44 protein-coding genes (1 of these 44 running past the window's edge) are annotated in these 57,671 nt (G+C 71.4%); 34 read left to right on the top strand and 10 right to left on the bottom strand.

Annotated elements, in window-relative coordinates; all coding sequences use genetic code 11:
* The 6 genes from dxr to AB0L75_RS15065 all read left to right on the top strand — a co-directional run.
* Nucleotides 1–322, top strand: the end of a protein-coding gene (gene dxr / locus AB0L75_RS15090) for a 1-deoxy-D-xylulose-5-phosphate reductoisomerase (RefSeq protein WP_365180767.1). Its footprint begins 950 nt before the window's first position; 322 of the gene's 1,272 nt are visible here — the last part of the coding sequence; the start codon falls outside the window, past its left edge; its stop codon occupies nt 320–322.
* 8 nt (nt 323–330) lie between these two features.
* The gene (locus AB0L75_RS15085; protein ID WP_365181212.1) at nt 331–1,620 is read left to right on the top strand and encodes a site-2 protease family protein; all 1,290 of its coding nucleotides are present in this window, start codon (nt 331–333) and stop codon (nt 1,618–1,620) included.
* A gap of 170 nt (nt 1,621–1,790) precedes the next feature.
* Complete coding sequence (gene ispG, locus AB0L75_RS15080) at nt 1,791–2,948, top strand: flavodoxin-dependent (E)-4-hydroxy-3-methylbut-2-enyl-diphosphate synthase (protein ID WP_365180764.1); 1,158 nt, start codon at nt 1,791–1,793, stop codon at nt 2,946–2,948.
* Nucleotides 2,949–3,095: 147 nt separating this feature from the next.
* On the top strand, nt 3,096–3,944 hold the full coding sequence (locus tag AB0L75_RS15075; RefSeq protein ID WP_365180761.1) for a GNAT family N-acetyltransferase: 849 nt from the start codon (nt 3,096–3,098) through the stop codon (nt 3,942–3,944).
* A gap of 38 nt (nt 3,945–3,982) precedes the next feature.
* Nucleotides 3,983–4,513 (top strand): GNAT family N-acetyltransferase, encoded by a 531-nt coding sequence (locus tag AB0L75_RS15070; protein ID WP_365180758.1) that lies wholly within the window; start codon nt 3,983–3,985, stop codon nt 4,511–4,513.
* 99 nt (nt 4,514–4,612) lie between these two features.
* Nucleotides 4,613–6,316, top strand: a complete 1,704-nt coding sequence (locus AB0L75_RS15065) for a proline--tRNA ligase (protein ID WP_365180755.1) — start codon at nt 4,613–4,615, stop codon at nt 6,314–6,316.
* Between the two features lie 63 nt (nt 6,317–6,379).
* Here the strand turns inward: AB0L75_RS15065 and AB0L75_RS15060 are convergent, their stop codons facing one another.
* Genes AB0L75_RS15060 through AB0L75_RS15050 form a run of 3 tightly spaced genes read right to left on the bottom strand, consistent with a single transcriptional unit; the run spans nt 6,380 to nt 8,343 of the window.
* Nucleotides 6,380–7,279: an aminoglycoside phosphotransferase family protein gene (locus AB0L75_RS15060; RefSeq protein ID WP_365180752.1), complete on the bottom strand. Its 900-nt coding sequence runs from the start codon at nt 7,277–7,279 to the stop codon at nt 6,380–6,382.
* A 60-nt stretch (nt 7,280–7,339) separates the two neighbouring features.
* Entirely contained in the window at nt 7,340–7,831 is a 492-nt protein-coding gene (locus tag AB0L75_RS15055; RefSeq protein WP_365180749.1) for a ferritin-like domain-containing protein, read from the bottom strand.
* Nucleotides 7,828–8,343, bottom strand: coding sequence for a hypothetical protein (locus AB0L75_RS15050; RefSeq protein ID WP_365180746.1), 516 nt, complete (start codon nt 8,341–8,343; stop codon nt 7,828–7,830). Before AB0L75_RS15050 ends, AB0L75_RS15055 begins: the two co-directional genes overlap by 4 nt.
* Nucleotides 8,344–8,666: 323 nt before the next feature.
* On the opposite strand from AB0L75_RS15050, the gene rimP reads away from it, so the two are divergent.
* From rimP to AB0L75_RS15005, 9 genes are all read left to right on the top strand, one after another.
* On the top strand, nt 8,667–9,176 hold the full coding sequence (gene rimP / locus AB0L75_RS15045) for a ribosome maturation factor RimP (RefSeq protein WP_365180743.1): 510 nt from the start codon (nt 8,667–8,669) through the stop codon (nt 9,174–9,176).
* Between the two features lie 2 nt (nt 9,177–9,178).
* Nucleotides 9,179–10,165 carry a transcription termination factor NusA gene (nusA, locus tag AB0L75_RS15040; protein ID WP_365180740.1) on the top strand — a complete coding sequence of 329 codons (987 nt, stop codon included), beginning with the start codon at nt 9,179–9,181 and terminating at the stop codon, nt 10,163–10,165.
* A 121-nt stretch (nt 10,166–10,286) separates the two neighbouring features.
* Entirely contained in the window at nt 10,287–10,583 is a 297-nt protein-coding gene (locus tag AB0L75_RS15035; RefSeq protein WP_365180737.1) for a YlxR family protein, read from the top strand.
* A gap of 144 nt (nt 10,584–10,727) precedes the next feature.
* Nucleotides 10,728–13,847: a translation initiation factor IF-2 gene (gene infB / locus AB0L75_RS15030; protein ID WP_365180734.1), complete on the top strand. Its 3,120-nt coding sequence runs from the start codon at nt 10,728–10,730 to the stop codon at nt 13,845–13,847.
* Between the two features lie 187 nt (nt 13,848–14,034).
* Nucleotides 14,035–14,328, top strand: coding sequence for a DUF503 domain-containing protein (locus AB0L75_RS15025; RefSeq protein WP_030216812.1), 294 nt, complete (start codon nt 14,035–14,037; stop codon nt 14,326–14,328).
* 53 nt (nt 14,329–14,381) lie between these two features.
* Nucleotides 14,382–14,852 (top strand): 30S ribosome-binding factor RbfA, encoded by a 471-nt coding sequence (gene rbfA, locus AB0L75_RS15020; RefSeq protein WP_365180731.1) that lies wholly within the window; start codon nt 14,382–14,384, stop codon nt 14,850–14,852.
* Complete coding sequence (truB, locus tag AB0L75_RS15015) at nt 14,849–15,754, top strand: tRNA pseudouridine(55) synthase TruB (protein WP_365180728.1); 906 nt, start codon at nt 14,849–14,851, stop codon at nt 15,752–15,754. Before rbfA ends, truB begins: the two co-directional genes overlap by 4 nt.
* A 276-nt stretch (nt 15,755–16,030) precedes the next feature.
* On the top strand, nt 16,031–19,927 hold the full coding sequence (locus AB0L75_RS15010) for a trypsin-like peptidase domain-containing protein (protein WP_365180726.1): 3,897 nt from the start codon (nt 16,031–16,033) through the stop codon (nt 19,925–19,927).
* 140 nt (nt 19,928–20,067) lie between these two features.
* Nucleotides 20,068–21,015, top strand: a complete 948-nt coding sequence (locus AB0L75_RS15005) for a bifunctional riboflavin kinase/FAD synthetase (protein ID WP_365180723.1) — start codon at nt 20,068–20,070, stop codon at nt 21,013–21,015.
* 84 nt (nt 21,016–21,099) lie between these two features.
* Here AB0L75_RS15005 and AB0L75_RS15000 read toward each other — a convergent pair whose 3' ends face one another.
* The 3 genes from AB0L75_RS15000 to eccE form a co-directional block, all read right to left on the bottom strand.
* Nucleotides 21,100–24,816, bottom strand: coding sequence for an SCO5717 family growth-regulating ATPase (locus tag AB0L75_RS15000; RefSeq protein ID WP_365180720.1), 3,717 nt, complete (start codon nt 24,814–24,816; stop codon nt 21,100–21,102).
* 336 nt (nt 24,817–25,152) lie between these two features.
* Nucleotides 25,153–25,932: a hypothetical protein gene (locus tag AB0L75_RS14995; RefSeq protein WP_365180717.1), complete on the bottom strand. Its 780-nt coding sequence runs from the start codon at nt 25,930–25,932 to the stop codon at nt 25,153–25,155.
* A complete protein-coding gene (gene eccE, locus AB0L75_RS14990) occupies nt 25,929–27,266 on the bottom strand; it encodes a type VII secretion protein EccE (RefSeq protein WP_365180714.1) in 1,338 nt (445 codons plus the stop codon). Before eccE ends, AB0L75_RS14995 begins: the two co-directional genes overlap by 4 nt.
* Nucleotides 27,267–27,463: 197 nt before the next feature.
* Between eccE and eccB the strand changes: the two genes are divergently transcribed.
* From eccB to AB0L75_RS14940, 10 genes are all read left to right on the top strand, one after another.
* The gene (eccB, locus tag AB0L75_RS14985) at nt 27,464–28,987 is read left to right on the top strand and encodes a type VII secretion protein EccB (RefSeq protein ID WP_365180711.1); all 1,524 of its coding nucleotides are present in this window, start codon (nt 27,464–27,466) and stop codon (nt 28,985–28,987) included.
* A gap of 11 nt (nt 28,988–28,998) precedes the next feature.
* Nucleotides 28,999–30,240 carry a type VII secretion-associated serine protease mycosin gene (gene mycP, locus AB0L75_RS14980; protein WP_365180708.1) on the top strand — a complete coding sequence of 414 codons (1,242 nt, stop codon included), beginning with the start codon at nt 28,999–29,001 and terminating at the stop codon, nt 30,238–30,240.
* A gap of 306 nt (nt 30,241–30,546) precedes the next feature.
* Nucleotides 30,547–30,990 carry a hypothetical protein gene (locus AB0L75_RS14975; RefSeq protein WP_365180705.1) on the top strand — a complete coding sequence of 148 codons (444 nt, stop codon included), beginning with the start codon at nt 30,547–30,549 and terminating at the stop codon, nt 30,988–30,990.
* Nucleotides 30,990–32,792 (top strand): hypothetical protein, encoded by a 1,803-nt coding sequence (locus tag AB0L75_RS14970; protein WP_365180702.1) that lies wholly within the window; start codon nt 30,990–30,992, stop codon nt 32,790–32,792. The genes AB0L75_RS14975 and AB0L75_RS14970 overlap by 1 nt, the downstream gene beginning before the upstream one ends.
* Nucleotides 32,793–32,988: 196 nt before the next feature.
* Nucleotides 32,989–34,089: a S8 family serine peptidase gene (locus tag AB0L75_RS14965; protein ID WP_365181210.1), complete on the top strand. Its 1,101-nt coding sequence runs from the start codon at nt 32,989–32,991 to the stop codon at nt 34,087–34,089.
* Nucleotides 34,090–34,202: 113 nt separating this feature from the next.
* A complete protein-coding gene (locus tag AB0L75_RS14960; protein WP_365180699.1) occupies nt 34,203–34,544 on the top strand; it encodes a hypothetical protein in 342 nt (113 codons plus the stop codon).
* Nucleotides 34,545–34,589: 45 nt separating this feature from the next.
* Nucleotides 34,590–34,892, top strand: coding sequence for a WXG100 family type VII secretion target (locus AB0L75_RS14955; RefSeq protein ID WP_365180696.1), 303 nt, complete (start codon nt 34,590–34,592; stop codon nt 34,890–34,892).
* Between the two features lie 113 nt (nt 34,893–35,005).
* Nucleotides 35,006–36,004: a serine/threonine protein kinase gene (locus AB0L75_RS14950; RefSeq protein ID WP_365180693.1), complete on the top strand. Its 999-nt coding sequence runs from the start codon at nt 35,006–35,008 to the stop codon at nt 36,002–36,004.
* Between the two features lie 8 nt (nt 36,005–36,012).
* The gene (locus tag AB0L75_RS14945; RefSeq protein ID WP_365180690.1) at nt 36,013–38,244 is read left to right on the top strand and encodes a serine/threonine-protein kinase; all 2,232 of its coding nucleotides are present in this window, start codon (nt 36,013–36,015) and stop codon (nt 38,242–38,244) included.
* A gap of 34 nt (nt 38,245–38,278) precedes the next feature.
* On the top strand, nt 38,279–40,360 hold the full coding sequence (locus AB0L75_RS14940) for a PQQ-binding-like beta-propeller repeat protein (RefSeq protein ID WP_365180688.1): 2,082 nt from the start codon (nt 38,279–38,281) through the stop codon (nt 40,358–40,360).
* A 67-nt stretch (nt 40,361–40,427) separates the two neighbouring features.
* Here the strand turns inward: AB0L75_RS14940 and eccCa are convergent, their stop codons facing one another.
* On the bottom strand, nt 40,428–44,393 hold the full coding sequence (gene eccCa / locus AB0L75_RS14935) for a type VII secretion protein EccCa (RefSeq protein WP_365180685.1): 3,966 nt from the start codon (nt 44,391–44,393) through the stop codon (nt 40,428–40,430).
* A 300-nt stretch (nt 44,394–44,693) separates the two neighbouring features.
* On the opposite strand from eccCa, the gene eccD reads away from it, so the two are divergent.
* Nucleotides 44,694–46,196: a type VII secretion integral membrane protein EccD gene (gene eccD, locus AB0L75_RS14930; protein ID WP_365181208.1), complete on the top strand. Its 1,503-nt coding sequence runs from the start codon at nt 44,694–44,696 to the stop codon at nt 46,194–46,196.
* 73 nt (nt 46,197–46,269) lie between these two features.
* Here eccD and AB0L75_RS14925 read toward each other — a convergent pair whose 3' ends face one another.
* Nucleotides 46,270–46,563, bottom strand: coding sequence for a DUF397 domain-containing protein (locus AB0L75_RS14925; protein WP_365180682.1), 294 nt, complete (start codon nt 46,561–46,563; stop codon nt 46,270–46,272).
* A gap of 267 nt (nt 46,564–46,830) precedes the next feature.
* On the opposite strand from AB0L75_RS14925, the gene rpsO reads away from it, so the two are divergent.
* From rpsO to AB0L75_RS14900, 5 genes are all read left to right on the top strand, one after another.
* The gene (rpsO, locus tag AB0L75_RS14920; RefSeq protein WP_033529274.1) at nt 46,831–47,118 is read left to right on the top strand and encodes a 30S ribosomal protein S15; all 288 of its coding nucleotides are present in this window, start codon (nt 46,831–46,833) and stop codon (nt 47,116–47,118) included.
* Between the two features lie 377 nt (nt 47,119–47,495).
* Nucleotides 47,496–49,715 (top strand): polyribonucleotide nucleotidyltransferase, encoded by a 2,220-nt coding sequence (locus tag AB0L75_RS14915; protein WP_365180678.1) that lies wholly within the window; start codon nt 47,496–47,498, stop codon nt 49,713–49,715.
* Nucleotides 49,712–51,091, top strand: coding sequence for a pitrilysin family protein (locus AB0L75_RS14910; protein WP_365180676.1), 1,380 nt, complete (start codon nt 49,712–49,714; stop codon nt 51,089–51,091). The genes AB0L75_RS14915 and AB0L75_RS14910 overlap by 4 nt, the downstream gene beginning before the upstream one ends.
* A gap of 26 nt (nt 51,092–51,117) precedes the next feature.
* Nucleotides 51,118–51,870 (top strand): 4-hydroxy-tetrahydrodipicolinate reductase, encoded by a 753-nt coding sequence (dapB, locus tag AB0L75_RS14905; RefSeq protein ID WP_365180673.1) that lies wholly within the window; start codon nt 51,118–51,120, stop codon nt 51,868–51,870.
* Nucleotides 51,871–51,883: 13 nt separating this feature from the next.
* Nucleotides 51,884–52,336 (top strand): hypothetical protein, encoded by a 453-nt coding sequence (locus AB0L75_RS14900; RefSeq protein ID WP_365180671.1) that lies wholly within the window; start codon nt 51,884–51,886, stop codon nt 52,334–52,336.
* Between the two features lie 253 nt (nt 52,337–52,589).
* On the opposite strand, the gene AB0L75_RS14895 is transcribed toward AB0L75_RS14900, so the two are convergent.
* Nucleotides 52,590–53,150 carry a hypothetical protein gene (locus tag AB0L75_RS14895; RefSeq protein ID WP_365180668.1) on the bottom strand — a complete coding sequence of 187 codons (561 nt, stop codon included), beginning with the start codon at nt 53,148–53,150 and terminating at the stop codon, nt 52,590–52,592.
* A 90-nt stretch (nt 53,151–53,240) separates the two neighbouring features.
* Nucleotides 53,241–53,477 carry a hypothetical protein gene (locus tag AB0L75_RS14890; protein WP_365180665.1) on the bottom strand — a complete coding sequence of 79 codons (237 nt, stop codon included), beginning with the start codon at nt 53,475–53,477 and terminating at the stop codon, nt 53,241–53,243.
* A gap of 168 nt (nt 53,478–53,645) precedes the next feature.
* Here AB0L75_RS14890 and thyX point away from each other — a divergent pair, with 168 nt between their 5' ends.
* The 3 genes from thyX (at nt 53,646) to AB0L75_RS14875 (ending at nt 57,372) form a co-directional block, all read left to right on the top strand.
* Nucleotides 53,646–54,407, top strand: coding sequence for an FAD-dependent thymidylate synthase (gene thyX, locus AB0L75_RS14885; protein WP_365180663.1), 762 nt, complete (start codon nt 53,646–53,648; stop codon nt 54,405–54,407).
* A 221-nt stretch (nt 54,408–54,628) separates the two neighbouring features.
* Nucleotides 54,629–55,528 (top strand): 4-hydroxy-tetrahydrodipicolinate synthase, encoded by a 900-nt coding sequence (gene dapA / locus AB0L75_RS14880; RefSeq protein WP_365180660.1) that lies wholly within the window; start codon nt 54,629–54,631, stop codon nt 55,526–55,528.
* Nucleotides 55,529–55,686: 158 nt separating this feature from the next.
* Nucleotides 55,687–57,372, top strand: a complete 1,686-nt coding sequence (locus AB0L75_RS14875; protein WP_365180657.1) for a ribonuclease J — start codon at nt 55,687–55,689, stop codon at nt 57,370–57,372.
* Nucleotides 57,373–57,671 lie beyond the last annotated feature (299 nt).

Here is a 57,671-nt window from a genome sequence, read left to right as displayed (position 1 = left end):
CAAGGCCTCCACCTGGGAGTTCTTCCCGCTGGACAACGAGGCCTTCCCCTCGGTCGACCTCGCCCGGCACGTGGGGCAGCTCGCGGGGACCGCCCCGGCGGTGTTCAATGCGGCCAACGAGGAGTGTGTCGAGGCCTTCCTGGGCGGCGCGCTGCCCTTCAACGGGATCATGGAGACCGTCACCCGGGTCGTCGAGGAGCACGGCACCCCGGACACGGGAACTTCACTCACGGTGTCGGACGTCCTCGAAGCGGAGGCCTGGGCCCGCGCCCGGGCCCGTGAACTCACTGCCACGACGGCGACCGCGGAGGCGCGTGCATGACGACCTTGATGTTCATCCTCGGCATAGTGGTCTTCGCGGTCGGCCTGCTCGTCTCGATCGCATGGCACGAGCTGGGGCACCTGTCCACGGCCAAGCTCTTCGGCATCCGCGTCCCGCAGTACATGGTCGGTTTCGGCCCGACCGTCTGGTCGCGCAAGAAGGGCGAGACCGAGTACGGCATCAAGGCCGTCCCGCTCGGCGGCTACATCCGCATGATCGGGATGTTCCCGCCCGACAACCAGGGCCGGGTCTCCGCCCGCTCCACCTCCCCCTGGCGGGGCATGATCGAGGACGCCCGCTCCGCGGCCTTCGAGGAACTGCAGCCCGGTGACGAGACGCGCATGTTCTACACGCGCAAGCCGTGGAAGCGGGTCATCGTCATGTTCGCGGGCCCGTTCATGAACCTGATCCTCGCGATCGGCCTGTTCTTCACCGTGCTCATGGGCTTCGGCATCCCGCAGCAGACCACCACCGTCGCCTCGGTCTCGCCGTGCTCCATCGCCCAGAGCCAGCACCGCGACACCTGCAAGAAGTCCGACCCCGAGTCCCCGGCGCACAAGGCCGGCCTGAAGGCGGGCGACAAGATCGTCTCCTTCGACGGCAAGCCCACCAAGGACTGGAACACGCTCTCGGACCTCATCCGGGACAGCGGGGGCAAGACCGTCGCGATCGTCGTCGACCGCAAGGGCCAGGAGCTGACCCTGCACCCGACGATCACCACCAACCTGGTCGCGAAGAAGGACGCCAGCGGGCAGTACGTCAAGGGCTACGTCAAGGCCGGCTTCCTCGGCTTCAGCTCCGCCACCGGAGTCGTCAAGCAGGACTTCGGCGGGTCCGTGACCTGGATGGGCGACCGGGTCGGTGACGCCGTCGACTCCCTCGCCGCCCTGCCCGCCAAGATCCCGGCCCTGTGGGACGCGGCCTTCGGCAACGCCCCGCGCCAGCCGGACTCCCCGATCGGCATCGTCGGCGCGGCCCGCATCACCGGCGAGATCGCCACGCTGGACATCCCCGCCTCCCAGCAGCTCGCGAACTTCGTGATGCTGCTCGCCGGCTTCAACCTCTCCCTGTTCCTGTTCAACATGCTTCCGCTGCTCCCGCTCGACGGCGGGCACATCGCGGGCGCCCTGTGGGAGGCGCTCAGGCGGAACGTGGCCCGGGTGCTCCGGCGCCCGGACCCCGGTCCGTTCGACGTCGCGAAGCTGATGCCGGTGGCGTACGTGGTGGCCGGGATCTTCGTCTGCTTCACCGTCCTGGTGCTCATCGCGGACGTGGTTAACCCGGTGAAAATCTCCTAGCCACACGATGTTCGAGGCGGCCCGGGACCCTGTGTTCCGGGCCGCCTCCCATCGAGTGGGTTTACCGGGTGGGATGTGCTCGGGCCAAGGCTCGTGCCGTAATCTCGAACCCTGGAGCCCGACCGCCTGCGGGACCGGACCTAGATCCACGACTTGGGGTTGCACAGCAGATGACTGCGATTTCTCTCGGCATGCCGTCCGTTCCGACCAAGCTCGCCGAGCGCCGCAAGAGCCGGCAGATCCAGGTCGGAAGCGTGGCGGTCGGCGGAGACGCACCGGTCTCGGTCCAGTCGATGACCACGACCCGTACGTCGGACATCGGCGCCACCCTGCAGCAGATCGCCGAGCTGACGGCGTCGGGCTGCCAGATCGTCCGTGTGGCCTGCCCCACCCAGGACGACGCGGACGCCCTCGCGACGATCGCCTCGAAGTCCCAGATCCCGGTCATCGCGGACATCCACTTCCAGCCCAAGTACGTCTTCGCCGCCATCGAGGCCGGCTGCGCCGCGGTCCGCGTCAACCCCGGCAACATCAAGCAGTTCGACGACAAGGTCAAGGAGATCGCCAAGGCCGCCAAGGACCACGGCACCCCGATCCGCATCGGCGTCAACGCCGGCTCCCTGGACCGGCGCCTGCTCCAGAAGTACGGCAAGGCGACGCCCGAGGCGCTCGTCGAGAGCGCGCTGTGGGAGGCCTCGCTCTTCGAGGAGCACGACTTCCGCGACATCAAGATCTCGGTGAAGCACAACGACCCGGTGATCATGATCGAGGCGTACAAGCAGCTCGCGGCCCAGTGCGACTACCCCCTCCACCTCGGCGTGACGGAGGCCGGCCCGGCGTTCCAGGGCACGATCAAGTCGGCGGTCGCCTTCGGCGCGCTCCTGTCCCAGGGCATCGGCGACACGATCCGGGTGTCCCTGTCGGCGCCTCCGGTGGAGGAGGTCAAGGTAGGCACCCAGATCCTGGAGTCCCTCAACCTCCGCCAGCGCGGCCTGGAGATCGTCTCCTGCCCGTCCTGCGGCCGCGCCCAGGTCGACGTCTACAAGCTGGCCGAAGAGGTCACCGCCGGCCTGACCGGCATGGAGGTCCCCCTCCGCGTCGCCGTCATGGGCTGCGTGGTGAACGGCCCCGGCGAGGCCCGCGAGGCCGACCTCGGCGTCGCCTCCGGCAACGGCAAGGGCCAGATCTTCGTCAAGGGCGAGGTCATCAAGACCGTCCCCGAGTCCAAGATCGTCGAGACGCTCATCGAAGAGGCCATGAAGCTGGCCGAGCAGATGGAGAAGGACGGCGTGATCTCCGGCGAGCCGTCGGTGTCGGTCGCGGGCTGACCGCCGTACCCCCGTGCACACGAGTCCCGTCACCGTTCGGTGGCGGGACTCGGCCGTACCTCACCGCCCATCTCGCCCCCAAGCGCGTCACAATCGCTCGGGGTAAAGTTCCGAGACCAGCAGAACGCCCAGGGTGAGGCCCCGCACGTGTTGACCCAGACCAGCTCACGGGTGCTCGAACCGAGCGACCTTGACGCCGCGCTCGCCGTCCTCGACCGCGAGCCGGTCACGAACGCCTTCGTGACCTCGCGGGTGCAGATCGCGGGCCTCGACCCGTGGCGGCTCGGCGGCGAGATGTGGGGCTGGTACGAGGAGGGCATGCTCACCTCCCTGTGCTACGCGGGCGCGAACCTGGTCCCGGTCTGCGCCACCCCGCGCGCCGTCCGCGCGTTCGCGGACCGGGCGAGGAGATCCGGTCGCCGCTGCTCCTCCGTCGTCGGCCCCGCCGAACCCACCGCCGCGCTGTGGCGCCTGCTGGAGCCGCACTGGGGCCCCGCCCGCGAGGTCCGCGCCCACCAGCCGCTGATGGTCACCGACCGCATGCCCGCCGACATCGCCCCGGACCCCTACGTCCGCCGCGTCCGCAAGGACGAGATGGAGACGATCATGCCGGCGTGCGTGGCGATGTTCACCGAGGAGGTCGGCGTATCGCCGATGGCCGGCGACGGCGGCCTCCTCTACCAGGCGCGCGTCGCCGAACTCGTCGGCTCCGGCCGCTCCTTCGCCCGCATCGACGAACACGGCAAGGTCGTCTTCAAGGCGGAGATCGGCGCGGCGACCCGCCAGGCCTGCCAGATCCAGGGCGTCTGGGTGGCCCCCGAGTACCGCGGGAGGGGACTCGCGGCCCCCGGCATGGCAGCGGTCCTGCGCTATGCGCTCGCCGACGTCGCCCCGGTGGTCAGCCTCTACGTGAACGACTTCAACACGGCGGCCCGGCGGACCTACCGCCGCGTGGGCTTCCAGGAGATCGGCGCGTTCATGAGCGTGCTGTTCTAGCCCGCCGCCACGAGCGCAGCCCCCTGTACGCTCCCGGCATGGACCTCGTGATCGGCACCCTGGACCTCTCCGCCCACGTCGACGAGGCCCTGGCCGTCCAGGCAGTCGCCTTCGGACTCGGCGCGGACGAGGTCGCCGTACGCCGCCAGATCGTCCAGCGGCACATGCAGTACCGGGGCGCGAGGGCCCTCGGCGCGAGCGTCGGCGGACGGCTCGTCGGGTTCGTGTACGGCATGCCCAACTCCCGTACGCACTGGTGGTCCACGGTCGTCGAGCCGTACCTGCGCGCGAGCGGGAACGACCTCTGGCTGGACGACTCCTTCGTGATCACGGAACTCCACGTCCATCCCGGCCACCAGAACCGCGGCATCGGCCGCCGGCTCATCACCATGATCACCGACTCCGCCGAGGAACCCCGCTCGATCCTCTCCGCGATCGACACCGACAGCCCCGCCCGCGGCCTCTACCACTCCCTCGGCTATGTCGACCTCGCCCGCCAGGTCCACTTCCCGAGCGCGCCACGGCCGTACGCCGTGATGGGCGCCCCCCTGCCGCTGCGCCGCAAATGAAGCCGTACACGAAGACGGCGCCATATCGATTTCCGCCCGCACAGGCGGCCCGGCTAACCTCCTATGCCATCACCCTTATCCGGCAGGAGTACGAGAACCATGGCCAACGCACCGGTCCAGCGCATGTCCCAGTTGATGGCGAAGACGCTGCGCGACGACCCGGCGGACGCCGAGGTCCTCAGCCACAAGCTCCTCGTCCGCGCCGGCTACGTCCGCCGCACCGCCGCCGGCATCTGGAGCTGGCTCCCCCTCGGCAAGAGGGTCTTCTCCAACGTGGAGCGGATCGTCCGCGAGGAGATGGACGCCATCGGCGCCCAGGAGGTGCTGCTCCCCGCCCTCCTGCCCCGGGAGCCGTACGAGGCGACCGGCCGCTGGGACGAGTACGGCCAGGAGCTGTTCCGGCTCAAGGACCGCAAGGGCGGCGACTACCTCCTCGGCCCCACCCACGAGGAGATCTTCACCCTCCTGGTCAAGGACCAGTGCACGTCCTACAAGGACCTGCCGGTGATCCTCTACCAGATCCAGACCAAGTTCCGTGACGAGGCCCGGCCCCGCGCGGGCATCCTGCGCGGCCGTGAGTTCCAGATGAAGGACTCCTACTCCTTCGATCTGGAGGACGAGGGCCTCGCCCGGTCCTATGCCCTGCACCGCGAGGCCTACCAGCGCATCTTCGAGCGCCTCGGCCTCGACTACCGCATCTGCGCGGCCACCGCCGGCGCCATGGGCGGCTCCAAGTCCGAGGAGTTCCTGGCCCCGGCCGAGGCCGGCGAGGACACCTTCGCCGACTGCCCGAACTGCGACTTCGCCGCCAACACCGAGGCGATCACCTACGCGCTCAAGCCGGCCGACGGCTCGGCCGTCCCCGCGCTGGAGGAGATCCCGACCCCGGACACCCCGACCATCGAGACCCTGGCCGCCTCCCTCGGCGTCCCGGCCTCCGCCACGCTGAAGAACCTGCTGGTGAAGGTGGACGGCGAGATCGTCGCCGTCGGCGTGCCCGGCGACCGCGAGGTCGACCTGGACAAGGTCGAGGCGCACTTCGCCCCGGCGACCGTCGAGATGGTCACCGAGGCCGACTTCGCCGTCCGCCCCGACCTGGTCCGCGGCTACGTCGGCCCGCAGGGCCTGGGCGAGAAGGTCAGGTACATCGCCGACCCGCGCGTGGCCCCCGGCACCTCCTGGATCACCGGCGCCAACAAGGAGCACACGCACGCCAAGAACGTGGTCGCCGGCCGCGACTTCGAGGTCGACGAGTACGTGGACGTCGTCGTCGTGCAGGAGGGCGACCCCTGCCCGAAGTGCGGCACCGGCCTGAAGCTGGACCGCGCCATCGAGATCGGCCACATCTTCCAGCTGGGCCGCAAGTACGCCGACGCCCTCAAGCTCGACGTCCTCGGCCAGAACGGCAAGCCGGTCCGCGTCACCATGGGCTCCTACGGCATCGGCGTCTCCCGCGCCGTCGCCGCGCTCGCCGAGCAGACCGCCGACGACAAGGGCCTGGTGTGGCCCAAGGAGGTCGCCCCGGCCGACGTGCACGTCGTCGCCGCCGGCAAGGCCCTGCAGACCGAGCTGGCCCTCGACGTCGCCGAGAAGCTGGCCGCCGCGGGCGTCCGCGTCCTGGTCGACGACCGGGCCGGCGTCTCCCCGGGCGTGAAGTTCACCGACGCCGAGCTGATCGGCGTCCCGCAGATCCTGGTGGCCGGCCGCCGCTCCGGCGAGGGTGTCCTGGAACTGAAGGACCGCAAGACCGGCGAGCGCGAGGAACTGTCCGTCGAGGACGCGATCGCCCGCCTGACGGCGTAGCGACCCCTCGTGGCGAAGCCCCCTGAGACCTGCTGAGGCCTCGGGGGGCTTCTTCCGTGGCCCTCACAGCCACCCGGCGAACTCCAGCAACAGCTCCCCGTCCTTGGGCCGGCCCACCCGGAACGCCCGCACACCGGACTCCACCGCCCGGAACAGCGTCCATCCGCGCAGCCGCTCCTGATCGACCTCCAGCGACTCCGCGAGCCGCTTGATCCGCCGCCGGACGGCGCCCGCGCCGGACGGCGCCGCGATCAGGTCCTCCACCCGGTCCCGCACCAGCCGCGCCAGATCGAAGGCGCACTCACCGACCACCGGATCGGGCCCCACCGCCAGCCACGGCATCCGCTCCCCGGCCAGTACCTTGCTCTGCCGGAACGTACCGTGCAGCAACTGGTGTTCGGGCGGCGCGGCCACCAGCTCCTCGCGCGCCGCGAGCGCCGCGTCGACCAGCGGCGCCACCTCGGTGTCGGCCTCCGCGCCCGCCCGCATCGCCGCCGCCTGGCGCCCCGTGCGCTCCGCGACGGTCTCGAAGACCTGGCCCGCCGGCGGCTCGACCCACAGCCGGCGCAGCGTCCCCGCCGCCTCCAGCAGCGCCTTCGGCTCCGGCAGCGACCGCACCGACACATCCGGGTGCAACCGCTCCAGCAGCAGCACCCCGTCCTCCGCACCGTCCTCCAGCAGCTGTACGGCGCCCAGCCCGGCCCAGTGCGCCAGCGCCGCCCGCTCGCTCTCCGGACGGGCCCGGGGCGGGGCCAGCTTCAGCACGGCCGGGGTGCCGTCCGCCCGCCGCACCAGGACCACCAGGCTGCTGCGCCCGCCCGGCTCCTGGACCCGCTCCACCGTCAACTCGCGCCTGGCAACGGCCTGTTCGGCGATCGCCGGCAGCTGTGCCAGCCAGTCGTCCCCGGCCGGTGCCGTCTCACCGAGCGCCCGTACCAGGCGCGGCGGCGGTTCGAAAGCCATGCGCGAGTCGTTCCCTTCCAGTCCGGGTTCTGTCCTACGGGCGCCTGCCGGGCCACCGGGTCACGGCGCCGCCGAGGCGGAGGCCGACGGCGCGGCACCGGCCGCGCCCGTCCCCTCGCCGACCCGCTCGGCGAGCCCAGGGAAGGCTACGCTCTGCCCGCTCCAGCGCACCGCGCGCACCGCGGCCTCCCTCAGCGCCGCCGCCGCGGCGGCGCGCCGCGCGCCCGTCGCCGCCCGCACCAGGTCCGCGTAGACGCCCGCCAGACGCTCCTCCAGCTGTGCGGCCAGCCGGACCGCCCCGGCCGGGTCCGGCACCGGGAACGGCAACGCGTACGCGGCGTCCGCGGCCACCGGCTGGCCGCCCAGATCCCGGACCGCGCGGGTCAGCGCGTCCCGGCTCGCCCGATGGGCGTCGTACGCCGCCCGCGCCTCGCCCTGGCGCGCCGCCCCGATCCGGCCGCCGACGACGCCGTACCCGTACACCGCCGCGTGCTCCGCCGCCAGTGCCGCCTGCAGCGCGGTCAGCTCGGCCGCCTTCGCCTCGCCGCTCACTTCGCCCCCTCCGCCAACAGGTACGCGTGCGCGGCCCCGGCCGCCGCCACCGACGCCAGCAGCCGCGCCAGCTCGCCCGGCACGTCGAGCAGGTCCTTGGCGCGCCAGTCGGCGAGCGTGCGCTCGGACGTGGCGAGCCCCGCGAGCGCCTCCTTCTCGGAGGACGGAATGGCCACAGTGGCCGGAGCCGCGGACGGGGCGGCCGAGGACCGCGCGGGCGTGGGCCCCGTACCGTCCGCGAACGCCCGGACGTGCGCCGCGACCTGGGCGCGCAGCGGACGCAGCCGCTGCGCCAGGCGCGGATGCGCGGCGAGGACGGCGTCGTAGTGCTGCAGCAGCCCCCGGCTGTCCCGCGCCGCACGCGCGCGTGCCTGGTCCGTCACCGACGTGCTGTGGCCGCCGGAGTCCGGATCGGCCGAGCAGCCCACGAGAAGGGCGGCGCCGGCGGCCGAGGCGAGCAGGGATCTTCTGCGCGGACCCGAGGGGGTGCGCAAGAGCGGGGCATACGGCACGGCTGACGTCCTCGGGGGGCTCGTACGAACACACGGGCGGGAGGGCGGCCCGCCGTGATCACGGTACCCGCGCGCCCCCTCGCTTCGTGTCACCGGCTCAGACAGCAGGCCGAAGGGGGGCTGGGCCGTACGGCATGCGGCTGCGCCGGGTGGGCGCGCCCAGCCGCTGACGGCCCGCAGACGCCCGAGAACCACGGCCGCCGGAGCCGGGACGCGCCCGGTCCCCGCCGGAGGCAGGACGCAACAGCCCCCGCGACCGGATACCCTTTGACCAGACACGCGACCCATCCCACAACAGCACACGCGGCCGAGGAGTCACCCGGATGAGCACCACCCAGAGCGAGAGGCTGCGAGAGCTTCTGGAACCGCTCGTCACCTCCCAGGGGCTGGATCTCGAAGAGATCGCCGTGGACTCCGTCGGACGCAAGCGGGTGCTGCGCGTGGTCGTCGACTCCGACACCGGAGCGGATCTGGACGCCGTCGCCGATGTGAGCCGTGCGCTCTCGGCGAAGCTCGACGAGACCAACGCCATGGGTGACGCCGCGTACGACCTGGAGGTCGGAACCCCCGGCGCGGAGCGCCTCCTCACCGAGCACCGGCACTTCGTGCGCGCCACCGAGCGGCTCGTGAAGTTCCAGCTGGCCGAGGGCGACGAATTGGTCGCGAGGATCCTGACGGTCGACGACGAGGGCCTGGACGTCGAGGTTCCGGGCGTCAAGGGCCGCAAGGCCACCACCCGCAGGCTCGGCTTCCCGGAGATCGAGAAGGCGCGTGTGCAGGTCGAGTTCAACCGCAAGGACAAGAAGGACATGAAGGAAGAGGAGGAGGCGTAGCCGTGGACATCGACATGAGCGCCCTGCGGGGCTTGGTTCGGGAGAAGGAGATCTCCTTCAACCTGCTGGTCGAGGCGATCGAGTCGGCCCTCCTCATCGCCTACCACCGCACCGAGGGAAGCCGCCGACACGCGCGCGTGGAGCTCAACCGGGAGACCGGGCATGTGACCGTGTGGGCGAAGGAGGACCCCGAGGACCTCGAGGAGGGCCAGGAGGCCCGCGAGTTCGACGACACCCCCACCGGGTTCGGCCGGATCGCCGCCACGACCGCCAAGCAGGTGATCCTGCAGCGGCTGCGCGACGCCGAGGACGACGCGACGCTCGGCGAGTACGCGGGCCGTGAGGGCGACATCGTCACCGGCGTGGTCCAGCAGGGCCGCGACCCGAAGAACGTGCTCGTCGACATCGGCAAGCTGGAGGCCATCCTGCCGGTGCAGGAACAGGTGCCGGGCGAGACCTACCCGCACGGCCTGCGCCTGCGTACGTACGTCGTCCGGGTGGCCAAGGGCGTCCGCGGACCGTCGGTCACCCTCTCCCGTACGCACCCCAACCTGGTGAAGAAGCTCTTCGCCCTGGAGGTGCCGGAGATCGCCGACGGGTCGGTCGAGATCGCGGCGATCGCCCGTGAGGCCGGTCACCGCACCAAGATCGCCGTACGGTCCACCCGTTCGGGTCTGAACGCCAAGGGCGCCTGCATCGGCCCGATGGGCGGCCGGGTGCGCAATGTGATGGGTGAGCTGAACGGCGAGAAGATCGACATCGTCGACTGGTCGGACGACCCGGCGGAGATGGTGGCGAACGCGCTGTCACCCGCTCGGGTGAGCAAGGTGGAGGTCGTGGACCTCGCCTCCCGCTCCGCCCGGGTGACCGTGCCGGACTACCAGCTGTCGCTGGCGATCGGCAAGGAGGGGCAGAACGCCCGCCTGGCCGCCCGGCTCACCGGCTGGCGCATCGACATCCGTCCGGACACCGAGCAGCCGGCCGAATAATCGGCCGACCGGGGGGATCCGCCGGGAATAGATCCAAGCCGTAGGTCGCTTGGTTTACGACAACAGCCGTTCGATCTTTCCCCCGAAGGGGTGAGGTCGGTACGGGGAGGTAGACTTAACCGTGTCTGGCCGGACGCACACCCGGGCATGCCCTGAACGCACCTGTGTGGGGTGCCGGGAGCGGGCGGCCAAGAACGATCTGCTGCGGATCGTGGAGATCGAGGACGCATGCGCCCCCGATCCTCGCGGTACGCTGCCCGGCCGGGGTGCCTATGTGCACCCCGCCCTGGTCTGTCTCGACCAGGCGGTACGCCGCCGGGCGTTCCCGCGGGCACTGCGCGTCCCGGGACCGCTCGACACAAAGGCGTTGCGCCGATACGTCGAGCAGACAACAGTTGCCGAACAGGCAACACCGTAAGACGTGCCGTACGGAACCCCGTGCGGCCTGGTACCTCGCGAGTCGAAAGCAGGTCGAGATTGCGATGAGCACTCGATGAGTACGCGATGAGTACGCCCATGAACTAGCGACGGTCCGGCTTCACCCGGACCTCAAAGGAGCGAAGTGGCTAAGGTCCGGGTTTACGAACTCGCCAAGGAGTTCGGCGTTGAGAGCAAGGTCGTCATGGCCAAGCTCCAGGAGCTCGGTGAATTCGTCCGTTCGGCGTCTTCGACCATCGAAGCGCCCGTAGTACGCAAGCTGACCGACGCCTTCCAGGGCGGTGGCAGCGGCAAGTCCGCGAAGCCCGCCCCGCGCAAGGCTGCCCCCAAGCCCGCCGCGCCCTCCCCGGCGCAGGCTGGGGGTCCCTCCCACGCCCTTAAGGCAGTGGGGGAACGTCCGGCTGCCCCGAGGCCGGCGGCTCCCAAGCCTCCGACGGCTCCGGCGGCGCCCGCTGCCCCGCAGCCGGCCGCCCCGTCGGCTCCGGCGGCCTCCGCGCCGTCTCCGGGCCCGCGTCCGGTGCCGGGTCCGAAGCCCGCGCCGCGTCCGGCTCCGGCCGCCCCGGAGTTCACCGCTCCGCCGGCCGCCGCCGCTCAGACCCCGCAGGCCCCGGCCGCGCAGGGTCCGCGTCCCGGCGCCCGTCCGGGTGCTCCGAAGCCCGGCGGTGCCCGTCCGGGTGGTCCCGGTCAGGGCCAGGCCCGTCCGGGCCAGGGTGCCCCGCGTCCCGGTGGCCAGGCCCCGCGTCCGGGTGGTCGTCCGGCCGGTCCGCGTCCGGGTAACAACCCCTTCACCTCCGGTGGCTCCACCGGCATGGCCCGTCCGCAGGCCCCGCGCCCGCAGGGCGGTCCGCGTCCGGGTGGTCCCGGTGCCCCCGGCGCCGGTCCCCGTCCGCAGGCCCCCGGCCAGCAGGGCGGCGGTCCGCGTCCGCAGGCTCCGGGCGGACACGGCGGCCCCTCCGGGCGTCCGTCGCCCGCCGGTATGCCGCGCCCGCAGGGCGGTCCGCGTCCCGGTCCGTCCGGTCCGCGCCCGAACCCCGGCATGATGCCGCAGCGTCCCGCTGCCGGCCCGCGTCCCGGCCCTGGTGGCGGCGGTCGCGGCCCGGCCGGTGCCGGTCGTCCCGGCGGCGGCGGTCGTCCCGGTGGCGGCGGCGGCTTCGCCGGCCGTCCCGGTGGTGGCGGCGGTGCCCGTCCGGGTGGCGGCGGCGGTTTCGCCGGTCGTCCCGGTGGCGGTGGCGGCGGCTTCGGCGGCGGTCCCGGTGCCGGCGGCGGTGGCCGTCCCGGCTTCGGTGGTCGTCCCGGCGGTCCCGGTGGCCGCGGTGGCACGCAGGGCGCCTTCGGCCGTCCCGGTGGTCCCGCGCGTCGCGGCCGCAAGTCGAAGCGGCAGCGTCGCCAGGAGTACGAGGCCATGCAGGCCCCGAGCGTCGGCGGCGTGATGCTGCCGCGCGGCAACGGCGAGACCATCCGTCTCTCCCGCGGCGCGTCGCTCACCGACTTCGCGGAGAAGATCAACGCCAACCCGGCGTCCCTCGTCGCGGTCATGATGAACCTCGGCGAGATGGTCACGGCCACGCAGTCCGTCTCCGACGAGACGCTGCAGCTCCTCGCGGGCGAGATGAACTACGCGGTTCAGATCGTCAGCCCGGAGGAGGAGGACCGCGAGCTGCTCGAGTCCTTCGACATCGAGTTCGGCGAGGACGAGGGCGACGACGAGGACCTGGTGGTCCGTCCGCCGGTCGTCACCGTCATGGGTCACGTCGACCACGGTAAGACGCGACTGCTCGACGCCATCCGCAAGACGAACGTCATCGCGGGCGAGGCCGGCGGCATCACCCAGCACATCGGTGCCTACCAGGTCTCCACCCAGGTCAACGACGAGGACCGCGCGATCACCTTCATCGACACCCCGGGTCACGAGGCGTTCACCGCCATGCGTGCCCGTGGTGCCCGGTCGACGGACATCGCGATCCTGGTCGTCGCGGCCAACGACGGCGTCATGCCGCAGACGGTCGAGGCGCTCAACCACGCCAAGGCGGCCGACGTGCCGATCGTGGTCGCGGTCAACAAGATCGACGTCGAGGGTGCCGACCCGACCAAGGTGCGCGGTCAGCTGACCGAGTACGGCCTGGTGGCCGAGGAGTACGGCGGCGACACGATGTTCGTCGACATCTCCGCCAAGCAGGGTCTGCACATCGACTCGCTGCTGGAGGCCGTGGTCCTCACGGCCGACGCCTCGCTCGACCTGCGGGCCAACCCGGCCCAGGACGCGCAGGGCATCTCGATCGAGTCCCGTCTCGACCGCGGCCGCGGTGCCGTGGCGACGGTCCTCGTCCAGCGAGGCACGCTGCGGGTCGGCGACACGATGGTGGTGGGCGACGCCTACGGCCGCGTCCGCGCCATGCTCGACGACAACGGCAACAACGTCGCCGAGGCCGGCCCGTCGACGCCGGTCCAGGTCCTGGGCCTGACCAACGTCCCGGGTGCGGGTGACAACTTCCTGGTGGTCGACGAGGACCGTACGGCCCGTCAGATCGCCGAGAAGCGTGCCGCCCGTGAGCGCAACGCGGCCTTCGCCAAGCGCACGCGCCGCGTGTCGCTGGAGGACCTGGACAAGGTGCTCAAGGCCGGCGAGGTCCAGCAGCTGAACCTGATCATCAAGGGTGACGCTTCTGGTTCCGTCGAGGCCCTCGAGTCCTCGCTGCTCCAGCTGGACGTCGGCGAAGAGGTCGACATCCGCGTCCTGCACCGCGGCGTCGGTGCGGTCACGGAGTCCGACATCGACCTGGCGATGGGCTCCGACGCCATCGTGATCGGCTTCAACGTCCGTGCGGCCGGCCGCGCGGCGCAGATGGCCGAGCGCGAGGGCGTGGACGTCCGGTACTACTCGGTCATCTACCAGGCGATCGAGGAGATCGAGGCGGCCCTCAAGGGCATGCTCAAGCCGGAGTACGAAGAGGTCGAGCTGGGTACGGCGGAGATCCGCGAGGTCTTCAAGTCGTCCAAGCTGGGCAACATCGCCGGTGTCCTCATCCGCTCGGGCGAGGTCAAGCGCAACACCAAGGCGCGCCTCATCCGCGACGGCAAGGTGGTCGCGGAGAACCTCAACATCGAGGGCCTGCGTCGCTTCAAGGACGACGTCACCGAGATCCGCGAAGGCTACGAGGGTGGTATCAACCTCGGAAACTTCAACGACATCAAGGTCGACGACGTCATCGCGACGTACGAGATGCGGGAGAAGCCGCGGGTGTAATCGGCCTACGGTTCGCGCTGGCCGGCGGGGCTTCGGCTCCGTCGGCCAGCGCGCCGTTCCGGCGGCCGACGGTGCCGCGGAAACCCTGTCGAGCCACCGGCGGGTACGCGGTACCGTTCTTGATGTCCCCGGCCACACGGACCCGGGGCCATCGATCCCGTACCGGCGGGTGAACCGGCTACACAACATGTACGTGGGGACTCTGTCCTTCGACCTCCTCCTCGGCGACGTTCACTCGCTGAAGGAGAAGCGCTCCGTCGTCCGCCCGATCGTCGCCGAACTCCAGCGCAAGTACGCGGTGAGCGCGGCCGAGGTGGACCACATGGACCTCCACCGGCGAGCGGTCATCGGCCTCGCCATGGTCTCCGGCGACGCGGCGCACCTCACCGACGTACTGGACCGGTGCGAACGGCTGGTCGCCGGCCGCCCCGAGGTCGAGCTGCTGTCCGTACGGCGGCGCTTCCACGGCGAAGACGACTGACGACCAGACCCAACACACCAACGCAAGCAGAAGAAAGAACGGGAGACGGACCAGTGGCCGACAACGCGCGGGCGAAAAGGCTGGCGGACCTCATCCGGGAGGTGGTGGCCCAGAAGCTGCAGCGCGGGATCAAGGACCCGCGGCTCGGCTCGCACGTCACCATCACGGACACCCGGGTCACGGGTGACCTGCGGGAGGCGACCGTCTTCTACACGGTCTACGGCGACGACGAGGAGCGGAAGGCCGCCGCAGCGGGCCTGGAGAGCGCCAAGGGCATCCTGCGCTCCGAGGTCGGCCGCGCGGCGGGCGTGAAGTTCACGCCGACCCTCGCCTTCGTCGCGGACGCCCTGCCGGACACCGCCCGGACCATCGAGGACCTCCTCGACAAGGCACGTCAGTCCGACGCGAAGGTCCGCGAGGCCTCCGCGGGCGCCGACTACGCGGGCGGCGCGGACCCGTACCGCAAGCCGGCCGACGACGAGGCCGCCGACACGACCGAGACGGACGGCGACGCCGCGGAATGACCCAGAAGCACACCACGCCCGACGGCCTCGTCATCGTCGACAAGCCGTCGGGCTTCACTTCGCACGACGTGGTCGCCAAGATGCGCGGGATCGCGAGGACCCGCCGCGTCGGCCACGCAGGCACCCTCGACCCGATGGCGACCGGAGTCCTGGTCCTCGGTGTCGAGCGCGCCACCAAGCTCCTCGGGCACCTCGCCCTCACGGAGAAGGAGTACCTGGGCACCATCCGCCTGGGCCAGAACACGCTCACCGACGACGCCGAGGGCGAGATCACCTCGTCCACCGACGCGTCCAGGGTGACCCGGGACGCCATCGACGCCGGCATCGCCAAGCTGACCGGCAACATCATGCAGGTCCCGTCCAAGGTCAGCGCCATCAAGATCGACGGCGTGCGGTCGTACAAGCGGGCCCGCGAGGGCGAGGACTTCGAGATCCCGGCCCGGCCGGTGACGGTCTCCTCCTTCACGGTGTACGACGTACGGGACGCGGTCGCCGACGACGGCACCGCGGTCCTCGACCTGATCGTCTCCGTGGTCTGCTCCTCCGGCACCTACATCCGCGCCCTCGCCCGCGACCTGGGCGGCGGCCTCGGCGTCGGCGGCCACCTCACGGCACTGCGCCGGACACGCGTCGGTCCGTACAAGATCGATACGGCGAGGACGCTGGACCAGCTCCAGCAGGAGCTGACCGTGATGCCGATCGCGCAGGCCGCCTCGGCCGCGTTCCCGCGCTGGCAGGTGGACGCCCGGCGCGCCGGGCTGCTGCTGAACGGTGTCCGGCTGGAGATGCCCGACGAGTACGCGGGCGCCGGTGCCGTCGCCGTGTTCGACCCCGAGGGCCGCTTCCTCGCGCTGGTCGAGGAGCAGAAGGGCAAGGCCAAGAGCCTGGCCGTCTTCGGCTGAGCCATTCGGCACGGGCCCCTGGACCGGTCTGTCCGTGGAGCGGCGGCCGGCCACGGGGTGGGCCCCTGCCGCCGCTCCACGGTCCCCCCTCGGTTCCCCCACCTCTAGGGTTATCCACGGGCCCCCGGCTATTCACCCGTCCGGGCAGGCGCTCGGAGTGAACCGGGGGAGCGGAAGGGGGCGCGTTCGCCGGGTGATCTGTCCCGCCGATCATCACGCACCTACCGTCAAGACAGGGCCCGCGGGTAACGCGGGTACGGGCGGGGAGGTACGGCCATGGCGGGACGGGGCCCGCGCACCGCAAGCGGTCGCCGGGCGGCGGCGGACAGCACGCGGGAGACGGCGCGCGGCATCCGACGGTCACCACGGGACCGTACGGACATCGGGAACAGCGACACCACCGGCACCGGTAACAGCGACACCATCGAGACCGGCTACACCACCGGCACCGGTCACATCACAGGCACCGGTTACGCCACCGGCACCGCTCACTTCACTGGCCCCGCCCACCCCGAGGCCCCAGGCGGCCTCCACGACACCACCGGCACGGCCACCACCGCCGACACCACAGCCACCGCCTACACCACCGGCACCCTCGGCACCACAGCCCTGTCCGGTGCCGCAGCAGGCCCCCGTATCCACGCACCCCGCGACAGCACCGGCACCGGCACCCGCCCCGACCCCGCCCTCGTGCAGATCCGGGACCTCGCCGGCCGCCCCCGGGGCGTCGGCTTTCTCGTCGATCACCTGGGCACCCTGCTCACCAGCCACGAGACCGTCGACGGCCTGCCCCGGCTCGTGCTGCAGGCCGCGGGCGACCTCATCTGCGTGGTCGGCGCCGACGCCGTCACCCCGCTGCCCGCCCTCGACCTGGCCCTGGTCCGTAGCGAGGGCCTGGGTCTGGACCCGCTGCCGCTGACCGCGCGGGAGCGGATCGACGCCGGGACCTATGTACGGATCCCCGCGGGCTGCTGGCGGGAGGCGCGGGTGCTGGCCGCCACCGAGGTGACGTACACCGCCACCGACCGCTTCCACCTCCTCCCGGACGCACTGGAGCTGGCCATCGGCACCGCAGGCCGGGACGCGCTGCGGCTGGGCGGCGGAGCGGCCGGGGGACCGGTGCTCGACGCGGAGACCGGCGCGGTCCTCGGCGTCCTCGGCACCGCCCTGCACTCCGCGCAGCGCGACACGGGCTTCGCGGCGCCGCTCCGGCCCGCCGACGGCCCCCTCGCCGAACTGCTCGCCCGCAACGCCGCCTCCGTGCCCGCCTATGGCGCCGACCTCAACCTGGCCGGCATCCTCCGGCTGACCGACACCACGGTCGTTCAGAACGGCCCGCAGGGCTTCCTCGCCGACGCCGTGGAACCGGTCGAACGTGACGGCGTGGCGGGGGAGTTGGCAGCCTTCACGGCCGGTGACCGGGCCGTGCTCGGGCTCGTCGGCGCCCCGGGCAGCGGTCGTACGACGGAACTCGCGGCCCTCGCCGCCCGCCGGGCCCGCAGCGAGCGACCCGCCCCGACACTGTGGCTGCGCGGCGCCGACCTGGAGCACGCCGACGGCTGCGTGGCCGACGCGGCCCGCCGCACCCTGGAACGGGCCGCGCGGATCGTCGCCGCCGACCGCTCCGTCCGCCCCGAGGACCTCGGTGACCTCGGCCTCGAACGCCTGGCCGGTCTCGCCACGCGGGCCGGCAGCCCGCTGCTGCTGCTCCTCGACGACCCCGAGGAGATGCCCGCCGGCCTCGCCCACCGCCTGCCCGAGTGGGCCGGGGAAACGGCCGCCTGGCTGCGTACGAACGGGGTGCGCCTGGTGGTGGCCTGCCGGGAGGAGTACTGGGAGCGCGCGGGCGCCGAATTCCCCGCCGACCTGCTGCACATCCCGGCGGACTCCCTGGCTTCCGCCGCTCCCGCCGCTTACGCAGCCGATGCGGCTTCGGCAGCTCCAGCCGGTCGGGCGGCCTCCGGGGCGCCCACTGCCGTGGCCGTTTCCCGCACCCCCCGCACCTCCCTCGCCCTCCCCCTCCCGCCCTGCCTCCGCCTGCCCGACCTGACGGCGGACGAGGCCCGCACGGCCCGTGCCCGGTACGGCATCCCCGACGGCCTGCTCACCGACCGCGACGCCCGGCATCCGCTCACCCTCCGGCTGCTGTCCGAGGTCCGGGCCGCCGCCCCGGATGCTCCGGCCGCCGCACCCGTCGACCGGCACGAGGTGTTCGCCGCCCACCTGGACCTGATGTGCCTGCGGATCGCGGTCCGGCTCGCCGCCGGGAGCGGCCTGCGCGGCGCGGCCGTACGCCGGCTCGCCGCGCGCGTGGCCGGGCAGGTGCACGAGGCCGCCCGGCGCAGCCTGTGCCCCGGGCAGGGCGAGCTGGACCGCGCGTCCTTCGAGGCGCTGTTCCCGTGGGGCACGGCCCCGGCCCGGATCGGCGGCGGCGCGCGGTGGGCGTCCGCCGTGCTCACCGAGGGCCTCCTCGTCCCGGCCGGAAGCGGCTACCGGTTCGCACACGAGGAGCTGGCCGACTGGATCCAGGGCATGCACCTCGACCTCGACGAGGCCCTGCGGGCCCTGGTCCACCGCCCGCACGCCTCGACGGAGCCCGATCCCGCGCCCGTGCCGCACCATCGCGTCGGCCCCGTCGTCCAGGCCCTGCTGCTCCTCGCCCGGCAGCACGGCACCCACCAACTGGCCGCCCGTCTCAGGGACTTGACGGACGCCCTGGACCGCGACCCCGGCTCCTGGTGGGCCGCCCGGCTGCTCGCCCGCACCCTGCTCCAGGTCCCCGACGCGACGCCGTACACCGAGGTGCTGCGGCCGCTCGCCGACCGCATCGTCGGCTGGCGCCGCGCACAGCGGCCCGTACCGGGCGAGTTCGGTCCCGGTTTCTGGACCGAGCTGCCGGTCTCCGGCACGGAGCGGCTCGACCTGCTGCGCCGGCTCGTGCTGGCCGACCAGGCGCCCGACGCGGCCGGCGGGCGCTACCTCGACGCCGTCGCCCGGTTGCTCGCCGCCGCGCCCGCCGTCGTACAGCCACGGCTGACGTGCTGGTTCGAGGACGAACGGCCGCTGCCCGCGACCCCGCACGCCACCGTCGCGACCGCGGCGCAGGCGCTGCTGCACACCCACCGGCACGGCGCGCTGGACGACCTCACCGAGATCCTGGTGGCAGGCGCCCACCGGCGCGCCGACGAACTCCTCGCCACCCTCGCCGAGGAGGAGCCGTCGGCCGTCTGCCGGGCCGTCGACCGCTGGGCGCACGACGAGCGCCCCGCCCGCCGGGTCGCGGCCGTGACGTTCGGCCTGCGCGCGGCCCCCCACGTCCGTTCGGAGGCCGACCGCGAGCTGCTGCGCTACGCCGCCCTCGCCCTGCTCGCCCGCCCCGCCGACTGCACCCTGCACGGCGGCGCCCTCGCCCTCCTGGTCCGCGACCCGCACACCCGCGACCGGCACCTCACCGCGGCCCTGCGCCACTTCGCCGACGGCGACCCGCAGTTCCCGCCGAGCGCCCTGGCACCGGCCCTGACCACCCACCCCGAACCGGTCCTGGAGGCCTTCCGCGCCCGGCTGCGCGGCCCGGACGCGAGGGACGCGCTGCGCACCCTCACCGACGTCACCACCCCGGCCCTCGCCCGCCGCGTCGCCCCCCTGATCCAGTACGCGGTACGGCTGCGCCCGCGCACCGCCGGGCACATCGCCGCCCACGTCGACCGCCGCCTCGCCCAGGGCCCCACCGCCCGCCCCGTGCTGCTGCCCCTGGTCACCGGCCTGCTCGACGACGCCCCCGAGCAGCTCCGCGCGGCCCTCGCCACGGTCCTCGCCGCCGCCGGCACCCCCGCCTGCCGCCCGCTCCGCCGGGAGCTGCTGGAACTGCTGCTCACCCGGGAAGGGGACCCCGCCGTGCTGGACGCCGTCCTGCACGCGGCCGCCGAGCGCGGCGACGGCGGCGAGGAGGAGGTCCGCGGGCTCGTCCACCGCACCGGCCTGCTCCTCGTGCGCACCCCCGAGGGCGCCTCCCGCTTCGACCGCGGCCTGGTCGACCTCGGCCGGCACGTGCCCGGCTTCGCCGCCCGGATGGCCCGCTGGCTGGCCGCCACCCCGGACGACTGGGCCGCCGTGGTGGGCCCCAGCACCCGCCGCATGCTGGAGAACCTCGCAGGCGTCCGCGTACCGGCGTGAACGGCTGCCGTGCGTCGCGGCGAACGTGCGCCCGGTCACAGCCCCGATACCGATGCGGGCCCGGGGCACCCGGCATGGCACCCTTAGACCTGCGCAAGTCTTAGGCGTCGATATGGACACGGGTTCGAGGAGCGGTCACAGTGCAACGCTGGCGTGGCTTGGAGGACATCCCCCAGGACTGGGGGCGCAGCGTCGTCACCATCGGTTCCTACGACGGCGTCCACCGCGGCCACCAGCTGATCATCAGGCACGCCGTGGACCGCGCCCGCGAGCTGGGCGTCCCGGCCGTCGTCGTCACCTTCGACCCGCACCCCAGCGAGGTCGTCCGCCCCGGCAGCCACCCGCCGCTGCTCGCCCCGCACCACCGCCGCGCCGAGCTGATGGCGGACCTGGGCGTGGACGCGGTCCTGATCCTCCCCTTCACCACCGAGTTCTCGAAGCTCTCGCCCGCCGATTTCGTGGTGAAGGTCCTGGTGGACAAGTTGCACGCGAAGGCCGTCGTGGAGGGCCCGAACTTCCGCTTCGGCCACAAGGCCGCCGGCAACGTCGAGTTCCTCACCGAGCAGGGCAAGGTCTACGACTTCGAGGTCGAGGTCGTCGACCTGTACGTCACCGGAGAGGCGGGCGGCGGCCTGCCGTTCTCCTCGACCCTGACCCGCCGCCTGGTCGCCGAGGGCGACGTCGAGGGCGCCCGCGAGATCCTGGGCCGCCCGCACCGCGTGGAGGGCGTGGTCGTCCGCGGCGCGCAGCGCGGCCGCGAGCTGGGCTTCCCGACGGCCAACGTCGAGACGCTCCCGCACACCGCCATCCCCGCCGACGGCGTGTACGCCGGCTTTCTGCACGTCGACGGCGAGGCCATGCCGGCCGCGATCTCCGTCGGCACGAACCCGCAGTTCGACGGCACCGAGCGCACGGTCGAGGCGTACGCCATCGACCGTGTCGGCCTCGACCTGTACGGCCTGCACGTCGCCGTCGACTTCCTCGCGTACGTGCGTGGCCAGGCGAAGTTCGACTCGCTGGACGCCCTGCTGGAGCAGATGGCCGCGGATGTGAAGCGGTGCCGGGAGATCATCGCCGCCGAGGCGTAGGGCTTCGCGGGGATTTCGCGGGGACACGGAGAACGAAGGGCGGCCGGTGCGGAAGACGCACCGGCCGCCCTTCTTCATGCCGTCCTACTGCTGAGGCGGAGGCTGCTGCCCCTGCGGGGGCTGCGGGTAGCCCTGCTGGGGCGGGTACGGCTGACCGGGAGCTGGAGCCGGAGCTGGAGCCGGAGCCGGAGCCGGAGCCGGAGCGGGAGCGGGAGCCTGCGGCGGGTAGGGCTGTCCCGGGGCCTGCGGGTACGGCGGCTGACCGGGCTGTCCCGGCTGTGCCGGATAGGGCTGCTGCGGCCCGGTGTACAGCTCCTGACCGGGGGCCTGGGGGTACGGCTGGCCGGGCATGGGCTGGCCGGGCGCCGGCTGACCCGGTGTCGGCTGGCCGGGCATGGCCTGGCCCGGCATCGGCGGGGCGGCCACCGGGGGAGGGTTGCCGTCGCTGGTCCACAGGCCTTGTGCCTGCTGGTGACGGATGAAGTCCTCGGCGACCAGCGTGGCGAGGTTGAAGTACGCCTCGCGGGTCCGCGGCCGCATCATGTCGAGGTCGACCTCGGCACCGGCGGCGAGATGCTCGTCGAAGGGCACGACCACGACCCCGCGGGTTCGCGTCTCGAAGTGGGACACGATGTCCTCGACCTTGATCATCTTGCCGGTCTCCCGGACCCCGGAGATCACGGTGAGGGACCGGGAGACCAGGTCGGCGTACCCGTGCGCGGACAGCCAGTCCAGCGTCGTACTGGCGCTGCTCGCGCCGTCCACGGACGGCGTGGAGATGATGATCAGCTGGTCGGCGAGGTCGAGCACGCCACGCATGGCGCTGTACAGCAGGCCGGTGCCGGAGTCGGTCAGGATGATCGGGTACTGCCGCCCGAGCACGTCGATCGCGCGCCGGTAGTCCTCGTCGTTGAACGTGGTCGAGACGGCCGGGTCCACGTCGTTGGCGATGATCTCCAGACCGGAGGCCGCCTGCGAGGTGAACCGCCGGATGTCCATGTAGGAGTTCAGGTACGGGATCGCCTGGACGAGGTCACGGATGGTGGCACCCGTCTCCCGCCGCACGCGCCGCCCGAGCGTACCGGCGTCGGGGTTGGCGTCGATCGCGAGGATCTTGTCCTGCCGCTCGGTGGCGAGGGTGGAGCCGAGCGCGGTGGTCGTGGTGGTCTTGCCCACGCCGCCCTTGAGGCTGATGACCGCGATCCGGTAGCAGGACAGCACCGGCGTGCGGATCAGCTCCAGCCTGCGCTGCCGCTCGGCCTCCTCCTTCTTGCCACCGATCTTGAACCGGCCGCCGGCCGCCGTGGGCCGCGTGCTCTTCGCCTTCTGCTTCTTGTTGTTGAGCAGCCGGTCCGAGGACAGCTCCACCGCGGCGGTGTAACCGAGCGGCGCGGCACCGGGGTTGGTCATCTGCCGCTGGTCGTGCTGGATGGGCTGCGGCCACGCGGCCCCGGACCGCGGATCGACCGGCGCCTGCGGGGCCTGGGGTGCCTGTGGCATCTGCGGGGCCTGCTGGGCCTGAGGCGTCTGCGGGGCCTGCTGACCCTCGGCCGCCGGCGCACCGTCGGGTCCCTGCGGGTTGTGCTGCGGCTGCGGGAAGCCGTAACCGCCGGGCGGGGTGGGCCCGTTGGGGTTGGGCTGCGGGGGCGCGGGCGGGTGCGGGAAGCCGTAACCACCCGGCTGGGGCTGGGCATTGGGGTTGCCGGGCTGTGGGAAGCCGTAACCGCCGGGCGGGGTCGGTCCGTTGGGGTTGGGCTGCTGCGGCGCGGGAGGCTGCGGGAACCCGTAACCACCCGCGGCGGCGGGACCCGCCGGGTTCGGCTGCGGCCCGGGTCCCGCGGCCGGTGCCGTCGGCTGACCGGGCGGCGGCGGTGCCATGGGCACGCCGGGCTGGTTCGGCTGGTTCGGCTGGTTCGGCTGCTGGTTCCAGGCGGCGGGCGCGGGCTGCGGGGCCTGCGGCTGGAACGGCGGCTGCTGTCCGGGCATGCCACCGGGTCCCTGCGCGGCCGCCGGCTGCGGCTGACCGGGCATCGGGCCGGGCTGCTGCGGCGCGGCGGGCTGGCCGGGCCACTGGGCCGCCGGGGCGGGCGCCGCGGGCTGGTAGGAGGGCGGCAGCGGAGGCAGCCCGCTCTGCGGCGCGGGCGGCGGCGCCCAGGCGGGCTGGGCATCCTGGGGCGCGGGCGGTACGGCGGGTGGGGCGTCTTGGGGCGCGGTCGGTACAGCGGGCTGGGCGTCCTGCGGCGTGGGCGGCACGGCGGGTGGGGCGTCCTGAGGCGCGGGCGCTATGGCGTCCTGGGGCGCGCCGGCCTGCGCCGTGCCGTTCGGCTCGCTGCCGTGCGCCTGGGTGCCGTCCTCCGGCGTGCCCGGCTGGGACACGCTGTCCTGGGCCCCGGCCTCCGCGGCAACGGCGTCGGCAGGCTCCGAGGCGGCGGACCCGATGACATCGGACGGGGCGTCGCCGGACTCGGCACCGTCGGACTTGGCGCCGTAGGACCAGGCGTTGCCGGACTCGGTGCCGTCGGCGGAACCCTCGGGGGCGTCGGCCGTCACCCCGGCCTCGCCACCGGCGCCACCCTCGCCGCCGCCCTCTTCGCCGGCCTGCGTCTCGGCCTGCGTCTCGGCCTGGGCCTCGGTCTGGGGCTCGCCCTCGGCCGTGCCCTCAGCCTCGGCTTCGCCCCGGTGCTCGTCCCCATCGGCACCAGAAGCCTCGGCTGCTTCCGCGGCAGCGCCATCGAGCGCGGGCGCGTCCGCCGCGACGACGAAGTCCCTGGACTCCTCGCCGACCGGCTCCCCGGCACCCTCGTCGGAGACAGTCGGCGCGGCCTCCTCGGACACGTCACCTTCGGCACCGGCGGAGCCGACGGCCGGTTGATCGGCCGTGGCCGTACCCGCAGCCGTAGTCGCACCCGTACTCGTGCCCGTAGCCGTGCCCGAAACCTCCGCGGAGCCCTCGTCGCCCGACGTGGCCTGCTGCGCGGCGGCCTCCCGCGCGCGCTCGGCGATCTCGGCCATCTCGCGCTTCAGGGCCACGGCGGAGAACCGCATGGTGGCCCCGCTCTCCAGGTCCCCGTTGCTCGTCTCCGGCTCCGCCGCGAGGGCCGGAGCCGGGGCGACGGGCGCCTCCGGCTGGACCTGCGGGGCAGGCAGCGACTGCTGCGGCTCGAAGCCCTCCGGCAACTGCGGCATCGGCACGGGGTTCCCGGCGGGCGGCGGGGGAGGCACGGGCGCGGCGTAGGGCGCGCCCTGGGCCGGCGGGGGCGGGGGCGCGTACGGGGTCCCCTGCGGAGGTGCGTAAGGAGCGCCCTGCGGGGGTGCGTAGGGAGCGCCCTGCTGGGGTGCCTGGGGGGCGCCTTGCGGCGGCGCGAACGGAGCGCCTTGCGGCGGTGCGTACGGGGTTCCCTGCGACGGCGCGTACGGGGTTCCCTGCGGCGGCGCGTACGGAGTGCCCTGTGGCGGCGCGTACGGAGTGCCCTGTGGCGGAGTGCCGGAGGGGTGGGCGGCGGGCGGCTGCGGAGTCGGCCCGGGCGCCGGCGTGTTCGACGGGAACGGTGGCGGCGGCGTCGGGGAAGCCGCCTGCGCGGCCGCGTCGCCGGAGTTGTTCGCCCCGGTGAAACCGCTCGCGCCGCCCGGTCCCGCTGCCGTACCGGCGGAGCCGGCCGCGCCGGGCGCGTTCTGCGTGTACCAGGCGGGGGGAGCGTAGTCGATGGTGAACTCGCCGGTGGTCTCGAAGGCCTCCGCGTCGGGCTGGTCATCGCCGGGTGTGGCCCAGCCCCCGCGCATCCCGTCCCGATCGCTGCTCACAGTTCCTCCTGGTGTGGTCGAGCACCCTCATGCCGTGCCGGGGCGACCATGTCGTGTCGTTCTGAGTCGTCCGTAGTCGTTCGGGGCAGGCCGATCCGGCGGTTCTCCCCCTGGGACACCGACGACCGGTCGACGGGTCGTGCCATCGCGCCCTCTCCCAGCCTAATCACCACGAGCCGTACCTCGGCAGGCCCGCCCGCCTCTGAGTACGAGCCCGAGCGCCCCGAACCGCCCCACCGGCCTCAGGGCTTGGCGGAGGAATCGGGGAGCAATCGGAAGAGAAGTGACGAACAGGGAACAGGGACACCATGAACAAAACGGGCAGGTAAGGGCAGTTCAGTCCATCCGGCGCGGTGTGCCCAACAATCCGATCTCGGCATCGGTGGGTTGGGTCAGCACATACTGCCGGTCACGATCCGTGCACCACAGGGTGACGCCGTCGGGCAGCGCCGGCAGCGACTCCACCTCGGTCCGCGACAGTCCCATGGTGCGCCCCAGCTCGGCGGCCTCGTCCGGGGAGACCCGCTGGATGCCCGCGAGCCGCGCCTGCCGCAGCAGCCGGGGCGCGACGGGGCTGAGATACGGCAGCAGGGTAAGCACCGACTGCCAGGGCCCGGACACCACACGTCCGCGCGGCGGCCGCATACCGCAGTCCCGGACCACCAGCACGGGCGTACCGGCCGAGGCGCCCTGCGGCGGCACCCGGCCGACGTCGTACACGGACAGACCGTTCTGCCCGCCGCCCATCGCGTGCACCATCTGCATCCACGCCTGCGGCCGGCCCGTCTCCACGGCGACCCGGGCGCCTGTGGCCGCCGAACGCAGCGCCAGCACCTGGGCGGTCCACAGGCCGCCGATCAGCACGACGTCGTACGGCGTCGGCCGGTTGATGCCCAGCACGGCCGGCTGGCCCTCGGAGTCGACGCCGGCCACCACGCCGTCGTCCCCGATGGGCAGGGCGAGCGCCTCCAGTTGCTGCACGGGCAGTCCGTGCCGGCCGTGCCGGGGCCCGATCAGGCCCAGTCCGCGCCGCAGCAGCTCGGCCGCCCGGCGCGGCCCGGACGCCGCCGGGGCATCCGCGCCCGGCGGCGCGGACGTCGTCGGAACCGTCGTCATCGCGCACCTCCGAGGGGCAGCGTGGCCAGCATGCCGGGCAGCTGCTCGCGGTCGAGCCGGGCCAGGCCGGCCCCGGCCTGCCGGGCCGCGCCCTCCAGCGCGCGTCGCGCCGCCACCAGCTCGTCGTCGCTGCGCCCGGTCACCCGCAGATGCGCGGACAGGGACACCTCCTGCCGCTCGCCCTGTGCGAGGGTGAGGCTGAACGTGGTCGCCAGGGCGGGTATCGCCGTGACCCGGGCGACGAAGTGCGGCAGTGACTCGCCCCGGTCGCCGCCCAGTTGGGGCCAGCGCCGGACCCAGTACGTCGTATGCCGCCGGTTGTCGCAGCGCCAGCTGCGGCCGGACTCCTCCGTGCGCCGCTCCCGGGTCTCGCTGCGCCCCGCCTCGGCGGTGACCAGCGGGTTGGCGCAGGCCGAGGTGGCGAGCGCGGCGACCAGCTCCTCCTCGTCGAGCACCCGCGCGCGGAACCCGGCGCCGGTCAGCCGGCTCGCCAGATGGTCCGCGGTCCGCGCGACGCACTTCTGTGCGCCGAGCAGCCCGCCACCGCGCGCGGCCACGGCCTCCGCGCACAGCTCGGGGTCGAGCTTCAGCGCGATCCAGGTGATGCGCACCGCGGGGGCGCCCGTCTGCTCCTGCAGCGGAAGGTAGTTGGCGACGGCGACGGACTGCTGGGGCAGATGCAGCGCGGGCGCGGGCTGGGTGTGCAGCACGATCTGCGCGGACTCCAGCCGGATCCCGTCCACCTCCAGCGCGTCGCGCACCAGCGCGACCGGCAGCGGCTGCCGGCTGCGCTCGGCCCGCAGCGCCGTCGCGTCCGCCTCCACCTGGAGCACGGCCGTGACGAACGTGCCGTCCCCGACGACGCCGACCGGACGCCGGTCACGCGGGCCGTACGAGTACGTCCGCAGGGCGGGCTCACACTCCACGGCGGGGACCAGCCCCGGTTCCGTACCCGGTGGTATGGGGGTGCTCGCGGCCCGCTTCTGGCGCGCCCGCAACTCCCGTGCGGTGGCGAGCCACTCGGGCAGGGACCGGCCCCGCCGTCGTACGAAGGCCAGCAGGACCAGCGCCACGGCCACGACCGCGGCGGGCACCAGCGCCGCCATCCCGATGGCGAGGCCGACGACCAGCGCGGCCGCCGCCAGCTCCACCAGCATGAGTCGTTGCAAACGGAACGAACCGGCACGGCCCGGCCGGGGCCTGAGGCCGAGCGTGACCGGCTGCTGTACGGCACCGCGCTGGGCGGAGGATCCGCGTGGCGGCGCCGCGGACCCGGCCGCGCGACCTCGCGCCGCCGACCGGCCGCGCGCCCGCGTCCGCGTTCCGGAAGCCATCACGTCATCCCCCCGATTTGCTCACGACTCGCTGGAATCAGGCCACTGAACAAGGCCCTTGAGGGCCCAGGTACCCTACCCGCTCCACGAGACCCGCTCCGTACCAGGCATAGTAGGGGCCGGGTCCGACAACGGAGGGCGGGGGAGCGTAGTCCCCAGGCGCGCTCCGCGTGAGACACGGGGAGAAACAGGCACAGATGGCATCTCGGCGGGACCAACTCAACGCCTACACCTTCGCGAAGCGCCGCATGCTCGCGTCGTTCGTGCAGTCGTCACCGGATGCCTCCGACGAAGGGGCGCCCCGGCCGCTGCGTGCCATCCTGCCGGGCGCCGTCGTCGGCGCGGTCGTCCTCGCCGCCTTCGGTGCCTGGGGCATGTTCAAGCCGACGGCCCCGCAGGGCTGGGACAAACCCGGGCAGGAGGTGATCATCGCCAGCAAGTCCACCACCCGGTACGTGGTGCTGAAGACCAAGGGCAAGGTCCAGCTCCACCCCGTCCTGAACATGGCCTCCGCCAAGCTCGTCCTCGACACCCAGAGCGATGTCAACGTCGTCACCGTCGACGAGTCGATCCTCGACAACGGCAAGATCCCGCACGGCGTCACCATCGGCATCCCGTACGCCCCCGATCGCCTGCCGTCCTCCTCGGAGGCCGGCGCGGACAAGACCTGGGCCGTGTGCGAACGCCCGAGCGGCAGCGGCAGCTCCATCCAGAAGGCCGCGTTCGTCCTGGCCAAGCGCGACCAGAAGAAGACCGAGGGGCCGGAGAAGGTGCGCGGCGGTGAACTCCTCTACGTCACCACGCCGACGGACAAGAAGCAGTACGTGGTCGACGCGCACGGCACGGCGTACCCGGTGGACGCGTCCAACTCCCTCCTGCTGGAGACCCTCGTGGGCGCGGACCGCAAGCCGCAGCAGGTGACCAAGGAGTGGATCGACACCCTGCACCAGGGCGACCCGATCAGCTTCCCGACGATCAGCAACCCGGGCACGGCCGCGAACGCACCCGGCCAGCTGGGCGACGCCAACCGGGTCGGCATGGTCCTCAGGGCGCCGGTCAACGGCCAGGAGCAGTACTTCGTGGTGCTGCCCGGCCGGGCCGCGCCCATCTCCGACTTCGTCGCCCAGCTGCTGCTGGCCAGCAGGGACCTGGTCAAGCTCGGCCAGGCCGGGCACCCCCGCGAGGTCAGCGCCGGCGCCATCAGCCGGGGCAAGCCGTTCGCCGACGGGTACAACTGGCCGACGCAGAGGCCCACCGCGGTCAACGACGCCTCCACCGCCGACGGCAGCCGCAACACGATCTGCAACGTCCTCGGCCATGTCGACCCCGACAGCGGCCAGACCACCCTGACCACCTGGGCGGGCCAGGACTTCCCCGCGGTTCTGGCCACCGGCTCCTCCAGCGCCTACGTCACCGCGGGCTCCGGCCAGCTCTACCGCGAGTTCCAGGGCACCGGGACCAACGTGGGCCCGGTCTTCCTGGTCACCGACACGGGCCTGCGCTACGCCCTGCAGTCCAACGACGACAGTGCCACCGACGACAAGGGCATCGGTATCACGCCCAAGCAGCGCAAGGATCTCCAGCAGGAGGCCAAGCTGGCGCAGACCCGCCTCGGCTACGCCGACCTGAATCCGACCCCCGTCCCCGCCGCCTGGTCGCAGTTCCTGCCGACGGGCCCGCGCCTGTCGACGGCCGCCGCGCGCCAGCCGCAGGGTTCGTGAGGGGTACGCCGATGCGGTCCACACTGCGCACCCGTACGACCATGGCGGCGACGCTGGTCATCACCGCCACGCTGCTGACCGCCCCCGTGGCCGCGGCCGACACCGGGTCCGACCAGTGCACGTTCTCCAGGACGAACCACAAGTACGCCGGCACCCCTTGGGCCCTGCAGCGCGTCAACCTCGACGAACTGTGGAGCCAGTCGAAGGGCAGGGGTGCGCGGGTGGCCGTGATCGACACGGGCGTGGACACGGCCAACCCGCAGCTGGCGAACGCGGTGGACGCGTCCCTGGGCGCGAACTACCTTCCCACGAAGGACAGCAAGGGCCAGAAGATCGACATCGGCAAGAACGACGGCACCACCGACACGGTCGGCCACGGCACGCGCGTGGCCGGCATCATCGCCGCCCGCCCCATGAAGGGCACCGGCTTCGTCGGCCTCGCCCCCGAGGCCACGATCATCCCGATCAAGCAGAACGACGCCGAGGGCCACGGCACCTCCGACACCCTGGCCCAGGCGATCCAGCACGCGATCGACGTCAAGGCCCAGGTCATCAACATCTCCCAGGACACGACGAACGCCGTGGCACCGGGAGACAAGCTGCAGAACGCGATCGGCGAGGCCCTGAACCGGGGGATCGTCGTGGTCGCGTCGGCGGGCAACGACGGCCTGGACGGCAACGACAAGCGGACCTACCCTGCCTCCTACGCCGGCGTCCTCGCGGTCGCCGCCTCCGACCGCAACAACGAACGCGCGGTCTTCTCCCAGTCCGGGAGCTGGGTCGGAGTCGCCGCCCCGGGCGTCGACATGGTCTCGACGGTGCCCAAGGGCGGCCACTGCTCCGACAGCGGCACCAGCTTCTCCGCGCCCTACGTCGCCGGCGTGGCCGCGCTGATCAAGGCCAAGCACCCCCGCTGGACGGCCCAGGAGGTCGTGGCCCAGATCGAGCAGACGGCAGAGCGGTCGATCAACGGCCATGACCGCCTGGTGGGTTGGGGCGTGGTCGACCCGGTCCGCGCCCTCACGGAGGACGACCACCCGGTCGAAACCCCCCACCCCGACGCGGGCCTGACCCATGCGGAGGCCCCGACCCCCGCCAGGCTCACCCTCGGCGAAACCCCCCAGGAACGCACGGCCCGCATCGCCACCTACGTGGCCGTCGGCGCCGCCGTACTGGTGGCAGGCCTCGGCGGAACCGCGGTAGCCCTCCGCGACGCCCGCCGCAGACGCCGAACGCTGCAGGGCCGGGCGTGAGGGGAGGGTTGGTTTTGTGGGTGCAAAGACCCCGCCCCGACGGCGTGCGGAGCCGGGAGTGCTGGACACATGTGAAATTGCTGCGCAGATACGGGGATGGATCTGTCTCTATTGGCCGCCTTGTCGGTCTTGGGCAGCTCCCGAGCCGGTCACTTCGGGACAGCTTTGCAACTGAACCGTCGCAGAGTTCAGTTGGCCGCGAAATGCCCAGTGACTACAGTGGTCAGCGTGGGATCCGGGGGTATGGCTGCCCGCTGCCCGGTCCCTTGAGAGCTGTACGAACGGGGAAACGGGGAAGGGGTCGCGGTGAGTGACGGTGGCGGCTCGGATCTGAGGCGCGGTCTTGAGGCTCTGAAGATCTTTCAGAAGCGCGTGAACAATGCGTTGAGTACTTTTGACGGCTCACCGGGTGCGTCGTCCACCATCGCTCAGCACGCCATCGGCCGGGCGTCGTTCAGTGGCACGGAGATTCAGTTCAATGAGGCGGCTGACCTGCACGGACGGTACCAGCACGTGCATGATCGCCTCATCCACCTGTCGAAGTCGCTTGGCCTGCACATCGAGGCGCTGAATCTCGCGGTACAGGCGGCCGACGTCGGGTACGACAACGTCGAAGAAGAGGTGCGCGAGCGCTTCTGGGCGATTCAGTCAGAACTCGACAAGGAGCACCAGCAGGCGGAGGCGAAGGAGCAGGCTCACAAGTCGAATCCGGCGCCGAAGACCAACAAGTCGACCGAGGGTGATTACTGATGGGCGACGACAACTGGCAGCAACAGCCGCAGTACAAGTCCGGCGTGGAGCAGGCGGGCCAGCAGGACGGTGCGGTCGATGCTGTGGAGTTCATGCTGGGGGGCTTCCCGTTCGGCCCTGCCATGCGTGTCAATGCGTTCGGCTCGACCGACTTCGAGCACCACGATCTCAACGACATGATCGACCTCGTCGAGCAAGCCCAGCCCGAGCACCTGGAGCTGACCAGCAAAGCGCTGTGGGACGCCCACAAGGCCATCTCCGACGCGGCCACGGAACTGAGAGCGCACCTCGCCGCCGTCGACTGGGAGGGAAAGGCCGCCACCGACTTCCATGCCTGGGGCAAGGGCCTGGCCGACTGGAGCGATGAGCTGGCGACGTTCGCCAACCACACGGCCAAGCAGATCTCCGCGGCGGGAATGGGCCTGGCCACCGTGAGCAAGACGATGCCGCGGCAGCGTGACCCCCGGCCCAGGGCCGACCGGAAGTTGCCCACCGAGTTGCCCAAGGCCAAGCAGGTCGACAGCAACCCGGACTACGTGGTCGCCAAGACCGCCGAGAAGAACCGGCAAGAGGCCATCAACCAGATGAACAAGCTGGCCTCTTACTACGCGGTGTCGGCGGGCGCCCTGAAGGGGGAGGAGGGACCGCAGCCGTACAAGGCGATGCCGCCTGTGGGGGTGGTGCCGAGGCCGACAACGTACTGGGGCCGCTCTGGGGACGAAATGAGCCACTACGGTTCGGATCAACGTGTCACTGGGCAGCCCACGGTGCCGGCCCCTCATCAGGTGGCGGTGTCGACTGACCCGCACATGCCTGGGCATGCGGCACCTGTGAAAGAGGTGCACCAGCCGGTCACTGATCCGAACCACCCTGTTGGCACGAAGATCGACACCGTCGGCACCCTGCCTCCGCAGCACACCACCGCACCGCACGGAGGGCCCACGCCCACCCTTCCGACCGCTGGCGGAGGCGGGCAGCCGACACCTCCGGTGGCCACGGGGCCCGTGGTACCTCCAACGCCCCCGCCCGTCGGGCGTTCTCCCGGCTATGGACCGTCAACCAGTCGGCTTCCGATTTCGCCGCAGGGACGCACTGGCCGGACCGGACCTTCGGGCACCGCAAGTGGGCGAGTGCCGGAGGAGCCCGAGGGGCAGGCGGGGCGTACCGCTACCGGCGGCCGTGTGCCGCAGGGGCCGATGGGGCAGGCTGCTCGCGCCATCGGACGTACGCCGACTTCGGCCGGTGAGTCGGCTGTCCGCGGGGCCACTCAACAACCTAGGCGCTCCCCTCTGGGCCGTGCCATCACCGGTGGAACGCCGAGGACGGCCAACACGCCTGGTGGGCGTGTTGGAACCACCGGCCCCATCAGCGCGGCGCGCAACGGCGTCGTGGGCGGCAAGCCCGTCACGGGCCGTACGCCGGGATCGGAGTCCAACCCCCGTGTCCCGCGCGGTAGGGTCATCGGCGCCCAGGAGCCGGTCTCCTCGCCGCAGCCGAAGGGCGCTCTCGGGCAGCGGGGAGTTGTCGGTGCGCCCACGGCGAAGGCGGATCCCGACACGGGCCAGTCGGTGTTGCGTTCGGCAAGTAATCCCGAGGGTGCGATTGGCGCGCCCCGGAACACTGGCGGCTCGACACTCAAGAACTCCGAGAGCGGCGTCGGTAGGACCGGGCTGGGCCGGGGTGCGGTGGGCGAACGACAAGGCCAGGACGGTCGCACGGGGCGCCCCGGGAGGTCCGCCGAGAAGGAACAGCACCGCTCGTCGCGGAAGCAGCGGCGTGACGAGTCACAGAAGAGCGACTGAACAAGCGAGGACTTACGCGGGCATGAAGCCAGGGACCAGCCGACGCGGCACAACAGATTCGCGCCTGATGGGGCGCGGCGGTAGACGCCTGTCCATCGTGTGCTCCGCGCTGGGCGCGTTGACCGTCGTCTCCACGTCCCTGGCTCCCGGTGCCGCGGCCGTGGACATTCGGTCGAAGCAGTGGTACCTGGGCGCCATGCAGGCCGACGACATGTGGAAGACGAGCACCGGTAAGGGGGTGAAGGTCGCTGTCATCGATACAGGGGTCAATCCGAACACACCCTCGCTGAAAGGGCAGGTGCTCGTCGATGAGGTGCAGAACTCCGTCTCGTACCACGTAACCCAGGACTACGACGGTCATGGCACATCCATGGCTGAAATGATCGCCGGAACGGGTGCGGGCAACGGCATAAAGGGCTTGGCCTTTGGAGCAAAGATCATCCCCTATCGCATCGGGCTCAACCAGTTGAAGGACGAACAGGAGAAGAAAAAGACTCCCACGTCAGCCGAAGCGATCAGGGCCGCCGCGGATAGCGACGCCAAGATCATCAACATGTCCTTCGGTGGCGCGTATATTGATCCAGATGCGGAAGTGGCCATCAAATACGCCGCCTCCAAAGGGAAACTCCTCTTCGCCGCCGTCGGTAACTCGGGGCTGAAGAAGAACGAGATCGAGTATCCGGCCTTCTACCCGTACGTCAACGGTGTCTCTGCTGCGGACCAGTCCGGCAAGGTTGCCAAGTTTTCAGAGAACGGCGAGTACGTCGACTTCTCGGCACCCGGGGTCGATGTACCCGGATGGTGCGACAACACGTTCAAGGAGTACTGCAACGGCAGGGGCACCAGCGCCGCCTCCGCCATCGCCTCCGCCTCCGCCGCTCTCGTCTGGTCCGCACACCCCGACTGGACCGCCAACCAGGTGCTCCGAGTGCTGATCGATACGGCCGGGCGCAAGTGGCCGAAGGGTGAGCGGAGCCTTTATCTCGGCTTCGGCGTCATGCGTCCCCGTAAGGTTCTCGACAATCCGAGCATCAATCCCGGCCCGGCCAACGTGGACCCCCTCGCCGCGGAGAACTCCGTAGGCGACGATGACACTTCGGCCACCCCCACCCCCTCGGCTTCTTCCGGCCAGCCCGCAAAGGACGCCGGTTCCACCAGCGGCCCCACCTCCGCCGCCGCGAAGGACTCCGGCTCCGGGAGTGACACGACAACCTGGGTGATCATCGGCGCCGTAGCGGCCGTACTGGTCATCGGAGGTGCCGGTTTCGGCGTGCTGAGGGCGCGTCGCAAGGCCTGAGAGACCACCCGCAGGGCTGCTCGTTCGCCGAATGGGCAGAGGTCAGCTTGTCGACGGCGTCCGTGACGGAAGTCGGCGCCCGGCAAGGCCAGTTCACGCAGAAAGGTATGGAAATGGCGACAGGCACGCAGAAGATCACCAAGAAGAGTATTGCCGGTCTCGAACAGGAGCTGCTGCACCGCTTCGACGAGACCAAGGACCAGCTCAAGTACCTCCAGCACATGCTCGACACGCTTGAGGGCCACTGGAAGGGCATCGGCGCCGGCGCGTTCAACGCCAAGCAGACCGAGATCAACGAGCGCATGGTGCACATGGGCAACATCCTGGTGAAGTTCATCGACGCCATGAACACCACCATGAAGATCAACGACAGCACCGAGGACCAGGTCCGTGCCAGCGTCCAGCAGATCGACGTGGACTACGGCGGCTCGCACTCGGCGCTGAAGGGTTACTGATCCAGGCCGGCACCACCACTTCTCATTCTCAGCAACGGAGGAATCATGGGCGTCAACCACGACGGCGTGACGGAAGTTCACTACGACCGTCTTGACGAGATGGCAACTCAGATCGGCCATCAGGCCGAAAAGGTCGAGGCCAGCCTCGAAGCCATCAAGCACAAGATCCAGCAGGTCTCCAGCATGTGGGAGGGCGAGGCCCACCACGCGTACATCACGGAGCAGACCAAGTGGGACAAGGAGGCCCGGGGCATCCACGAGGCGCTCCGCGCCATCGGCCACGCCATTCACGCCGCCGGCGGTGACTACATGGGCGGCGACAAGAAGGCCGCCAGCTACTTCCTGTAAGTGGCGGAGACCATCGGCACGTCGCGACAGCGGGGTGGGCGCGCACGGAGGGCGCCCACCCCCAGTCGTGTCCGGGACCGACCCGGCAACAGCGGAAGAACGCAGGACAGGGAATGCACGCCACAGGTGACGCCACGGGAGTGGCCGCCGGGGAAGAACCGGCCATAGCCGCGAAGGTACGGCGGAGAGTCGGCCCGTACACCCTCATCACCGCGCTGGACGATCCGCACACCAAGCTCCCCGTCCCCGAGCGGCGCTACATCGCCCGGAGCATCGACGGTCAGTACACCGTGCTCCTCTCCCTCCCGCAGCCGGGAGGTGACGCCCAGCGGTTCCTCGCGGAAGCTGACGGCTCCCGTTACCTGCTCGGGCCCTGTGCCGCCCCGGCCACGGCCCTTGCCGGTCCGGGCGAGCCCGCCTGGTACTCCCGGCCCTACCAGCCCGTTCTGCCCTTGCCGACCGCCCTCGCCGTACACGGCGGACCACTGCCCGAGCGGACGGTACGGGCGCTGGGCGTGGCCCTCGCCGAGACACTGGCCGTCGTGCACGGACAGGGGCTGACGTTCGCGGGTGTGTCACCGGCGGCCGTGCTCCTCGCCGCCGACGGGCCCCGTCTCTCCTGCTTCGGCGCGGTGCGTGCGGCCGCACCGGACGGTTCGTCCCGCTCCGGGCTCCCGGGGCTGGAGGCGGGCAGTCTGCCCCCGGAACAGGCATCCGGTGGACTCCCACGTCCCCTCGGGGACGTCTACGCCCTCGCGGCGACGCTCGCCTATGCCGCCACCGGCCATACGATGCCCGAACGGGACGAACTTCCCGCCGCCCTCCGTACGGTCGTCGCCCGCTGTCTGTCGCGCGACCCGAGCACCCGCCCGCAACTGGCCGAGCTGATCAACGCGTTGTCCGCCAACGCCAACGCCAACGCCAACGCCAACGCTGGCACGGACAGCGGCATCGGAGACCGCTCCGCCGCCCTCCTCACCCCCGGCTGGCTCCCCGGTCGCGTCATCGCCGCCCTCGCCCATCAGTCGGCCGCCGTCCTCACCGCGGACATCCCCGTCGAGGCGGCGCCCGCACAGCGCACCAGCCCTCTCCCTCTCACTCACCCGAACTGACGACGGCCATGCCCTCCCCTCTCACTCACGACGACCCCCAAGCGCTCGGCCCGTACCGCCCGATCGCCCGCCTCGGCAGCGGTGGCATGGGCACCGTGTATCTCGGGCGCACGCCAGGCGGCCGTACCGTCGCCCTGAAGACGATGCACGCCCGCATCGCCACCGACCCCGCCTTCCGTACCCGGTTCCGGCTGGAGACCGACGCGGCGCGCGTCGTGGGGGAGCGGTTCGGCGCCGGGGTGGTGGACGCGGATCCGCGGGCCGAGACGCCGTGGTTCGCGACCGAGTATGTGCTCGGGCCGCCCCTCGACGAGGCCGTGCAGCTGTGCGGTCCCCTGAGCGAAGCGTCCGTACGGGCGCTGGGGGCGGCGCTGTGCGGGGCGCTCGGGCAGCTGCACGCGTCCGACGTCGTCCACCGCGACCTCAAGCCGTCCAACATCCTGATCACCGCGTACGGGCCGAAGGTCATCGACTTCGGTATCGCGCGGGCGGCCGGGGACGACCATCTCACCCGGGTCGGGGTCGCCGTCGGCACCCCCGCCTTCATGTCCCCGGAGCAGGCGAGCGGGCAGGAGCACACGGCTGCGGGCGATGTGTTCGCGCTCGCCGGACTGCTCGTCTTCGCCGCCACCGGGCGCCCGCCCTTCGGGCACGGTCAGGCGGCGGATCTGCTGTACCGGGTGCAGTACACCGAGGCCGACCTGAGCGGCGTACCGGGCAGCCTGGTGCCGGTGCTCGCGCAGTGCCTGGACAAGAACCCGTTCCGGCGGCCGACCACTGGGTGGCTCGCCTCTCAACTGCATGACGGCGCAGGCGAGTTCGCCGACCATCTGCCGGACGCTCTGCTGGCCGACATCGGGCGGCGGGCCACCGAGGTCTGGCAGGTCACGCCGCAGCGGCTGCCGGCCCCCGTCGACGAGCCGGCTCCCGCCCCGACGACCGCGCCCGTACGGTGGTCCCGTCGCCGTCTGCTGCTCACCGGCGGCTGTGCCGCGCTGGGCGTCGCGGCCGCGGGGGCGGCGGGGGCATGGGCCTGGAGCGAGCGGGCCGCCGGCCCGAGGACACCACCCGCGCCCGGACCCAGCAACAGCCAGTTGCCGAAGAAGCAGCTGGACTCCCTCTGGCAGATTCAGATCGAGGACACATACAACGGGGGCTTCGCAGAGGGACCGCTGGATTCCTTTCCGGTGCCGTTGCACGCCGTTGACGACCTGGTCGTGGCGATGTCCGGAAACTACCTGGAGGGTGTCGTCGCCCGAAGCGGGAAGGCCCTCTGGAAGTCGGTCAACGCGCCTGTGCCGTGGCAGGTCGCCTCCGACGCCCATCGCGTCTTCGTGGTGACGGACGTGAACGACCACTACACCGGATCCGATTCCTCCCACGCGCGTCCGCTGGCCCTGGCCTTGCTCGACCTCCGCACCGGCCAGGCCGCGGCGCCCTTCGCACAGTTCACCGACCTCAACGGGCTCATCCTGAACCAGGCGCTGTGCACCGCGGACGGGGTGGCCTACGCGATGGCCGGGCACGGCAAGTTCGCCTTCAGCTTCCTCGCCTCCCAGTCCTGGTATGTGTTCGCGGTCGACATCAGCACCGGCAAGCGACTGTGGAAGGCACCGCTGCCCCGCCGGAACCAGGCGACCCCGCACCCCTTCTTCCTCGGCGCCCAAGTCGTGGGAAACCGTCTCGTGGCGCTCCAGGAGGCGAACGACGGCAGCGTGCATGCCATCGCACGCGACACGGGCACGGGAACCGTCCGGTGGGACCGCAAGCTGGACGGCGTCGTTCCGGACCGGGTACGGGAGTCCCTCGTCACCGATGCGCAGCAGCTGTACGTGGGCGCCGGCCGGCTGAGGGCGCTGCGGCTCGGCGACGGGAGCGTGGCCTGGGACTCCGCGTCCCAGCGGCCGGGTCGCACCTACGGCCTTCCGGCGATCAAGGACGGCACCTTGTACGCCGTCGAGAAGGGGCTCGGGCTCGTCGCCTTCGACGCGGCGAGCGGGCGCGTCAAGTGGCAGGAGAAGGGCGGGCAGGGGACCGACGCGGACCTGGGTGCGGCGCCTGTCGTCGGCTCGGACTACGCGTACACCAAGCGAGGATCGCGGCTGTGGGCGATCGATCTCTCCTCCCACCAGCCGGCCCACTCCTACCGGACCACCGGTGACCGTTTCGTGATCCATGAGAAGGCGGGCGAGGTCATCGCGCTGGGCGGCCACTTCCTCGCGGCTTTCCCCTTGCGGTGAACCGTCCGGTGCAGAGAACAGAAAGCGACAAGCGATGAGACCCCTGGGGACCGGTGACCCGATCCGGCTCGGCCCGTACCGGCTGCTCGCAGTGCTGGGCGAGGGCGGCATGGGCAAGGTGTACGTGGGGCAGGACCACGCGGGCACCGTCGCCGCCGTGAAGGTGCTCAGGCCCGAGCTGGCCCATGACACGGGCCTGGCCCAGCGGTTCGTGCGCGAGGCGCTGGCGGCCGCGGCCGTGCGCAGCCCGGGGGTGGCCGCGGTGCTGGGCGCACAGACCGAGGGCGGACGGCCCTGGATCGCCACCGAGTTCCTGGCCGGGCCCACCCTGGACCAGATCGTGGACCGGCTCGGCGCGCTGGACGACGCGAGACTGCGCGCTCTGGCCGCCTCTGTCGCCCGTACCCTGCGCGACATCCACGCGGCCGGGTTCGTCCATCGCGACCTCAAGCCGCCGAACATCGTGCTCACCTCGAACGGCCCGCGGGTCATCGACTTCGGTATCGCACGCCCCGAGCACGGCCTGACGCTCACCACCACCGGGCAGATCCCGGTCACCCCGGGGTACGGCGCCCCCGAGCAGGCGCTCGGCCGTCGGGCCACCCCGGCCGCCGACGTCTTCTCCCTCGGCGCCGTCCTCGTGTACGCGGCCACCGGGCACCGGGCGTTCGACGGCACCCATGTCGCCGCGGTCCAGTACGAGGTCGTCCACGGCGAACCGCGCTGGCACGGTCTCCCGCCCGAACTGCACGCCCTGATCGCCCCGTGCCTGGCGAAGGAGGCGGCGGGGCGGCCCACCCCCGAGCAGATCGCCGGGGCCTTCGCCGTGCCCGGGAAGCCCGACACGGTGTGGAAGCGCGGGCCCGTGGCTGATGCGATCAGGGAGCGGGAGCGTGAGATACGGGAACTGACCGCACCGCTGCTGACGACCCGGACCGCGGTGGCGCCGAGCCGGCGAGGACTGCTCACCGGGGTCGCGGCCGGGGGCGCGCTGCTCGCGGCGACCGGCGGCACGGGATGGTGGCTGCTGCGCGACGGCGGCTCGCGCCGAAAGGACCTGTTCACCCTTCCGCCCGCGGTGAAGACACCGACGGCGCGCGTCCTGTCCGCCGACGACGGCGACTTCGTCGTCGGTGACCAGGTGAAACCGCTCTGGAAGCACGATGCGGTGGTGGGATCGCATTCACCGGCTCCGCTGCCGGTCCGGGACGTGATCATCGCCGGTGCCGAGTCCGGCGGTATAGCGGCGTTCAATGTCGTCGACGGCAAACGGCGCTGGCAGGCCCTTGACGCGGAGGGGACGAGTGGCTATCTGTCGCTCTCCGACCGTCTGCTCGTGACCGCCGACAAAGAAGGCACGCTGCGTACCTTCGTCCCGGCCACGGGCGAGCCCAAGTGGACGGCCGAGGCGGACGCCGAGACGCTGCTCGCCTTCGACGAGGAGGCGGTGTACGTCGCGACGAAGGACCACCGGTTGCGCTCGGTGGGCCGTTCCGATGCGAGGGTCCGCTGGACGGCGTCGGTGCCGGAGCGGTTCAGGACCGGCCTCCACCCCCAAGGCGCGGTCGACAGCGGAACACTGGTCGTCTCGACCACCAGCGGACACGCGCTGGCGGTCAGCACGAGGACCGGCCGCACTCTGTGGACGGTGTGCGACCAGGCGAAGAAGACGCAGCTCGTTCCGGTGGCCGGGAGCGGTGTGGTCTACCTCAACGGCAGGACGCTGACCGGCCGGAGAACCTCGGACGGCAAGGAGGTCTGGCGGGGGACGAACGAATCCGGGACCTCGTCGGAATGGGGTCCCGCGAGCCTCTTCGCCGACCATGTGTATGCGACCGTCGGCGGCTTCACCGAGGGGATCGGCCTCCGCAAGGGCCTGAAGAACTGGTACGCGCCGGGCGGTACCGAGGGGAGTCCGGTGCTGTTCCAGGGCAGCGGCGTCTGGGTGCTCGAGGACCTGAACGACGGCCTCTCGGTACACACCCTGAGCGTCAAGGGCGGCTCCGAGAACTGGTACTACGACCCTCGCTGGATCTCCGATCTCAAGCTCGCGGTCGGCGGAAACCGAGCCTTCGTCACGGGCGCCAACGGCCTGATCGCGTTGCCCGTCTTCTGACTGCCGTCACACACACCGAATCCGGCGGTCCGCGCGACCGCCGGATTCGGCAACACCCGTACGGACCTCAGTACTCGACGTCCACCAACCCCGTCTGTACCAACGGCCGCCCCCTCTTCCGCGACACGAAGACACCCCGTCCCGCCGGCATCGGCCGGGGTCGGACGCCGTTCAGGATGTCGCCCTCGGACGGGTCGCCGGCCAGGACGATTCCCTGGGCGCCGAGTTCCTTCATGCGCTGCATGAACGGCTCGTAGGCGGCGCGGCCCGCGCCCGCGGAGGAGCGGGCGATGATGAAGCGGACGCCGACGTCGCGGGCGAAGGGCAGCATCTCCGTCAGGCCGCTGAGCGGGTTGCCGCTGGAGGTGGAGACGAGGTCGTAGTCGTCGATGACCACGAACACCTGCGGCCCGCGCCACCAGCTGCGGTCCCGCAGCTGCTGCGGGGTGACGTCGGCCGTCGGCGTGCGGCGCTGCATGAGGTCGGCCAGGGCCACCATGTGGTGATCCATCTGGCTGGACATCGGGATGTACTCCGCCAGGTGCGTGGCGGGAGTGACGTCCAGCAGGGAGCGGCGGTTGTCGACGACGAAGAACTTCGCCTCGTCGCCGCCGTACCGCAGCGACAGCTGCTTGAGCAGCAGCCGCAGCAGGTTGGACTTGCCGGACTCGCTCTCGCCGAAGACGAGGAAGAACGGGTCCTGGTCGAAGTCCAGGAACACCGGCTCCAGGTTGTCCTCGTCCAGCGCGAAGGCGACGCCCCGCTGCGGGAAGCGGTCGCCCGGCGGCAGTTCGACCGCCTCCAGCTGGCGCGGCAGCAGCCGTACCTTGGGCGCGCCCGGCGCCTGCCAGTGGCGGCCGACCTCGGTGGTCAGCGCGGCCGTGGCCTCGGCGAGGTCGGTGTCGGAGGTGAGGCCGTCGATGCGTGGGACCGCCGCCATGAAGTGGAGCTTCTGGGGCGACAGGCCTCGGCCGGGGACGCCGGCCGGGACGTTCACCGCGATCTTGCGGTCGATCTCCGAGTCCATGACGTCACCCAGGCGCAGCTCCAGGCGGTTCATCAGGTGGTCCTTGAGGTTCGACCGGACCTCCATCGAGCGGGACGCCGTGATGATCACGTGGATGCCGTAGCCGAGGCCGCGCGCGGCGAGGTCCAGGACCACAGGTTCCAGGGCCTCGTAGTCCGTGCGGAAGTTGCCCCAGCCGTCGATGACCAGGAAGACGTCGCCCCAGGGCTGGTCCGTCACGGAGATGTCGCCGCGGGCCCGGCGAGAGCGGTAGTCGGCGATGGACGCGATGCCGGACGAGCGGAAGTACTCCTCGCGCTGGGCCAGGACGCCGTACACCTCGGCGACCGTACGCCGGACGCGTTCCGGGTCGAGGCGGGAGGCGATGCCGCCCACGTGCGGCAGGCCGTCCACCGCGACCATGCCGCCGCCACCGAAGTCCAGGCCGTAGAACTGCACCTCGTACGGCGTGTGCGTCAGGGCGAAGGAACAGATCAACGACCTCAGCAGCGTCGACTTGCCGGACTGCGGGCCGCCGATGATCTGCATATGGCCGGCCGCGCCCGAGAAGTCGGCCATCAGGCGGTCGCGGCGCTGCTCGTAGGGCTTGTCGACGAGGCCGACCGGGACGGTCAGGCGGCCGGCGCCCTCGTAGTTCGGCTGGGTCAGGCCGCGGCCCTCCACCGCCGTGAGGCCGGGCAGCAGCGCGTCCAGCGCGGGCGGGCTCTCCAGCGGCGGCAGCCACACCTGGTGCGCGGCCGGGCCCTGGGCCTCCAGCCGGCGCACGATCACATCGAGGACGGTGTCGGCCAGTGCCTCGTCGACCTGCGGCTCGGCCGCCGTACGCTGCTGCGGAACGGGCGTGTACCGCACCGGCACCTCGGTGGCCGTGAACAGCACCGGGCGCCGGTCCACCGGCAGCGGTCCGCCGCCGAGCGCCGCGCTCTGCGGGCCCGAGCGGTACACGCCGGAGACGTACGCCGCCTTGAAGCGGACCATTTCGTCCGTGCCGAACTTCAGGAAGCCCGAGCCGGGGACGTTCGGGAGTTCGTAGGCGTCGGGCACGCCGAGCGCGGCGCGGGACTCGGCGGCGGAGAACGTACGCAGACCGATGCGGTACGACAGATACGTCTCCAGGCCGCGCAGCCGGCCCTCCTCCAGGCGCTGCGAGGCCAGCAGCAGATGCACACCCAGCGAACGGCCGATACGGCCGATCTGCACGAACATCTCGATGAAGTCGGGCTTCGCGGTCAGCAGCTCGCTGAACTCGTCGATCACCAGGACCAGAGAGGGAATGGGCTGCAGGGGCGCACCCGCCGCGCGGGCCTTCTCGTAGTCGTGGATGTTCGCGTAGTTGCCCGCGTCGCGCAGCAGCTCCTGGCGGCGGTTCAGCTCACCGCGGATCGAGTCGCCCATGCGGTCGACCAGGGTGAGGTCGTCGGCCAGGTTGGTGATGACCGCCGCCACGTGCGGCATCTGCGCCATGCCGGCGAAGGTGGCACCGCCCTTGAAGTCCGCGAGAACGAAGTTCAGGGTCTCGGAGGAGTGGGTGACCGCGAGACCCAGCACCAGGGTGCGCAGCAGCTCCGACTTCCCGGAACCGGTCGCGCCGACGCACAGGCCGTGCGGGCCCATGCCCTCCTGGGCGGCCTCCTTGAGGTCCAGCATGACCGGGCGGCCGTCCTCGCCGAGGCCGATGGGCACACGCAGCCGCTCCGCCAGCGCACGCGGGCGCCAGGTCCGCTTGGTGTCGACGGACGCCGCGTCACCGAGGCCGAGGAGGTCGGTGAACTCCAGGTTGGCGAGCAGCGGTTGGTCGTCGTCGCCGCCGGATGCCATGCGCAGCGGCGCCAGCTGCCGGGCCAGTGCCTCGGCGGACTCGTAGGAGAGCGCGTCCGGGGTGCCCTCGTAGATCTCGCCGTGTCCGGACTCCAGGCGCAGCATGCCCGGCTGTACGACGACGGACAGGTCGCGGGCCGCCGTCGTCACTTCGCCGGGTACGACCTCGACGACCGTGACCCCCTGCAGGCCCTCGGAGCCCGCCAGCACGGAGTCCGGCAGCAGCGAGACGTCGTCCAGGACGAGCACGATGTGCGGCTCGTCCAGCAGCGGGGACGCGGCGGGGTGGAACCGGGGGCGGCCGGTCAGCCGGGTGGACAGCAGGTCCTCCAGCTCGCGCGGGTCGATGCCGATCAGCCTGCGGGAGCCCGCGCCGTCCACCGCACCGGATGCCTGCACATGCGGCAGCCACTTCGCCCAGTCCCAGTGCGGCAGCGCCTCGCGGCCCGCGGCCACCGCGATGACCAGGTCCTCGGGGGAGTGCAGCGAGGCCAGCGAACCGACCAGGGCGCGGGCACTGGACCGCACGGACTGCGGCTCGCCGCTGACCGTGACATGGGAGAAGGCGCGCAGGGACACCGCCATCGGCAGGTCGCCGACGCTGTTGTGGGTGGCGAGGAAGCGCTGCATCGCGCCCGCGGTCAGCGGCTCCAGCTGCTCGACGGGCCCCGTCTCCGGGGGGATGAGCGGGGTCGCCAGCGGCTGCGGGCCCAGGCCGATGCGCACATGTGCGAAGTCCTCGTCGCCCGGCCGCCGCTCCCACACCCGGCTGCCCTCGGCGACCAGTGCCCACAGCTGCTCGGGTGCGGGATGCAGGTAGTACTGCGCGTCGCGCTGCGTCTTCGCCGTCTCGACGGCTGACTTGCGGGTCTGCGACAGATAGCTGAGGTAGTCGCGGCGCATGTCGGCCAGCTGACCCTGGGAGCCACGGCGGAAGCGGACCACCATCGCGATGGACATCCCCACCGTCGAGGCGATCATGATCATGCCCATGATCTTCATGAACGGCTGACCGTTCGTGAAGAAGAACACCACCGAGCCGCCCATGCCCAGCGTGGGCAGGAGCTGCATCAGCACGCTCTCCTGATGTCCCCGCGGCAATTCGGGCGGTGGCTGGACAACGACCTCGTCCGTGGGCACTTCGGACGGCAGCGCCCTAGCGGGGCGCTTGACGACAATCTGGCTCACTGCTCACCAATTCCCTTGCCCGACCCAGGCTTTCCGCCCGCCGCCCCGTGTCCGGCGAGCGCAGGCCGCCGCGCGATCCTACTGAGTTCACCGCATACGGGTGAGCGGTAGGGTGCCGGATGTTCGCGTGAGCACACGCCGAACAGGCGGGACATACCGGGCCAACCTCTTCGATGTCGAGGCGGGAAGGGCCCGGAATCCTGCCGTACGGCACCCGTGCCGCCACGCACATGACCCACCGCCACGAGACTTTCACGAAGCAGACGCACCACCACCACTGAGGGGGAGCAGCAGGTGAGCATGACGGCCGCCGCCACCGGCGGACCCGGGACGGGAGCCCCCGCCGGGTCCGGCACCGGACTCGGCTTCTGCCGGGTCACCATCGTCGCGCCCGACAGCCGTATCGACGTGGCACTGCCCGACGACGTCCCGGTCGCCGACCTCTATCCGGAGATCCTCCGGCTGTCCCAGCAGAGCCCCGAGGCGGGCGCCCCGGTCGGCTACCACCTCGTCCGCACCGACGGCACCGTGCTGGACAGCGCCCGTTCCTTCGCCGCCCAGCGTATTCTCGACGGCGAACTGCTCACCCTGCGCCCGTTCGCGGACTCCCTGCCGCCGGCCGTCTTCGACGACGTGTCCGAGGCCGTCGCCTCCGCCGTCACCAGGCAGCACAAGCTGTGGAGCGGCGATCTCACCCGGGCCGCGGGCCGCGTGGGCGGCGGGGTGCTGCCCGCCTTGCTCGCGTTCGTCGCCTGGACCGCCGACCCGCGCCACGACATGCACGGCCTGGCCGGCATCCTCGCCGCCGTCGCCGGCCTCCTCCTGGTCGTGCTCTCTGCGGTCCGCGCCCGCGTCTACGACGACCGCGGCTCGGCCGTCGCCCTCGGCCTCGGCGCACTGCCCAACATCGGCGTCGCGGGCAGCGGACTGCTGGCGCTCACCCATGGGGAGGGCATCGGCAGACTCCAGTTCCTGCTGGCGTGCGCCGCCGTCCTCGTCGCCGCCCTGATCCTCGCCCTGTGCTCCCCGCACGGCGACGGGCCGTTCGTGGCCTTCGCGTTCGCCTCGGCGATCGCTCTGGTCGTCGTCTTCGTCTCGACCCTCACCCACTGGTCGCCGACCGAGACGGCCGCCGTGTGCGCGCCCGTCGCCGTGTGCGCGCTCGCCTTCCTGCCCGGCATGTCCATGCGCTTCGCCCGGCTGCCGATCGGCTTCGAGAACCCCAGCAGCGGCCCCACCCGCTCCGCCTACGGCACCGAGCCCGCCGCCGCGGAGCCCGTGGACACCGAGCGCATCGAGGCGCAGGCCCGGCGCGGCCACGAACTCCTCGTCGGGCTCGTCGGCGGCTGCGCCCTCCTCGCCGTCGGCGCCTCGGCGGTCCTGGGCTTCTCCGACGACGTCTGGGCCCAGGTGCTCGCGCTCGCCACCGGCGTCGCGATGCTGATGCGCGCCGGCCTCTTCCGCTACACCGCCCAGGTCGCGCCCGTCCTCGCCGCCGGCCTCGGCTCCCTGGTCCTGCTCGGCCTCGGCCTCGCCCTCAACCCGCCGCACCACGTGGTGATGCAGGCGCTGACCGGCAACCGTACCGACCTGGACATCCGCACCATCTGGCTGATCGCGGCCATCGGCGCCGCCACGGCGCTGGTGACGGCGCTGGGGCTGATCCTTCCGCGCGGCGGACTGACCCCGTTCTGGGGCCGCTTCCTGGAGATCTGCGAGGGCTTCGTCCTGCTGACGCTGATCCCGCTGACCCTGGCCGTCTTCGACGTCTACGCCACCGCACGCGCGATGACCAGCAAATGACCCACACGGTGATGACGACGGGCCGGGGCTCTTCCAGAAGCCCCGGCCCGTCGTCATCACCGTCCCGCGCCGTTCACTGGGCCGTGAGCCCCCCATTGCGCTCCGAAGGCTCCAGATCGAACTCCCCGTCCCGCGCCCCCAGCACGAACGCCCGCCACTCCGCCTCGGTGTAGCGCAGCACGGTGCCGTGGTCGAGGGAGGAACGCATGGCCACCGCCCCGTCGGGCAGGTACGCGATCTCGACCCGCTCCTCGTGCTCCTCCGTACCCGGCGCGCAGTGCCACTCCACGCCGGAGATGTCGAGCGCGTACAGCTCGTCCCGCTCCCGCTCCTTGCGTGCCTTGATCTCCGCTTCCGTCTCCGTCATCCTGCCGCGGCCCCTTTCCGGCGTACGAACGATCCCGGCGTTCACCCTAGTGGCCGGTCGTCTCCCACCTGGGCGGTTCGAGCACCCGGGGAAAGAAGCCGGCCACCTCCTGGTACCCTGGCTGACGGCCGTTCGTGTACGCACCCCCGGAGCCCTCTGCTCCGGTGGCAGCGCTCAGCGGATCCCCGCCTCCCGAGTAACGGAAGCTCCCCCGAGACAAAGACCGGGGGCACTCGGTGGCCACTCACAGACCAAAGAGGAGTACGCGTGTCGCTCGACGCCGCTACGAAGAAGCAGATCATCTCCGAGTTCGGTACCAAGGAGGGCGACACCGGCTCCCCCGAGGTCCAGGTCGCCATGCTCTCGCGTCGGATCTCCGACCTGACGGAGCACCTCAAGACCCACAAGCACGACCACCACTCCCGTCGTGGCCTGCTGATCCTCGTCGGTCAGCGCCGTCGCCTGCTGCAGTACCTGGCGAAGAAGGACATCCAGCGCTTCCGTACGCTGGTCGACCGCCTCGGCATCCGCCGTGGTGCGGCGGGCGCGAAGTAAGACGCCGTGAAGGGAGCGGTTCCCGGTAGCACACTCCGGGGCCGCTCCCTTCGTCGTACATGCGGAAACGTGCGGAGTGTCACTCACGCTTTGTAGTGTGGTAGCACAACGCAGTACGCACGACACAGAACGACGTACGGCACAGAACCACGCCGTACGACACAGAAGGCCGTACGGCACCCGACGCCGTACGACACGAACGAGGAGAAGCGCACCTCGCCGCCGCCGGTCCTCGGTAGTGGCCCCCGGGGGGAAGTGAGCCCCGGGTGCTTCGATCGAAGACCGGCCCGCACCAGACGGCGCGCTTCTCCGCCACCGTCCCCCTGCCACACGGGCAGCCAAGGGACGAAAGACGATATGTAACGGAGAAAACGCTAGTGGAGAACGAGACCCACTACGCCGAGGCCGTCATCGACAACGGCCCCTTCGGCACCCGCACGATCCGCTTCGAGACGGGCCGCCTGGCCAAGCAGGCCGCCGGTTCCGCCGTGGCGTACCTGGACGACGACACCATGGTGCTGTCGGCCACCACCGCCTCCAAGAACCCCAAGGACCAGCTCGACTTCTTCCCGCTGACGGTGGACGTCGAGGAGCGGATGTACGCCGCCGGCAAGATCCCCGGCAGCTTCTTCCGCCGTGAGGGCCGGCCGTCCGAGGACGCGATCCTCACCTGCCGCCTCATCGACCGCCCGCTGCGCCCGTCCTTCAAGAAGGGCCTGCGCAACGAGATCCAGGTCGTCGCCACGATCATGGCGCTCAACCCCGACCACCTGTACGACGTCGTGGCGATCAACGCCGCGTCCGCGTCCACGCAGCTGGCCGGCCTGCCCTTCTCCGGCCCGATCGGCGGCGTCCGCGTCGCTCTGATCCACGGCCAGTGGGTCGCCTTCCCGACGCACACCGAGCTGGAGGACGCCGTCTTCGACATGGTCGTCGCGGGCCGTGTCCTGGAGGACGGCGACGTCGCGATCATGATGGTCGAGGCCGAGGCCACCGAGAAGACCATCAAGCTGGTCGAGGGCGGCTCCGAGGCGCCGACCGAGGAGGTCGTCGCCGCCGGTCTGGACGCCGCGAAGCCCTTCATCAAGGTCCTGTGCCGCGCCCAGGCCGACCTCGCCGCCAAGGCCGCGAAGCCGACCGCCGAGTTCCCGATCTTCCTGGACTACCAGGACGACGTGCTCGAGGCCCTGGCCGCCGCGGTCAAGCCCGAGCTGGCCCAGGCGCTCACCATCGCCGGCAAGCAGGAGCGCGAGGCCGAGCTGGACCGCGTCAAGGGTCTGGCCGCCGAGAAGCTGCTGCCGGAGTTCGAGGGCCGCGAGAAGGAGATCTCCGCCGCGTACCGCTCGCTGACCAAGCAGCTGGTCCGCGAGCGCGTGATCAAGGAGAAGAAGCGCATCGACGGCCGTGGCGTCACGGACATCCGTACGCTCGCCGCCGAGGTCGAGGCCATCCCGCGGGTGCACGGTTCCGCGCTGTTCGAGCGTGGCGAGACCCAGATCCTGGGCGTCACCACCCTCAACATGCTCCGCATGGAGCAGCAGCTGGACACCCTCTCCCCGGTGACCCGCAAGCGCTACATGCACAACTACAACTTCCCGCCGTACTCCACCGGTGAGACCGGCCGCGTCGGCTCCCCGAAGCGCCGCGAGATCGGCCACGGCGCCCTCGCCGAGCGCGCGCTCGTGCCGGTGCTGCCGACGCGCGAGGAGTTCCCGTACGCGATCCGCCAGGTGTCCGAGGCTCTCGGCTCCAACGGCTCGACGTCCATGGGCTCGGTCTGCGCCTCCACCATGTCGCTGCTGAACGCCGGTGTGCCGCTGAAGGCCCCGGTCGCCGGTATCGCCATGGGTCTGATCTCCCAGGAGATCGAAGGCGAGACGCACTACGTCACCCTCACCGACATCCTCGGTGCCGAGGACGCCTTCGGCGACATGGACTTCAAGGTCGCCGGCACCAAGGAGTTCGTGACCGCCCTCCAGCTCGACACCAAGCTGGACGGCATCCCGGCCTCCGTCCTGGCCGCGGCCCTCAAGCAGGCCCGCGACGCTCGTCTCCACATCCTCGACGTGATGATGGAGGCCATCGACCGGCCCGACGAGATGAGCCCGCACGCCCCGCGGATCATCACCGTCAAGATCCCGGTCGACAAGATCGGCGAGGTCATCGGCCCCAAGGGCAAGATGATCAACCAGATCCAGGAGGACACGGGCGCCGAGATCACCATCGAGGACGATGGCACGATCTACATCGGTGCCGCCGACGGCCCCTCCGCCGAGGCCGCCCGCGCCACGATCAACGGCATCGCCAACCCGACGATGCCCGAGGTCGGCGAGCGCTACCTCGGTACGGTCGTCAAGACGACCACCTTCGGTGCGTTCGTCTCCCTGCTGCCCGGCAAGGACGGTCTGCTGCACATCTCGCAGATCCGCAAGCTGGCCGGCGGCAAGCGCGTGGAGAACGTCGAGGACGTGCTCGGCGTGGGCCAGAAGGTCCAGGTCGAGATCGCCGAGATCGACTCCCGCGGCAAGCTCTCCCTCGTTCCGGTGATCGAGGGCGAGGAAGGCGACAACGAGAACAAGGACGACGCCGAGCAGTGACGTCCCGTAGCTCCAAGGTGACGGCCCGCCCCTCTTCGGAGGCGCGGGCCGTCGCCCGTACCCAAACCCTCATCAAGGGCACAGGCGGCATCGGCACGGTCCGCAAGACCACCCTCCCGGGCGGCCTGCGCATCGTCACCGAGACCCTGCCCTCGGTCCGCTCCGCGACCTTCGGTATCTGGGCGCACGTCGGCTCCCGCGACGAGACCCCGGCCCTGAACGGCGCCACGCACTACCTGGAACACCTGCTGTTCAAGGGCACGTCGAGGCGCAGCGCGCTGGACATCTCCGCCGCCCTCGACGCCGTCGGCGGCGAGATGAACGCGTTCACGGCGAAGGAGTACACGTGCTACTACGCGCGCGTGCTCGACACCGACCTGCCGCTCGCCATCGACGTCGTCTGCGACATGCTGACCGGCTCGCTCATCCGCGAGGAGGACGTCGACGTCGAGCGCGGCGCGATCCTCGAAGAGATCGCGATGACCGAGGACGACCCGGGCGACTGTGTGCACGACCTGTTCGCGCACACCATGTTCGGCGACAACGCCCTCGGCCGCCCCGTCCTCGGCACGGTCGACACCGTCAACGCCCTCACCGCCGACCGCATCCGCCGCTTCTACAAGAAGCACTACGACCCGACCCACCTCGTGGTCGCCTGCGCCGGCAACATCGACCACAACAAGGTCGTACGGCAGGTCCGCGCGGCCTTCGAGAAGGCGGGCGCCTTCAAGGACCCGGGCGCACAGCCCATCGACCCCCGCGACGGCCGGCGTACGATCCGCACCTCCGGCAAGGTCGAGCTGCTCGGCCGCAAGACCGAGCAGGCGCATGTCGTCCTCGGCATGCCGGGCCTCGCCCGCACCGACGACCGCCGCTGGGCCATGGGCGTGCTCAACACCGCGCTCGGCGGCGGCATGTCCTCCCGCCTCTTCCAGGAGGTCCGGGAGAAGCGCGGCCTCGCCTACAGCGTGTACTCGTACACCTCGGGCTTCGCCGACTGCGGCCTGTTCGGCGTGTACGCCGGCTGCCGGCCCAGCCAGGTGCACGACGTGCTGAAGATCTGCCGCGACGAGCTCGACCACGTGGCCGCGAACGGCCTCACCGACGACGAGATCGCCCGCGCCGTCGGCCAGCTCCGCGGCTCCACCGTCCTCGGCCTGGAGGACACCGGTGCGCTGATGAACCGTATCGGCAAGAGCGAGCTGTGCTGGGGCGAGCAGATGTCCGTCGACGACATGCTGGACCGGATAGCGGCGGTCACCCCGGACGAGGTCCGCGCGGTCGCCCGCGACATCCTGGGACAGCGCCCGTCGCTGTCGGTCATCGGCCCGCTGAAGGACAAACAGGCCGCACGCCTGCACGACGCCGTCGCCTGACACACCTCCCGTAAGGAACGAAGAAGATGAGCAAGCTGCGCGTGGCGGTCCTCGGTGCCAAGGGCCGCATCGGGTCCGCGGCGGTCAAGGCGGTCGAGGCCGCCGAGGACATGGAGCTGGTCGCCGCCCTCGGCCGGGGCGACGAGCTGCAGACCCTGGCGGACACCGGCGCCCAGGTCGCCGTGGAGCTGACCACGCCCGACTCCGTCATGGACAACCTCGACTTCTGCGTGCGCCACGGCATCCACGCGGTCGTCGGTACGACGGGCTGGACCGAGGAACGCCTCGCGCGGCTGCGGGGCTGGCTCGACCAGTCCCCGCGGACCGGCGTGCTCATCGCGCCGAACTTCTCCATCGGCGCCGTCCTGACCATGAGGTTCGCGCAGATCGCCGCGCCGTACTTCGAGTCGGTCGAGGTCGTCGAGCTGCACCACCCGAACAAGGTGGACGCGCCCAGCGGTACGGCCACGCGCACGGCTCAGCTCATCGCCGAGGCCCGCAGGGCTGCCGGTACGGCGCCGGCGCCGGACGCCACGGTCACGGCCCTGGACGGCGCGCGGGGCGCCAGTGTCGACGGTGTCCCGGTCCACGCCGTCCGGCTGCGCGGCCTCCTGGCCCACCAGGAGGTGCTGCTCGGCGGTGAGGGCGAGACCCTGACCATCCGGCACGACTCCCTGCACCACAGCAGCTTCATGCCGGGCATCCTGCTCGGCGCCCGCCGCGTGGTGTCGACTCCGGGCCTGACCTTCGGCCTGGAGCACTTCCTGGACCTGAGCTGAGCCGGAAGACGTCATGCGCGCGAAGATCACCTACCTCGTCACGGCCGCCGTCCTGGTCTTCTACTTCGTCCTGGTCGGCAGCCGCGGCGTCATGCTCATGCAGTCCGGCACGGTCCTCACCGTCACCTTCGGGATCGCGGTGCTGATCCTGCCGGTGATCGGACTGTGGTTCCTGTGGAAGAACACCCAGTTCGTCCGCAAGGCCAACCAGCTCGCCGCCGAACTCGACGCCGAGGGCGGACTGCCCGTGGACGAGCTTCGGCGCACCCCGGGCGGCCGGATCGACCGCGACTCGGCCGACGAGGTCTTCGCCAAGCGCAAGGCCGAGACCGAGGCGTCCCCCGACGACTGGCGCTGCTGGTTCCGGCTCGCGGTCGCCTACCACGACGCCCGCGACACCCCACGCGCCCGGAAGGCGATGCAGAGGGCCATCGCCCTGCACGCGGGCCGCCCCGCCCAGGCCTGACACCCGCCCAGGCCTGACGCGCGGCAGGGGATGACCGCGCCGCAGCTGCGCGCAGTCGTGCCTCCCCCAGTGCCTTAAGGGCCTGGGAGAGGCCCCCAGGCGGCACGGGTGGGCGAGGGGGTCCCCCCGCTCGAGCGAAGCCGAGAGTGGGGGAGGCACCTCCCAGCGAGCAGCGCCCGCCCCCTGCCCCCCTGCCGCCCTCGGAGGCGCCGGCACGCACCGGCACAGGACACCGCAGGCATGTCGATGGCGGTCAGCCGCGCTGACGTCCGTGCTCCGCCGCCCAAGCCTCCACCGTGTCCGCGGCCCGGTCGAACCCGGCCGGGCGACCCACGAAGTCCAGCATGTGCGTCGTCAGCAGCGGCGGCGTGTCCTCGGCCGCCCGGTCCTTGCGTACGAGCGTCAGCGCCTGCCCCTGCACCGTGCGGGGCAGCCCCAGCCAGCGCACCGGTTGCTGCACCGTCCGCACGGAGATCACCCGCGCCCACGGCGCCGTACGCGTCACCAGGAAGCCCACGTGACGCACTCCGCGCGCGCTCACCCACACGCCCATGCGCAGCAGCCTCAGCGCCCCGGCGATGACCACGAGCGCCACGACGAAGACCGGCCCCGCGGAGGACACCGAGTCGGTCAGGGTGATGAGCACCGCGGCGAACAGCACGAAGGAGGCGAGCAGCAGCACCAGCGCCGCCACACCCACACGCCAGGGACCGGGCCGGTAGGGACGCCGCCAGTGCTCGCGATCGTCGTACGGCAGGGCACTCTCGGAAGCGGCCTCGAAGGTGCGGTCGGCCGTCAGGAAAGACAGGGGCACGGCTGGTCCTCACTCGCTCCTCGCGTGGGCTGTGCCCGGTGAGGCTATCCGCCGGTGTTCCCGCTCACCACCCGAGGGCGGCCGGAAGAGTCAGTGGCCCTGGGAGGCCTGGGACTGCTGCGTCGGCGTACTGGACGGCGTGGACATCGACGGCATGCCGACGATCAGGGCCCCCACCAGCCCGGCGACGAGCGTGAGTCCCAGCAGCCAACGCCCGGCTATCTCCCCGACGGACGCCCGCGGCCGGGGCGGGGGAGTGACATTGCTGCGGAAGCTCTCCGCCTCTGCCAGGAAGGCGAAGGGTACGGGCTCGCGCCGACGGAACATCGCGGTACGTCTCCTTTCGGGGTCGAACGAGCAGGTCTCACCGGTACAGACGCTCGAGTGACACAAAAGGTGCCCATGTCCGAAAAAATCCATGGCGGAATTTCTGGGGCGAGGTAGTGCCGTGGCCCTGCCGGGTGCCCCGTAAGGTGGGCGCGAACCACAGCTGTGATGGGAAGGACCCCAACCCCCGTGACCACCCCCGAGTCGCTCCCCGAGTCGCTCACGTTCCGCAGTGACGTCACCGTCGAGCTGGTGAAGTCCAGCGCTTCGGACGCCGACGTCCTCTTCGCCGCGCGGGTCTCCACCGCCGGCGAGCAGTCCCTGGACGAGCTGAAGAAGGACCCCGAGCGCTCCAAGGGCCTGATCAACTACCTGATGCGCGACCGGCACGGCAGCCCGTTCGAGCACAACTCGATGACGTTCTTCATCAGCGCCCCGATCTTCGTCTTCCGCGAGTTCATGCGGCACCGGGTCGGCTGGTCGTACAACGAGGAGTCCGGCCGCTACCGGGAGCTGGAGCCGGTCTTCTACGTCCCCGACGCCTCCCGCAAGCTCGTGCAGGAGGGCCGCCCGGGCAAGTACGTCTTCGTCGAGGGCACCCAGGCCCAGCAGGAGGCGGTCAGCAGCACCCTGCGCGAGTCGTACGAGCAGGCGTACACGGCCTACCAGAAGATGCTCGCCGAGGGCGTCGCCCGCGAGGTCGCCCGCGCGGCCCTTCCCGTGGGCCTCTACTCCTCGATGTACGCCACCTGCAACGCCCGCTCCCTCATGCACTTCCTCGGTCTGCGCACCCAGCACGAGCTGGCCAAGGTGCCGTCCTTCCCGCAGCGGGAGATCGAGATGGTCGGCGAGAAGATGGAGGCGGAGTGGGCGAAGCTCATGCCGCTGACGTACGCCGCCTTCAACGCGAACGGCCGTGTGGCCCCGTAAACAAGGCCTACGAAGCCCTGTTCCCCCACCAGGAACGGATGTACGGATCAGCCTCGCGAAGTGTCCGTATTGCGGCATTTGGAGAAGTTCATCTAGCCTGATCAAACGGACCCGGCACTGCTTGAACCCCCGAGCAGGCAGTGCCGGGCTCCGCATTTGTCCGGACTTTCCCGAGACCCCACGGGCAGACCCCGCACGGAGCACCGAGTAGCGTGTTACCCATGGCTCCGACCTCGACTCCGCAGACCCCCTTCGGGCGGGTCCTCACCGCCATGGTCACGCCCTTCACGGCGGACGGCGCACTCGACCTCGACGGCGCGCAGCGGCTCGCCGCCCACCTGGTGGACGCAGGCAACGACGGCCTGATCATCAACGGCACCACCGGCGAGTCCCCCACCACCAGCGACGCGGAGAAATCGGACCTCGTACGAGCCGTACTGGAGGCGGTCGGCGACCGCGCCCACATCGTCGCCGGCGTCGGCACCAACGACACCCACCACAGCATCGAACTGGCCCGCGAGGCCGAACGCATCGGCGCCCACGGCCTCCTCGTCGTCACGCCGTACTACAACAAGCCCCCGCAGGAGGGCCTGTACCGCCACTTCACGGCCGTCGCCGACGCCACCGGCCTGCCGGTCATGCTCTACGACATCCCTGGCCGCAGCGGCGTCCCGATCAACACCGAGACGCTCGTCCGGCTTGCCGAACACCCCCGGATAGTCGCGAACAAGGACGCCAAGGGCGACCTCGGCCGCGCCAGCTGGGCCATCGCCCAGTCCGGCCTCGCCTGGTACTCCGGCGACGACATGCTGAACCTCCCGCTGCTCTCCGTGGGCGCGGTCGGCTTCGTGTCGGTCGTCGGCCACGTCGTCACCCCCGACCTGCGCGCCCTGGTCGACGCCTATGTCTCCGGTGACGTCGTCAAGGCCACCGAGATCCACCAGAAGCTGCTCCCCGTCTACACCGGAATGTTCCGCACCCAGGGCGTCATGACCACCAAGGCCGCCCTCGCCCTGCAGGGACTGCCCGCCGGACCGCTGCGCTCGCCCATGGTCGAGTGCTCGCCCGAGGAGATCGCCCAGCTCAAGATCGATCTTGCTGCCGGCGGGGTACAGCTCTGACAACAGACTTGGCACCACACGGGCTTCACAACTGAAGAACAACAGAAGAAGGCGGGCCACCGGTGCCCGCACACCCCACAACGACAACTGCTTCTGCACGAACGTCTCACGCGCCACGTGCCCGACCGGTACGTGGCGCGTGTGGTGAGGAGAGTCTTTTGAGTCATCCGCATCCTGAACTCGGCGCGCCTCCGCCGCTCCCCGAAGGCGGCCTGCGGGTCACCCCGCTCGGCGGCCTCGGCGAGATCGGCCGAAACATGACGGTCTTCGAATACGGCGGCCGCCTGCTGATCGTCGACTGCGGAGTGCTCTTCCCCGAGGAGGAGCAGCCCGGAATCGACCTGATCCTTCCGGACTTCACGTCCATCCGGGACCGCCTCGACGACATCGAGGGCATCGTCCTCACCCATGGCCACGAGGACCACATCGGCGGTGTCCCCTTCCTGCTCCGCGAGAAGCCGGACATCCCGCTGATCGGCTCCAAGCTGACCCTCGCCCTGATCGAGGCCAAGCTCCAGGAACACCGGATCCGTCCGTACACCCTTGAGGTGGCCGAGGGGAACCGCGAGCGCATCGGCCCCTTCGACTGCGAGTTCATCGCCGTCAACCACTCCATCCCGGACGCCCTGGCCGTCGCCATCCGTACCCCCGCCGGCATGGCGGTGCACACCGGCGACTTCAAGATGGACCAGCTCCCGCTGGACAACCGCCTCACCGACCTGCACGCCTTCGCGCGGCTGAGCGAGGAGGGCATCGACCTCCTGCTCACCGACTCCACGAACGCCGAGGTCCCGGGCTTCACCCCGCACGAGCGCGACATCTCCAACGTGCTGCGCCAGGTCTTCGCGAGCGCCCGCAAGCGGATCATCGTGGCGAGCTTCGCCAGCCACGTCCACCGCATCCAGCAGATCCTGGACGCGGCCCACGAGTACGGCCGCCGGGTCGCCTTCGTCGGCCGCTCGATGGTCCGCAACATGGGCATCGCCCGCGACCTCGGCTATCTGAAGGTCCCGCCGGGCCTGGTGGTCGACGTCAAGACACTGGACGACCTCCCGGACCACGAGGTGGTCCTGGTCTGCACGGGCTCCCAGGGCGAGCCGATGGCGGCGCTGTCGAGGATGGCCAACAGGGACCACCAGATCCGGATCGTCGAAGGCGACACGGTGATCCTGGCGTCCTCCCTGATCCCCGGCAACGAGAACGCGGTCTACCGCGTGATCAACGGCCTGACCCGCTGGGGTGCCAACGTCGTCCACAAGGGCAACGCCAAGGTGCATGTGTCCGGCCACGCCTCCGCGGGCGAGCTGCTGTACTTCTACAACATCTGCCGCCCGAAGAACCTGATGCCGGTGCACGGGGAGTGGCGCCATCTGCGGGCGAACGCGGAGCTGGGCGCCCTGACGGGCGTCCCGCACGACCGGATCGTCATCGCCGAGGACGGCGTGGCGGTCGACCTGGTCGAGGGCAAGGCCAAGATCTCCGGCAAGGTCCAGGCCGGCTACGTCTACGTCGACGGCCTCTCCGTCGGCGATGTCGGCGAGCCCGCCCTCAAGGACCGCAAGATCCTCGGCGACGAGGGCATCATCTCGGTCTTCGTCGTCGTGGACTCGTCCACCGGCAAGATCACCGGCGGTCCGCACGTCCAGGCGCGCGGCTCCGGCATCGAGGACTCTGCCTTCGCCGCCGTCATCCCGAAGGTCGCCGAAGCGCTGGAGAGGTCCGCCCAGGACGGTGTCGTGGAGCCCCACCAGCTCCAGCAACTCGTTCGGCGCACCCTCGGCAAGTGGGTTTCGGACACCTATCGCCGCAGGCCGATGATCCTGCCTGTGGTCGTGGAGGTCTGACACCTCGTCGGTGCGAGCCCGGAGCGGGGCGCCTCGATTTGCATCGGGGCGCCCCGCTCCAGTACGTTTACGGCTCTGCCCAACCGGGAACCCCAGCACTTCACGCGCTGGACACAGGTGCCTGGAAGCGGGTGGGAAAACCGACTCAGAACTTCTGATAAAGTCGGAACCGCCGGAAAGGAAACCGCGAGAGAAACGCGGGAGCCTGGAAAGCACCGAGGAAATCGGATCGAGAAAAGATCTGATAGAGTCGGAAACGCAAGAACGAAGGGAAGCCCGGAGGAAAGCCCGAGAGGGTG

Source organism: Streptomyces sp. NPDC052101 (assembly GCF_040680235.1).
In the GTDB taxonomy this organism is placed as follows: Bacteria; Actinomycetota; Actinomycetes; order Streptomycetales; family Streptomycetaceae; genus Streptomyces.
This window is presented reverse-complemented; position numbering and strand designations above follow the sequence as displayed.

What these genes read in the sequence shown, in the direction of transcription:
- AB0L75_RS15085 (WP_365181212.1), top strand. Translation starts at nt 331, where the DNA reads ATGTTCATCCTCGGCATAGTGGTCTTCGCGGTCGGCCTGCTCGTCTCG.
- ispG (WP_365180764.1), top strand. Translation starts at nt 1,791, where the DNA reads ATGACTGCGATTTCTCTCGGCATGCCGTCCGTTCCGACCAAGCTCGCC.
- AB0L75_RS15070 (WP_365180758.1), top strand. Translation starts at nt 3,983, where the DNA reads ATGGACCTCGTGATCGGCACCCTGGACCTCTCCGCCCACGTCGACGAG.
- AB0L75_RS15065 (WP_365180755.1), top strand. Translation starts at nt 4,613, where the DNA reads ATGGCCAACGCACCGGTCCAGCGCATGTCCCAGTTGATGGCGAAGACG.
- AB0L75_RS15060 (WP_365180752.1), bottom strand. Translation starts at nt 7,279, where the DNA reads ATGGCTTTCGAACCGCCGCCGCGCCTGGTACGGGCGCTCGGTGAGACG.
- rimP (WP_365180743.1), top strand. Translation starts at nt 8,667, where the DNA reads ATGAGCACCACCCAGAGCGAGAGGCTGCGAGAGCTTCTGGAACCGCTC.
- AB0L75_RS15025 (WP_030216812.1), top strand. Translation starts at nt 14,035, where the DNA reads ATGTACGTGGGGACTCTGTCCTTCGACCTCCTCCTCGGCGACGTTCAC.
- truB (WP_365180728.1), top strand. Translation starts at nt 14,849, where the DNA reads ATGACCCAGAAGCACACCACGCCCGACGGCCTCGTCATCGTCGACAAG.
- AB0L75_RS15010 (WP_365180726.1), top strand. Translation starts at nt 16,031, where the DNA reads ATGGCGGGACGGGGCCCGCGCACCGCAAGCGGTCGCCGGGCGGCGGCG.
- AB0L75_RS14995 (WP_365180717.1), bottom strand. Translation starts at nt 25,932, where the DNA reads ATGACGACGGTTCCGACGACGTCCGCGCCGCCGGGCGCGGATGCCCCG.
- eccE (WP_365180714.1), bottom strand. Translation starts at nt 27,266, where the DNA reads ATGGCTTCCGGAACGCGGACGCGGGCGCGCGGCCGGTCGGCGGCGCGA.
- eccB (WP_365180711.1), top strand. Translation starts at nt 27,464, where the DNA reads ATGGCATCTCGGCGGGACCAACTCAACGCCTACACCTTCGCGAAGCGC.
- mycP (WP_365180708.1), top strand. Translation starts at nt 28,999, where the DNA reads ATGCGGTCCACACTGCGCACCCGTACGACCATGGCGGCGACGCTGGTC.
- AB0L75_RS14970 (WP_365180702.1), top strand. Translation starts at nt 30,990, where the DNA reads ATGGGCGACGACAACTGGCAGCAACAGCCGCAGTACAAGTCCGGCGTG.
- AB0L75_RS14965 (WP_365181210.1), top strand. Translation starts at nt 32,989, where the DNA reads ATGCAGGCCGACGACATGTGGAAGACGAGCACCGGTAAGGGGGTGAAG.
- AB0L75_RS14960 (WP_365180699.1), top strand. Translation starts at nt 34,203, where the DNA reads ATGGCGACAGGCACGCAGAAGATCACCAAGAAGAGTATTGCCGGTCTC.
- AB0L75_RS14955 (WP_365180696.1), top strand. Translation starts at nt 34,590, where the DNA reads ATGGGCGTCAACCACGACGGCGTGACGGAAGTTCACTACGACCGTCTT.
- AB0L75_RS14950 (WP_365180693.1), top strand. Translation starts at nt 35,006, where the DNA reads ATGCACGCCACAGGTGACGCCACGGGAGTGGCCGCCGGGGAAGAACCG.
- AB0L75_RS14945 (WP_365180690.1), top strand. Translation starts at nt 36,013, where the DNA reads ATGCCCTCCCCTCTCACTCACGACGACCCCCAAGCGCTCGGCCCGTAC.
- AB0L75_RS14940 (WP_365180688.1), top strand. Translation starts at nt 38,279, where the DNA reads ATGAGACCCCTGGGGACCGGTGACCCGATCCGGCTCGGCCCGTACCGG.
- eccD (WP_365181208.1), top strand. Translation starts at nt 44,694, where the DNA reads ATGACGGCCGCCGCCACCGGCGGACCCGGGACGGGAGCCCCCGCCGGG.
- AB0L75_RS14925 (WP_365180682.1), bottom strand. Translation starts at nt 46,563, where the DNA reads ATGACGGAGACGGAAGCGGAGATCAAGGCACGCAAGGAGCGGGAGCGG.
- dapB (WP_365180673.1), top strand. Translation starts at nt 51,118, where the DNA reads ATGAGCAAGCTGCGCGTGGCGGTCCTCGGTGCCAAGGGCCGCATCGGG.
- AB0L75_RS14900 (WP_365180671.1), top strand. Translation starts at nt 51,884, where the DNA reads ATGCGCGCGAAGATCACCTACCTCGTCACGGCCGCCGTCCTGGTCTTC.
- AB0L75_RS14890 (WP_365180665.1), bottom strand. Translation starts at nt 53,477, where the DNA reads ATGTTCCGTCGGCGCGAGCCCGTACCCTTCGCCTTCCTGGCAGAGGCG.
- thyX (WP_365180663.1), top strand. Translation starts at nt 53,646, where the DNA reads ATGGGAAGGACCCCAACCCCCGTGACCACCCCCGAGTCGCTCCCCGAG.
- dapA (WP_365180660.1), top strand. Translation starts at nt 54,629, where the DNA reads ATGGCTCCGACCTCGACTCCGCAGACCCCCTTCGGGCGGGTCCTCACC.